This window comes from Halalkalibacter wakoensis JCM 9140, assembly GCF_000513095.1.
Lineage (GTDB): Bacteria > Bacillota > Bacilli > Bacillales > Bacillaceae_D > Halalkalibacter > Halalkalibacter wakoensis.
This window is the reverse complement of the sequence record NZ_BAUT01000001.1, coordinates 230,687-280,617: the sequence shown is the minus strand read 5'-3', so window position 1 is coordinate 280,617 and position 49,931 is coordinate 230,687. Positions and strand designations below refer to the sequence as shown.

The window sequence follows — 49,931 nt, the reverse complement described above, 5'->3', positions numbered from 1 at the left end:
ACTAGTGTTCACAAATACATTCTTAAATCTTATATCCTATTAACATTTTACTATATTAAAAATGTCGAATGTCGTCGCCTAGTGACGGAAAATAAAATATTATTAGTTGTTTTGTTAGATAAATAGATTTTTTTATCAAGAGCTATTTAATTATACTTTGGTTAACTTCATCAGGAATGTGTTCCCTAATAGTGCTTTTCTTTCAATCGTTGTTTCCTTTCCTCCTAAAAATTCCGTTTCTATTTAGTAACCTTAAGATTCATCTCTTGAAAGACTTGTACTTTTCCTCAATTAATCTTACAATACGGTAAGAAAGCTAAAGACGAAACCGTTGCAGGAATCGGCATTAAACCTAAGTAAACCCTTGTCTCACAAGGGATTGAAGACCCCCTTTCATTTCCACGGTCTTCAAAACCGCTTGGGAGGCGCGTGCCGTCTCCGGTAGGTTCGATTCCTACACAGTCCCGCCAAACCTTACATATATTCGTTTTCCACGATTTTGAGGTAATCCTAGCAAAGGCTTTGTGGGAAAAACGTTACTTCACCCTTCTACTAATATACGGTAGAAGGGTATTTTGTGTCTAAAGAGCATTTATCGGCACAAAAATTTCCAAAGTTCATATGTTTTAAACCATGGTTTCTTATGTTTAGTGATGTTATACTAATCATTTAATCATTAAAGAAAGAGAGAGTAGTACAATGTTACTGAACACAAAACAGATTTCTATAGCAACTGGGTGCTTAATCCTATTTGTTCTTATCTCCATTTTCTCTATTCAAAATCAACTTGTCTTAATTGATCAGATGATTATTTCATTCCTTGTAGAAAGGTCGTCCACTTTTCTTGTTACAGTGATGGAGGCCATTACAAAAATTGGATCTGGGGAAACAATCTTACTGCTGACTTTCATTATCGGTGGTTTTCTGTTGGTTAAAAAGATGTGGGGGGTTGCTATTCTTTTATTCACCCTTTCCTTTGGCGGAATTGCTCTAAACTTTTTTTTGAAAATCCTTTTTCAACGGGAAAGACCTGGTGAAATGAGTGTCATTGAAGTTTTTGGATATTCACTTGAAATCGCGTCTTATAGTTTTCCCAGTGGCCATACGATGAGAAGTGTTATTTTATTTTCCTTTCTTATTTTTCTGTGTTACCGCTTGGTGCGGCACTCGTTAAGTAAGATGATGGTATTGGTTCTATTTATGATTTTAATTGTAGCCGTTGCTTTAAGTAGAATTATTGTAGGTGCCCATTTTCCTTCTGATATTTTTGCTGCTATCACCATTTCAATCACTTGGTTTTATTTTTGTCTATTCTTACTGCGGTATATTTTTAGAAATCAACCACTTACCCTTTAGAACACAAATCTTAAACCTTCTACCTATAGTAGGAGGTTTTTTTATTTTTTATGTGTTACAAAAAATGAACAGGTCTTATTAAGTGAGCATGAACTTAACTTCCAAACATTATTGAAATGTCTCTCTTGTTATAATTACTGCGTTTATATTAGACCCTAAAGCTTGTAGGATGGCACCAATCGTTGTGATGATTTGACCCTCCTCTCTCCCTTTTAGATCATACACTCCACCAATTGCTTCTAAACCCGCGCCCAAACCTTGAAGTGCATTACCTATTGCATACCCCTCTTCTCCCATTAAGTGGTCGGCTAAAGAACTTATTGATGCTCCCATCGATTGAAACACATCCCCGAGGATACCGAGACGAAGACCATCAACCATATTTTCATCACCAACATCCTGTATATAGGCAGCCAAAGCTGAAGTTGCTGCACCAGCCCCGTCAATCCAATTACCAGTAAAATTCAGCGGATCATCCGTCGTAACTGTACCAATTAACAAGGTTCCAACTGCTTGTAATCCTTCGCCGATCGTGATCAGTTTATTGTTAATTTCATCTAATCCAGCTAAAGCTCTCATTTCAGCTGTAGCAGAAATGAGTGTTCCTATCGCATCTAGCCATGCCCCCGTTAGTAATTTTTCTTCATCCTTCACCGCATTCCCCCACTTTCACCACTTCTCGTTAATATAGATTATGCATCCTCATGAATTTCGTATAGTTCAGTGTAGTACAGAGGTTACAAATAAAAATAAAAGGCTACGGATAGCTATTGTCACTCTTCATAAAAGACAATATTTCATTTGTTCATTAACGTTGATAAAGCTCCATGTTTATTTTTTAAAATAAAACAGACCAAATGAGTAAAATTTGGTCTGTTTTGTAGCTTTGCTTATTTTATTGGTCTCTATCTTATTTAATATCATTATCTAGTAGTATTAATTGATGTTTCGTTAACACTCTTCTTTATCATTCTTTGATACAAGCTAAAATGGTTGCTCTATCGTTACGTGTTTGATAGCGATATTCTTCTTTATAAGCTTCAGGACCTTTTCCAGTAATGATAAGGCCATCCCCTTTTTTTAACAAAGATAGAACATGCGCAATGGCTTCCGTTCGATCGTCGACAACCTTAATATTTGGATACGGTTTGCTTAATTCTTTTAACTCAGCCAGCATGTCCTCTTTTTTTGTTCCATTCAAATCATCCAATGTTAAACAAACATAATCGCTAAAGCTTTGACTAATCTCAACCATTGTAGCTCGTTTAGAACAATCTCTTTTCGCTCTAAATCCAAAGATATGATAGAGATCTCGTTCTGTGCATTCTTTTGCTGTTTTTAAAGCGTACTGAAGACCATCAGGTGTATGCGCATAATCGATGAACGCCTTTGCGTTATTAGGCAGTTCAATTGTTTCAAATCTTCCTGGAATTCCTTGAAATGTTTCCAATGCCTCGATCACTTCTCTAGAAGAAAGACCTATTTCTCTTGCACATATATAACTTCCTATTGCGTTATATACATTATGTTCTCCTTTAATTTTCATATGAATAACATGTTCTTCTCCGTTGTCCTGAATTACGATTCTCACATTTGGAACTGTCTCATATGATTTTAAATAAATGGCTTCCGATCCTGTTGCCTGTCCAAATGAAGTAGTAGGTACTAATTCTTCTGCTAACTCTTCTTGCAATCTCTCTCCCCATGAGCCATAGGTTCCAACTATACCTTTGCCTTCATTCTTAAGACATTGAAATAACCTTTTTTTCGTATGATAATAATTTTCAAGGTCTTTGTGATAGTCTAAGTGTTCATGACTTAAATTCGTAAAAAGAGCATAGTCAAACATTGGACCGTGAACACGATATTGGTCTATACCATGAGACGAAACTTCCATAACGACATATTCATCTTCGCTTTCATGAAGCATCTGTTGTAACAAAATAGCATCTGGCGTCGTTAGGCTGGATTCCCTCTTGTCTCCATTTATCACATATTCAACTGTACCTAACCTGGCAACAGCCTTTCCATTATGCTCCAATATATGATGTAACATATATGATGTTGTTGTTTTTCCATTTGTTCCTGTGATTCCAATCATTTTATGCTTATGATGAGGCATATCATAAAAACAATTTGCCAATATAGACAAAACTTTCCTTGCATCTTCTACTTGGATATAGGCACCGGCCATTTATCCGTAATGTGCTTCTCCCCAATCACAGCAACTGCTCCATTTGTTATGGCTGAGTGAATGAAGTTATGTCCATCTGATTCATGTCCAGTAACCGCAACAAACAGATTTCCCTCTTTTATTTTTCTTGAATCAAGTTGAATTCCTGTAATAATAATATCCTCTTCCCCTTTTAAATCTAAGGGTTCCAATAATGCATTTAACGTTTTATTCATAGATTTTACCCTCGGTCAAATAGTTGTATTTTTAATGTGAGCTCTTTATTAGTGTGTACAACTATCCGCCAATTCAAAACTCTAAATTCTCGTTCATAAAAAAGACTAGGCCCACCATTCATGAAAAGAACGGGGGCCTAGTTAGCTTCTGAATCAAAATAAATTCAAGTTTTCTATAAGATAAAGAATCAATGAAATTGTTTTAGTTAGAGTACTGTATACAAAACTGAATTGGACTTATAAGAAAGCTATTCTAATCTTCTAAATATCTTGAAGAAAAACTCATTCCTTGTTCCAATACTTTAGCCAGCATGACTCTGTTTGCCTTTTGACACTTTTGGCAAGCTATTTCGACAGTCCTCTAATATGAAGATATCCTCCTCTGTAACCGTCATCATTCGGGAAACCCTCTCTCTAACTGTATTAGCTCTTATTAATTTATTTGCATTCTCACCTGTTACAACTTTAGTTACTTTTGAAGCAATATAGATGACATCTTTGTACGTTTTATACTTCAATTTGAGGGAGCTAATATCAAAAGTGTGAATCAATTCGCGAAGTTGCATTTCAATCTCATAACATAATTGATAAGCGTGTAGCTGGCGTTCAGGGACTTGATACATGTTATACACCTCCTAAAGTATGTATTCATTTAGTTCGACATATATAAGGTTTTTCCTTTTTTATCAATGGTTATTCGCATACTTTGTTATTTTTATCGATTCGTGTTCTTCCCGTATTCATTCCTTTGTGCTTCATCATGCACGAAAAAAGGCAGTTCATATAATGAACTACCTCAAAATTAAATGGTTTTTTCCAGAGAACACTAAAACGTTAAAAGAAATCGCCATTATTGATGAACTAATTTTCGGTAATCAATACAACAGTTTGCGCAACCGTTCCAAGCAAATACTGTCTTTTGTTTCTCAGAACACCTGTAACATAAGACTCGTTCACAATATGGGCACTCTTTTGCATTCTTTCCTTCTAGACTTAGCGATCCACAGTCAACACAACGTAAAACAGCCACATTAACTACCTCCCTCCATATGATTTATATGGAGAAAAATCGTTACTTAGACCTTTGAAGAACAGCTTATTCGCCTACACTTGCCCAAAAACGATTAGCCTTTGTTACTACGTCCCCACTTGGTCTCCCTTCAACCATAAAGGTAGCGAGTAACTCATCACCAACATCTACACTCGAATACCAGCCAATAATATCGCCTTCTGTTCCTTGGGCATCTTTCAGTTCTGCCGTTCCCGTTTTTCCTGCAAGTAAGCGAGAGTGTCCTGGGTTGCTTCGAAAAGCCGTACCATTAGGATCTGCATGTGGAAGATCCATTTCAGGGGCTTGCCAATCCGGATTTAATTCATAGACAACAGCAAGCTCTTCTATTTCTTGGGGGTCAAGTCCCAAGATATCAGCAAGTTGCTTCGCCTCGTCCTTTAAATTTAGGATATTTTCAAATTGACACCTACTCGGTAAAACTGTCCGTTGATAGCTAGCGGCTCTCCATTACGCCCCAAAATTTGATTCCCATGCTGTACATAACTTTGTACAGTTGCTTCTGGATTCTGTACCTGTGAACATCAGCTACAAAAAGAGCACTTGCCAAAAACCATATGTACCGTTGAAGCTGTTACATCATTTCATACTATTAAAAATAAAATAGTCTTAGTATCATGCTAAACCAGCTTCCTTAAATTATTTTTTTAACAATTACTAAACAATCGATTCTGAAACAATAACAGACCAACCTTTTCCTTTATAGGCGTTGTACCCTTCCGTTAAACAGTAGGCATAAATTTGGTTGTTTTCTGTTGTATAACCGCGTCTGTCTTTACCAGTCATAATATGATTAACAGCTTTCAAGTGGGAAAGATCTTTTTTTAGGATTCCCCCTCGATCTTTTGAAGCAATTACATAGCCCTCTTTATTAATGACATACAATTGACTTTTTTCATCAATTTTTACGCGATCGATAATATCATAAATAAATTCCCAGTTGAATCTTGTCGTAAGCACACCAATAACTTCTCCTGCATCGTTATGGACAGGACTTGAATAGCCCATTGTATATCCACCTACAACAGATGAGTGATACATATCTGTTACATAAACATCGTTATGTTTGACGGTTTCTTGGAACCAATCACGCTCATTCATGTTTCTTCCAACTTGACTTTGGTTTTGAGCAGCCACGATGATTTCACCTGAAAGGTCAACAACAAATAGATCAAAATAAACCTCATAAATTTTATAAATGTTTTCCATAAAAGCTTGTGCTACTTTTTTGGATTCAGGTGACGGATGTAACAAGCAATCTTTAATTGCATCAAATGTAGCCCAAGCTTGTACATCACAATTCCTCTCAAAAAGATTGCGGTCGATTTTGTCTATTGTATCAAAAGCAATATCAACTGTTCTCATGGCGATAATCTCATTTGCTTTTGTTTGAATGCTTTTAATAAGCGTTTCACTTTCTCTACTTGCTTTCAGACTTTCTTCAGCAAATTTCTTGATTTCTGTCGCAACCACAGCAAAGCCTTTCCCCGCCTCTCCAGCACGAGCAGCCTCAATACCGGAATTCAGTGCAAGTATATTAGACTTTGTTGAAATGTCTTGTATTTTTTTCATGACTCCTTGCATTTTCTCATTATCTTGTTTTAGTTCAGTCATTAATAATGAAACATTCTGACTTTTTTCTAACGTTTTTTCCACCTTGTTATCCCCTTTAATTTTAAGTAAGTATTATCTCAACTATATTCTATGAAAGTATTATAGCATATGCCTTCAACTGAACATTTATGGAAATATGATTCTAACAAAAAATGTGCCTAAAAAAGGTGAATGATTCCCTTTTTGGACACATCGAATCTATCTATTTAAAAATGGTTGTTATAATTTGGTCTAACGTCATTTCACTTGTGATTTCAAATGTTCCTGGACGTAATGAATTAGCAACACCACGTCGTTCTACTTCATTAAAAAACGACATTGAGTTCTCAATCATATCGGCCTTTACAAGCGCGTTACCTACATCAATACTAGTCATACCAGTTGATACGGTAAGAATCAGTTTTGTATGATACACGATATTTTCTTCTGTTTGTTGTTCTTGTTGCTCACTCTCTACAGGTTCCATGTTTGCTACAGCATCATCATATGCTTCTTGAGCCACACTTTCCAGTATATCTTGCCATTCCTCTTCAGCATACACATGGTAATTTTCAGCAAGCAAGTCTGTGATCATTTCTTCTGTTGCAGGCTTTTCTTTTGCTTGAATAGGAGCAACATCTTTTTCCCCAAAATAATAGACTCCGCCACATACAGCAGCTGCAACTAGTAAGCCTCCAGCAAAACTTTGCATCGAGTTAGCTTTCATTTGCTGCTCTTCTCCTTCCATCACTATCTTCCAGGTAAGGAGTTAACAGAAGCTTCACTTCGTTTTCTGTTAATTCCGTTTCCGTTGCAATGCCTTCTAATGAATAGCCGCGCTTATATAAATCTAGCACTTCTCTCATTAAAATTCGTTGTTTAGGAGAAACAGCTTGTCTTCCTTTTTCTTGCTCTGAAATTTCTGTATCAAGTTCAAATTCACGTATTTTCTGTTGTAATTGATACATTTCTGTCATAATCGAGATCGAGAATTGCTCGAGCTCTTGTTTCGCTGCATTTGACGATTGTTTCGTTTTAATAAAAGATAAAATGAGCAACAATATTGCTACCCCAAATAGTATGCTAACGCCCATTCCATTCTGTCAAATCCTCCCTTATATAAATCTATTTTTACCGCAAACCTAATTATACATGGAAAAGCCGCAGAATTCGATCCAAATCAAGAAAATCCGACAATGGTCCATGATTTGTAACATCTTTGAAACATCCTACCTTTTATAAATTGAAAAAAGCACCCTTGGGATGCTCTTCTAATAGAAATTTTATTCATCTGTTGACAATTGTATTGCTGTTTCAGCGGCATCCAAATCAACTTGCAATTGCTTTTTCGTATCATGAGGATGGTAGTAACCGTTCTCAATCATGTAAGTAGAGATTTGCTCATGAAAAGAAATGACCTCTTCTAATTGATTCGTAAGTGTTTGACGAACATCCAATGTAGCGGTTTCTGTGATGGCCAATGCATAATTTTTAATTTCTGCTTTTGAAGCCACTAATATGTCCGTTGCAATCACTTGATCGGTCAAAGGAGCCATCCCTGTTATTTTCTCAATAAATGAATTCATCGTTATTTCCACCTCATGTTAAATGGTTTTTTAATTGCTCAAGATGCTTATTATGCATCACGACATCTTTTTGCATAATGGATTTCAATGTTTCATCTGTAACTAACCCTTGCATGATAGATGCTTTTGTTAAACATAGACTCTTAAAAGTCAAAAGTTCATGAAGTTCCAATGTTTCATGTATTCCTAAGTTTTCGTTCATTTTCTCACCTCTAATGCTCGATTAGCATATTGAATATCTTTTTGAAGCTGTTGTGGAACATTATAAGCATCGTAAATCCCTCTATCTTGCAAAAATCCATAAATTTGTTCGTGCTCGCCAATCGCATTTCTAAGCTGTTGAGTAAAAAAGTGTCGAACCTCTGGTGTGGTTGATTCTGTTATGGCTGCTGCAAAATCTTTAATCGCTGCTTTTGTTTCAAAAAGTAAATCTGTCGCTATCGTGTGATCTGTTACACTTAACTCTTTGTTTTCCATTTTCCTTCCTCCCTTATTGGTTCATTTGTGTTGCCGCTCGACTAAGTATGTCTTTCATTTGACTGACCGTTGTGGTTCCTTGAGTGATGCTATGTTCAATGATCATCTTTAAATCCGGATTTTCCACTTGTTCAAGCCGTGCCTGTGATTGAATAAGACAAGCCCACTTGAAATTTATCAACTCACGCATATCTGTTATTTCGTGTATTCCATATTGAGTGCTTTCCATTTGATTTCACCTCCCAAGTCTAAAATAGTTTTCTTCAACAACAAGTTCTTATCCATACAGAAAAGCCTCAACACCATAAAGATGTTGAGACTTTTCTTATGACCCTAATATATTTTGGATAAACATGCGAACCACATCTGCTCCGCCAACGATAGAACCTACCGTGCTCCCTACATTCGCTAAAACAACCACTAATAAAATTCTTGTTACGGAATTATTCCAAAACCCTTTAACAGTAAACACATCATCTGAAAGGTTCTCAAAATCACCTACTTTTGGCTTACGGATATAGGCCTCAACAATTCCAGCAAACCAACCAGCTGCTAGTAATGGATACAAAGACGTAAGTGGTGCCGCGATAAAAGCTGTTAGAATTGTCAAAGGATGTCCAAACGCAATTAACGCTCCGATCGCAGAGAAAAAGCCGTTCCACAACACCCAGCTTAACGTTAAATCAACCCCAACAGAAGGATTTGCATAAAAGGCATACCCAATAATACCTAAAATAAGGAGCGGAATCATCCATGCAAAAATGGTTGGTACGACCGATTTAGGCGGCCTTTGAGACAAACTTGCTAAATCATGATCTTTTTTGATTTCTTCTTTAATGCCAGGTACATGGGCTGCTCCTAAAACAGCGACAACTTTCTTTCCAGGAGCTTCTTTAATTTTCTGGGCTAAATATTGGTCCCTCTCATCAATTAAAGGCTTCTTTAACTTAGGAAAAGCAATCGTAAATTCATGTAACATTGAATTTAACATATCTTTAGATTTCATCTTTTCCATGTCTTCTTCCGAAATTTCATCCTTGCTAAAAACACTATAGACGATTTCAAGTAGCAGTTTGGCCCGGCCCCACAAGCCAACACCTTGCCAAATTCTAGCAAATGTAATTTGTATGTTTCGATCAGCAAGAACGAGATTGGCTCCGATCTCTTCAGCTGACTCAATCCCTTGAATCATCTCTTGCCCTGGTTTAATTCCAAACTGCTTTGCCATTCTTTTTTGGAAAGAAGCTATAAGCAAATTCATAAGAAGAAGAGTCGCTTTCTTCTCTTTAATGACTTTAAAGATATTCATATCTTTCCATTTGTTTCCATCTTTAATCGATTGATATCGTTGTTCATCTAACTCGATACAAACAGTATCTGGCATCTCGGCTTGGATGACTTCTTTTACTTGTTCAGCACTTTGTTTTGAAACATGGGCTGTACCGATGAGAATCAGTTCCTTACCGTCTATCGTTATCCTCGTTATGTTTTCTTCCGACATATTTACCCTTCCTTTATGTATCATCTACAACGATCATTTTACCATTTTTTATGCTCGGTAGGTAAAAAAGATTGTTGTTGGCTCCTAATCTCGAACCTATTCTCATCATAGCAACTAATAACAAGAGGCTGTCTAGGAAAAACCTAAACAGCCTCTTGTATTGTTTTAACATTCCTTACTCTACTTCTACTTCTTCTCCCTTTGCTTTGTCACGTTTTAAGATCCGTTTCCACCAGTTTGTAAAATTATCTGTGTAAATATACATGACAGGGACAAGTAAAAGCGTGATAAACGTCGAGAAGGATAAGCCGAAAACAATAACAGTTGCCATAGGTGCTTGAAGTTCAGAGCCTTCCCCGATTCCAATAGCTAAAGGAACCATCGCTAAAACCGTTGTTAACATCGTCATTAAAATAGGACGCAGTCGTGTCGGTCCTGCTTCTAGAATGGCTTCATCTCGTTCAAGACCACGAGCTCGCAATGTATTAATGTAATCGACTAAAACAATTGCATTGTTCACAACGATCCCTGCTAACATTATGACCCCAATAAAGGCAGGTGCACTTAAAGGTCTACCTGTTAATACAAAGCCGATAATAATCCCAATAAATGTAGCCGGAAGACTGAACATTACAATAAAAGGATACAACACCTTTTCAAACTGAAAAGCCATAACCGCGTACACTAAAAAGATTGCCAGTCCTAAGGCAAGGGCAAGATCGAAGAAAGCTTCCATCATCATTTCATAATCTCCACCAGCTTGATAATCATAGCCTTCTGGGAAGATGTAGTGATTCAACTCAGCTTCAACTTCAGCCATAACACTTCCTAAGTCACGGTCCATAATGTCTCCTGTAATGGAAACACCTCGCGTTTGATCTTGTCGATTAATAGCTGTTGGGCCTTCTGCTTGAACGAACTCAGCCACAGCCGATAAGGAAACAATATCGCCTGTTGGTGTAGAGATCGGCAAGTTTTGTATTTGATTGTAATTTTCTCGGTACTCTTTTGGCAATATAACGGTAATGTCAATTTCTTGACCTTCTGTACGCATCTGAGTTGCGACAACACCCGTTACACTGTTTCGTATTGTTTGCATGACGTCGCTATACGAGAGCCCATATTGTGATGCGATGTCGCGATCAACATGGATTTGTACTTCTGGTCTTGCTTCCCCCATAGAATGAGTGACATTTGTTGTTCCAGGTATTTCATTAATGATGTCTTGAATATCATCCGCAATTAATTTTAATGTATCAAAGTCTTCACCACGGACTTCAATTTCAATCGGGTTACCACCCATCCCATCACTTTCAAAAGCCCTCACATTCAAATCAAGGTCAGGTATCGTTTCTGCAAAGTCACCAAAACCTCTAACAATATCATTCGTTGTAACATCTCTTTCAGAAGGCGCTACGAGACGAATATAAAGGTCCCCACTATTAGAACCTCCAGCCCCCATCATGCCTCCTCCACCCACCGAGGCATAGATCACTTCTGTTACTCCCGTGTCTAGTAAATAATCCTCTAACAGTGTTAAAGATTCACGTGTTTCTTCGAGAGATGTCCCTTCAGGCATTTCAAAACTAGCGCTAATCTCACCTTGGTCAAAAGCAGGAATCAACTCCATACCCACTAATCGAACTCCACCTAAACTAGCGACAAGTAAAAAGAGTGTACCAAACACAATGGTCTTTTTGTGTTTGATTGACCATTTTAACAATTTTCGATACAAGTTATCAATTCGATCAAAAAAGCGACCGATGCTAGCACTTACCTTCCCTAAGCCTTTTGGATCTTCCTCAACACTCATTTTCGGTAAAAGAAGGCCAGATAACATTGGCACGATCGTTAAAGCCACAACTAATGAAGCAAGTAACGTGAAACCAACTGTTAACGCTAATGGCATGAACAACTCAGAAGCAATTCCACCTGTAAAAACAATCGGTAAGAAAACAACTAAACTCGTTAACGTTGAAGCGATAACGGCTGAAGAAACTTCTGATGCTCCTTTTTTAGCAGCTTCGACTCTGCTATAGCCTCTTTCACGATACTTATAAATGTTTTCTAGAATAACAATCGAACTATCAACTAACAGACCAATACCTAACGCCAGTCCGCCTAGTGTAATGATATTAATCGTCTGCCCTGCAAAATAAAGAAGGGTAAAGGCAGAAATTAAAGCAATCGGAATCGATAGTCCAATAATCAACGTACTACGAAAGCTCCGTAAAAACACTAACAAGACGAGAATGGCCATCGTTCCACCAAGGACCATGTTTATGACAACACTTTGAATAGAATCTTTAATAAAATCAGCTGAGTCCATTATTTTCGTCAATGAAACGCTTTGCGGTACGTTGTTTTCCAAATTCTCTAGTTGCCTGCTCACTGCATTGGATACATCAACTGTATTGGAATCACCTTGTTTGACAATATCTAAACTCAATGTTGGTTCACCATTTACATAGGCAAGGGAGGACATCTCCTGATACGTATCATGAACGGATGCAATTTCTGACAGCTTTATAGTTCCACCTGTTTGCAACGGAACATTAATGTTTTCAACATCAGCTATCGAACGGAAATCTCCAACAATTCTAAGTGGTACATCTTGTCCACCACGGGTCACCTCGCCAGCTGGAGCACTCATGCTTTCCCCGCCAATAATTTGAGACAGCTGAGTTAACGTAACCCCATAATTTTGTAAAAGGTTAATATCTGGTTCCACGACAATTTCTCGAATTTGGGCACCTGTTAGTTCTACTTGTCCAACACCAGGAATTCGCTCAAGACTTGGAATAATGGTATCTTCAGCAATATTTGTCAATCTCGTTAAGTCCATATCAGCTGAAATCCCGATTTGCATGATTGGCATCTGATTCGGATCAAAACGCATGACACTCGGATCACTTGCTCCATCAGGGAGTCCTTGTCGTACCATATCAATCCGTTCCCGAACATCTAGCATCACGTTATCTAAATCCGTATTAAAATCATACATCAACAGGATAATGGATTGATTTTGAGCTGAGATTGACTGCATCGTGCTTAAACCTTCAGTGGCACTTAACACACCTTCAAGAGGCCGTGTCACTAAGTTTTCTACTTCTTGCGGAGCAGCACCACTGTAAGGGGTACTTACAACTGCAATTGGTAATTCTAGATCTGGCATTAGATCCACTTTCAAACCAGTAAGAGAAACTCCCCCTAAGATCATCATAACGAGAGCAATAATGATGACTCCAACCGGTCGTTTAACAGATTCATTTATCAGTTTCAACTAACGTACCTCCGTTATTCGTTTCCTTTTGTGTCTTCATCACTTGAATCTTCATTTTCTACTACATCGTCGACTTCTTGCTCATTGTTAGTAGGGAATACTTCGTTTCTAACATTAATAAGTGCACCATCATATAATTGATGACTCCCTCGAACGACAACATACTCTCCAACTTCTAAGCCACTTTCAACACCAAACCATTCGGCTGTTTCATTATTTACAGCAATCAAACGCCTCTCAACGCTTTCTCCATCTGTCGTCACATAAACAAATGTTTCATTGTTTTGCTGAATAACCGCATTCACAGGCACAACCGTTTGTTCCGTATTTGCACTAGACGTATCAATTAAAACTTCTGCTAGCATTCCAACCCTAAGGTTTGAATCCGTGTTTGATAATTCAATTTCTACTGGATACGACCTTGATTGCTCAGAAGGAAGTAAACTTATATACGTTATTTTCCCTTCATATGTCTGGTTAAATGAACGAATATGCACGACAACTTCTTGTCCTACTTCAAGATTAGGAAGCATTGATTCATTGACATTTACCTCCACGATCGGATGATCCATTTGAACTAACTGCAACATTGGATTTTGCGGAGAAGCCATTTCTCCAACCATTGCATTCAGGCCTGTTACTTGTCCGGACATTGGAGCTTTAACAACGGCATACTTTTTTTGTTGTTCAGCCATTTGAACGGAAATTTCTGCTTGTTTTACAGAAGCTTCAGCTGCCTTGATCTGATCCGTTGCTTGTGCTTGTTCTAACGCCATTTCAGCCTGTTTCACAGCAGCCTTTGCTTGCTGTTTATCTGCTTCAGTTGGCATATTTCCTGCTACTACACTCTCGAGAACTGCATGCAATTCTTCTGGAACATCTGATAGATCCATTTCGACTGCACTTTCAGCCTCAGCAATCATCTTGTTGGCATTTTGCGCTTGTTCAAGTTGCATTTCTGCTTGTTTAATGCTTTGCCCTCTCATATTTTTCGCACTTGTTAGACTCGCTTCTGCTGCATCTAAACCGGCACGTGCTTGTGATATATTTAATTCTGCATCCGTAGCATCTATTTCAAATAACGAATCACCACGTTCGACTGTGTCTCCGTTGTCAACATGAATGGCCTTAATCTCTCCTTGTAACATTGGTAGAATGGCCATATGAGCCCCCGCCATAATATGTCCTGTTAGTTTTAGTTCATTTGCAAGCATTTCCTCCGTTATTTGACTTAGTTCCACTGGATGAACAGACTCTTTGAGACTCATCAGCTGAAACACTGTTGTCCATCGTTTCGGAACTACATCCTACGCTCACAAGCGATGCAGCTACCATCAATCCAATAAACACACTTCTTTTACGCATCATTACTTGTCCTCCATTTTCCCTTTTCATTGTCACTACTAGATTTAGAATTTCAACTACTATTTTACCATTGTTACATGAACTGAATATGAACTAAACGTGAAATATTGTCTTTCTTATTATTCCATTAAGGTCCATTTGTTTCCATTGATATCTATTAAACAATGGATATATAGGTATATAACATATGAAAAAGTTACCCGTTTATTCATTTCAATCTCTGTCCATGATAAATAAGGTAGCCTTTCTTAAGATAAGGATTCCTTTTCGAAACATAGATGAATAGTGGGAGGGATTTATGGTTTCTTTTCGAGGAGACGCGCATAAGTTTTATTTGAAAATAAAAAACAAAGTGGGAAAAGGGTTAGAGCCAGAACAAGTAAAAGAATTACAAGAATTAAAGGAAATCCGTCATTTTTATAAGTCAATTGATACGGACACCCTTGGCAATATTCATTTTTGGATATTAAAAGAGAAAAATGGGTCTGGTTTAATTCCCATTCTAGTAACAGCTGTTCCTTGGGTTTTGTTTATTTTTGGTAATCAAGTACAGGAGTTTTTTGAGAATGATCAAGGATATTTATGGCTCGTTTTTGTTTTTATTTATCTAATAGCTGTAACGATTAGTGTAAGCATACACTTTAGAGAGCAATCTTGGGCAACCGTACACTCAAGAATTATTGAAGATCTTCTAAAAAAAAGACAAGAAGAAAAGGAAAACGATGAATGATGTTGTGTAGAAGTGTTCAAACATAAAAAGTCGAAAGTGAAGAACCCTTCTCTTTCGACAACAACATTATGAACTTAGCGTATTTAAAGCCTGCTCTAAGTCTTGCCAAATATCCTCCCACGCCTCTAATCCGACCGATAGCCGTAATAATTCATTCGTAATTCCCATTTTCACTCTTTGCTCGGGAGGAATTACTGCATGAGTCATTGAAGCAGGATGTTGAATTAATGTTTCGGCATCTCCTAGACTAACAGCAATCGGGATGAGTTGAAGTTGATTGACAACATGTACCGCATCTTCATATGATCCGTTTAGTTCAAACGAAAGTACTCCACCACCTCTTCTCATTTGCTTTTTCACTAAAGAGGATTGAGCATGTTCCTTGTCTCCGGGATAATAGACTGCTTTTACATTAGGATGTTTTTTTAATTGTGCAGCAATTTTTTCGGCATTTTCACAGTGACGATCCATACGTACAGCTAATGTCTTCACTCCACGAATTAACAACCACGCATCAAAAGGAGAAAGTACTCCACCAAAATCTTTTCGAACCGTCTTTTTTATGTTGTCAATCATATCCGCATTTCCAGCCATGACTCCTGCTATGACATCACCGTGACCTCCAATGTATTTGGTTGCACTATGAACCACTAGATCACAACCTAGCTTTAAAGGCTTTTGCAAATACGGAGTCGAAAATGTATTATCAACAATCACCTTTATTCCTTTTTCTTTCGCTATGGATGTAACAAGCGGTATATCAATGACTTGCATGGTTGGATTAATGGGGGTTTCAATATACACACATGTTGTGTTCGTTTGAATGTTGCGTTTAATTTCTTCCTCGCTTCCTAAATCAGCAAAAGTAGATTGAATGTTGTGCTTATCTTTTAACCATTGTAATAAGCCAAATGTACAACCATATACTCCTTTTGAGCAAAGAATATGATCGTTTGTTTTGGTTACCTCCATCAAAGCGGCTGAAACAGCTGCCATCCAGAGCTGAATGCCAGTCCAGCCTCAGCTTCTTCCAGTTGCGCGATCCGATCCTCTAAAATAGCTACAGTCGGATTCTCCAATCTCGAATAAACATATCCACCTTGCTCTTGGGAAAACCGTTTCGCTCCTTGTTCCATTGAAGGAAACGTAAACGTTGAAGTTTGATAAATAGGTGGCGTTAAACACTCTCCATGCTTATTGGAATTATAGCTAGAGTGGACGACTTTCGTTTCAAATTGAAGATCTTTTTCGTTTTTCATTTTGTCTCCCCTTTTATTCGAACGATATTAAAACGCTTACATTGTATCTTATTTTTTATGAGCTTTTTTGGTGCATCACAATCATTTTTGTGCAATCGTTTGCCCATATTTCTTCTCTTTTGTTAGAATAAAGTGTAAAGAAGGGGGAATCATCGTTGTTTAGAGGAATGGCCTATTGTGAAGCGAGTCTTCATATTTATTGTAAAGAGGATGACGAAACAGAGAGAAAAAAACAAATTCATCCTATTCAATCTTACTGTAGCAATACAGTAAAAGTAACCGGGGTTACCGTCGTACAATCAGTATATGAGGAAGAGTCAACTCATTACGTGTTAACTTTATCGGTCACAGCTGAAGTACTTGTTCAATACGACCGCTTGATCACTCATTTAAACGATTACCGTGTTAATGCATGTAGAGAGTTTAGAAGGCAGTTTCCAGCGGCTGGAGCCGTAATGGCGCACTCTCTTGATACATACAGTCCATTTCGTTTAGACGGATTTATTCATCGGGCTTAGTTTTTCCTATTATGTTTTGTTAATAATTGAGATGGTTTGTGAATATAATCTTCTTACATAATGAGCGAGGAGGAGATTTGTATCGTACATTGGAAAGTAACTGCCACATTTGAAAATGGTGATTATGTACTGCAATTCGGTTCTTCCGAGTCAAAAGAACAAGCCTTAAGAGAAATGAAAAAAGAAGAACAATTAATTAGACAGCAATATCGAGATCGTGTGAGGGAGTTGGACTTTTGGAATATATGTGAAGTGAATGAGAGCAAACACGCTTAAAAAGTTTAAGCTAACGCTTGATTATTTTTTGTTCTTTGCCCTTTTACCATGTTATTAAGAATTTCAATTTCTTCCGAAGTTAATTTTCTATGTAATTTTTGTTCGAACTCTATCACAAGGTCAGTAACATTTAGCATAATAATATCTCTCCTTATTAAATATAGAATACCTACACCTTTATTATAGTTTAAACTTGTTTTATTGCAAGCGTTTTCATTAAAATAATAGAAATGATTTTCTCCTAAAAATTCACAAAAAAATTTTTCCTTTCTATTAATAATTCTTCTCTCTTACCCATACACTATTGTTAGAGATATTGAAAAAAGACACGTTTGTCACTAAACATGTCTTTTTTTCTATTTATTCAGGAAAACAATCCTGATAATAGAAGGAAATCACGCCATGGTAACGAATAGGTTCTATTATCTTTGAAGGAGCTGATTAGTATGAAAAAATTTAAAGTTTCCGTTGAGTTTCATAGCGGACAGCGAGTTAATTTCACTACTAAGTCAGATGTAAGAAAGGATATGTACCGGTTAAAGGTAAATGGCGAAGACTGTATTGTGACCGATGACAACTATGTTTTGAACATTTCTAAAATTAAAGAATTAAAGGTGAAGAAGATAAGCAGAAACTCAGCTTAACCTTATAAAAAGACGCTTGGTTACAATAAACCAAGCGTCTTCTTATTAGAAATCAAGTGTAAGGTCTATATGTTCATGTAAATCATCATCTTGGATATGAACAATGATCATATATTCACCTTGTAACTCTTCTAAATTTTCAAGTTGATAGAAACCATTTCCCACTTCCTTCATATCAACCCACTGACGAACTTCATCTCCATCTTGCCACATTTCTAACGTTACATTGCCATCTGTGTATTCTATTCCTTCAACCAAAATGTGCAAACGTAATTGTTCAGAAGTCAATTCTGTTTCAACATCAACATCGTGGTGATGATGATGGTGGTGCTCGTGATGGTCATTTTCATGAACTTCCTCATGCTTATGTTCCTCTACGCTTGATTCCATTTCTCCTACTTGAATTTGAACAGTTGGCATTCTGTGTAACCCTCTTGCTGTTACATGTGTTTGTACATGATACATTCCTGCTTCATTAAATGTATATTCAAGCGTATACAGATGACCCTCTTGATGGTCAGCCTCTATTAGCTCACTTGTTTCCTTTTGTCCCTCTAGCCAAATTTCATATACAACCTCATTCGCATCCTCAACAAGTTCATCTCCCTGAGTGACAGCACTGCTAAATGTTACGACTTCACCAACCTCAGCAAATTCAGGTACAGCTAACTCTACTTCTATTACCGTTAACTCATCAACGACTGCCCCACTTTTATTTTCTTCTTGGCCACAAGCACTAATGATCATCAAGAGAAAGAACATTGTTACAAGTCTACAAGCTTTTATCACGCTATACACACCTCATCTTTCTATTAACTGTTTAAACTATAACATGATTACCAAAAAAATAAATCATTAGTCTTTTCTGTAAAAGTAAAGTTATCATTTTTGACACAATTCATGTTTAAGTTAATAGAAAATGGTAGCTTTATAACTAGCTTATTACTTCCGCCCTTGTAATACTCCTTAACACAAGAGATCTTTCGCCCTGACCTTTTAGGACAACCTGTTTAACATTATTTAATAACTTTTCCTTTTGTTAAATGACAGGCAACTCCCTTGCCTAATGCACCTGGTTTACTCATTTTCTCTAAATATTGCAAACCTTTTTGACACTGTTGTTTACAAACATCGCAGGTTGATGATGTGACCACTTTCATTGTAAATTGATGCTTTTCATGTATGGTGATTTTTGGTGCTGCTTTTTTGTTTTTGCTAGTCTTCGCCATGTTCATGCGCCCCAGTCTTTTTTGTTCCATCATATGCGACACTCATGTAAACGGCGCCATGTTAGAGCATTGTTTTTTAACAAAAAGGCATATTTCATAGCCTTAAACTCTATGAGAGCCAACAAAAAAGAAGCTAAGAAGAGCTCATCCCTTCTTAACTTCTTTGTATTCACATCGTGATCTGATTCTGATTTAGTTGAATGTTTTCCTCTTTTTCATAGATGTTTAAAGCAGTAAACACATACGGTGCGCCTAGTAAGCCCCATATGCCAATTAGGCCATAACGTATAAAATCAAAGAGGATCATCTCAGGAAATACAAACTTCAATCCTATTTGTAATATAAACAACCCTATAATACCAATTGCATAAGCGGCTGCTTTTCTCGATAGTTTCTTGGAAATCTTCATCCGAACCGTTTTATACTCTAATAAGTATCCAACTCCTGCTCCAAGTAAAAAGCCCGCATACTTTACTCCCTCTTCTTCTGGAAAAATAGAAACAATCATAACAGGTATAATAAGTGCTAATATCCACTTCACCTTAATTGGAAGGGATGATATCCTCTCTTGCAATTGGATGGAGATGACCAATATGAAAACAGCGATTATCACTCCAACGATCACATCTGTAGGCCAATGTAATCCTGAATAAAGTCTTGAGAAAGAAATACATAAAATAAGGACAACTGAAAAAATCCAGAATATTGGTCTCGCAACAAGATAAGCTAAATACCCCCAGAGAGTTGTCGAACCTTGTGCGTGACCACTTGGAAAGGAATCGTAGGGATAATGACTGCCCACTTCAGCTGATTGTATAAATATTGAATGTACACCTTCTACTCCAATCGGCCTCTGTATGGCATAGGTAATCTTTAGAAATGCATTCACTGTAATAGATACGAGAAAAATATAAAACAATCGAAAGCCTGCTTGTTTCGCAATACACCAATAAACGAGTGGGATGACTAAGAAATAAAATTCCTCATTCCCCATAAACGTAAAAATAGCAGCCAATCCATTCAAAAAAGGCTGTTGCAGCGCGGTTACAGCTGCTAAAAAGTCTGTCTGATTCATAAACTCCTCCAACATTTGTGTTTATTTATATAACCATTCGACATAATTTGAAAAATTCCTGTTTTATACTGTGCATTCGAAAACAAGAGATGTCTAGCCTTTAGACATCTCTTGTTTTTCCTTTAATACGTTTTTAAAATGACTGAGTCCACTGACAACAACTTACTGCCATTTATTAATAAATAAATAGCTATACCTAATAAAACAAAGTCAAATTCAAAACCACCTAGAAAGCCAGCACCTAATTTCACAAATAAAATTGCACCTACCATAATCATCGCGAGTAAAAGAGATACGAAACGTGTTCCTAGTCCAACAAGCAAGGCAACACCACCCATTAACTCTATTATTGCTACTAGATAGGCTGTCATTCCTGGTAATCCTAAACTTTCAAAATAAAGACTTGTAGATTCTAAACCATTTTGAAACTTAGCTAGTCCATGAAAAAAGAACGTAATTCCTAGAACAATCCGAAGAATCAATGAACCAATTTCATATTTAAGAAACAAAGACACATCCCCCTTTCGCAAAAAAAATAAGCACCTTATCAAGAAAGGTACTTATCGTTACACTTTATGTACAAGCATCTCAAATTATCACTTTACTTTGTCCAGCCTGGTTCAAACGTATAAATGGTTTCTCCTCTATGTTGTGCATTCCCACGGAAATCAATAGCATCTTCTTGCTTTAATAATATTGTACGAAACATATGAAAATCTTCTTTTGCGACACGATATGATTCAAGTTCTTTATTACGAAGCTGATTTAAAATAAGCAAGGCTTGCTCATGATCCACACTCGCCACCCCTTTTTCTTTCTTGATCTGTTCCCAATGGTAAGTATATCTTAATGGTTGTTCCTTTGCTAGGCAAGCTAGAAATTTCCATTTTTCCATTATGGGAATCAATGATCTTTAAAGAAGTCATTAAACCTAGCCCAGTACCCTTTTCTTTTGTTGTATAAAAAGGTGTACCAATTTTCGATAAAAACTGTTCAGGAATACCATTACCTTGGTCAACAACTTTAATGAGAATCGTTTTAGAACCATGCTTCTTAGCAGAAATGGTCACACTGCCTCCATCTGACATCGCTTCAATCGAGTTTTTAATTAAATTAATAAACACTTGTTTTAATTGACTGCCAATACATTTCACTTCGGGCAAGTCTTCTATATCCGTTATAACCTCTACATTATTCATTAATGCTTGAGAGCTTAAGAGCATCACGACATCTTCAATAATTTTATCTATCTTTTCATACTGAAAATATTGAGCTTGTGGTTTTGCTAAAACGAGCAGCTCACTCGTGATCATTTCAATTCTTGTAATTTCATCAGCCATAATGGTTAAATAATGACTGCTAACCTCTTGAAGAGGAGAGGATTTAATTAATTGAAGAAAGCCTTTTATAGATGTTAATGGATTTCTTATTTCATGAGCAATGGAAGCTGCAAGCTGACCGACTGCGGTTAACTTTTCCGACTCAAATAGAAGTTTTTCCGTTCTTTTTTGATTCGTAATATCCTTCGCAATTCCATATACGCCTACGATTTCTTTTCCAATGACAATGGGAATATTCGTCACTTTTAAGTCAATAACATGTCCATCTTTATGACGGGCTCTCGTCTCATAATTTTTTGTCACACCTTTGGTTGCCTCTAAAAAATTAGCATTCGTTTTTGGAAGATCTTCTTCCAGGATTAAGGGGATATAGGAAACCATACAAAGTTCTTCTTCTTTGTAGCCAACTAATTTTTCCATGGCAGGATTAACTTCTAAATAATTCCCTTCTAAATCAAATGAAAAAACTGCATCCGGGTTATTCTCAAAAAGCGATTTATAATGCTGTTCACGGTTGAATGATCTTTGTTTCTGACTTGTAATATCGTGAAAGTGGACGGAGATTCCGGTCTCTGAAGGGTAAACCTTTATGCTAAACCAAAGATTCAGTGGTGGATAGTACATTTCAAAAAAGGCTGCTTTTTGCGACGCAAGTGCCTTATAGTACTGTTTAAACAATGATAATTCTTTCGTTTCAGGAAATTCTATCCAGACGTTTTGTCCAATCATTTTCTCTCTATCTTTTTGAAGAATTCTTGCTGCTTCTTTGTTGAAATATGTAAAATTCCATTGTCGATCTAATGCATAAAAGGGATCTGTTATTCTTTCTAAGATTTCGAATTCATTTTTAGTCATCTTCATCATTAATCCCACCATTACTAAATTAGCGACTTGGAGCGCATCATTTTAGTCTAGAATACCATGAAACTCTTCTAGAATCATTAAAACAGACCGAAATGTGTTCGGTCTGTTCAAGAAACTACCTTTTAAATTCTTTCAAGTGCTTCTGCAGCTGTTAAGTACTCTAATTGCAAATCAGATGCAACGGCTGCATACGTTACCGCACCTGCTGCCGTATTTAACCCTAACTCCAATGCATGATTTTCCGTTAATGCACGCTTAACTCCCTTACTGGCAATTTGTAGCGCATACGGAATCGTCACATTTGTTAAAGCAATCGTGGACGTTCTTGGAACAGCCCCAGGCATATTCGCGACAGCATAATGCACAACGTCATGTTTCGTATAGGTTGGCTCATCATGTGTAGTAATTCGATCAACTGTTTCAATGATTCCACCTTGGTCAATCGCAACATCCACGACAACGGAACCCGGCTTCATGGATTGAATCATTTCTTCTGTCACTAGCTTTGGTGCTTTTGCTCCAGGTATTAAAACAGCACCAATCACAAGGTCTGAGTCAGCTACAGCTTCAGCAATGTTAAGTGGGTTGGACATTAACGTTTGAATGTCTGTTCCATACAAATCATCCAATTGACGTAAGCGATCTGGACTTAAATCCATAATCGTTACATCTGCACCAAGTCCCATTGCAACTTTTGCTGCGTTTGTTCCAACAACTCCCCCACCAATTACGGTAACTTTCCCACGTTTCACTCCAGGTACACCAGATAATAGAATACCTTTTCCACCTTTAGGTTTTTCTAAAAACTGTGCACCAATTTGAGAAGCCATCCGACCAGCTACTTCACTCATTGGTGTAAGAAGAGGCAAAGTTCTACCAACTTGAACCGTTTCATAAGCAATAGCTGTCACTTCTTTTTCCACTAGTGCTTTAGCTAACTCTGGTTCCGCAGCTAAATGTAAATACGTAAATAGAATTAATCCTTTACGGAAATAACCGTATTCAGATGGCAACGGCTCTTTTACCTTCATGATCATATCGACTTTTTCCCAAATAGCTACTGGGTCTTCCTCAATCTCAGCGCCAGCTTGCACATAAGCTTCATCTTCAAATCCACTTCCAACACCAGCATTTTTTTCAATTAAAACTTGATGTCCCGCTTGAACGAGCGTCAACACACTTGCAGGTGTCGCAGCAACTCGGTTTTCATTGTTTTTAATTTCTTTAGGTACTCCAATTAACATGGCATTTCCTCCTTGACGTTTCTTTTCATTCAGTATAGCCATTTTTGGATTCATTGACATTGTCTACTTCGCAAAACGTTCTTTCATCCATTTGTAGATTTCCACAAATGAACAGTCTATTTTTTTACAATCATATGTATAGAACGATTTTTAACAAGAACATAGATAGTATGGCAATCATAAGCATGAAGCTATACAATCTTAATTTCGAAACATCATCACTAGCGTCTTGATTGTTCTCGACCTTCTCTAATATGATTCGAACCGGTTTCGCTGTCATACCTAACATCGCAGAAAGAACAAGCCAAATGATGAGAACTAGAAAAAACCAAACGGTCATCCACTGTGACGTCATAAGAAAGCCAGTAATAATGGAGACCACTACCCCACCATGGGCGAGCCAAATAATTCGTTTGTAGATTTTCAACAAAAGCGCAAATCTACCTGGTTCATCCAATAAACTGCCTTTAATTAAATAAGGAAATGGAATGAGCACAAAAAACAAGACGGAAACGAGTAAATGAAATGCGTAACTAACTAAATACAACATATTTTTTATCACCTCGGTTATTTATCTTACCAAACGTCCTACTTATTTGGAAACACTCATTCTATTCACAGTCTAGTCTTTTTTATGGTAGGATAAGGATGAGTAAAAAGTTGAGGTGAAAAACAATGCCTACTTGGTTTATGTGGTTCATAGTATTATGGACAATCTTCTTAATTACAGTCATGTTTATAGGTGGATATTTCATGTTTCGAAAATTCCTTAAACGATTGCCAAAAGAAGATGGTAAATCTATTTTAGATTGGCAAGATTATTATATCGAAAAGACTATACATCTTTGGAGTGATGATCAAAAGCAATTACTAAATGATTTAGTAGAGCCTGTACCTGAATTATTTAGGGATGTAGCAAAAGGGAAAATTGCAGGAAAAATCGGGGAACTTGTACTTAACGACAAGCTTGATTCTTTGCCACAAGAATACATTATTAAAGGCTATATTTTAGCTACCCCAAAACGTGATCATAAATTTCTTATGAAGAAACTACGAGAAAAAGAAATTGATATGACTCCATATAAAGATTTACTAGAAACATCATAAAGAGGCTGACTTCTAGAGTCAGCCTTTTTTATGTTTCTAAAGAGACCATTTCTTTTGACTTTGTAGCCTGCTCCAAGTCTTTCTGTATTTTTTTGAAGTTCAAAAACATAGAGATACGCCACGGAATAATCATTCCATAAGCTAGGAGAAAAAACATCCCTGCCAATTCTTCTACATGAATGGCATCTCCCATTACCAGTTTAAACACAATTCGAGCAAGTAATAAGCCTATTAAAATAAAGGCAAAGGCTTTTGAACGTTTCATGTATATTTGCTCTTCTCTTATTTCAAACTTTGTTGTTTTCATTAGTAAAATAGAGAAAAGGAATCCAACAAGCACGGCTTCTATCACTTGCAAAAGCGCTGGTCGTGCTGGTTCATACAAAAACATAAGGAACCCTGTAGACATAAAGATAGGTGGCAAAACGATCTTCTTAACTGAAACAGGGCGTTTCGTCGCCTTTAAACGAATAAAGATTGCAAACGATGCCATTATAAGAGCCCCAACAGTCGTTAAGTAAAGATATAGATCCTCCAAGCCGCTCACCCCTTTCCAACCGGTGAAGTTATACTATTTAAAGATACAGGAAAGCTTGTTTTGTTTCAATTCATTTCAATCAGTTTCCTGCTAGAATAAAAATTATTTTCTTATTTTTACTAACATTGCAGGAATGGTTGTAAATTTACTTGTTAATTTGTATAATTATTACAAGAATTAGAGAAGAAGGGGTCTCTATGAGTGATCGATTACTTAAAATTATAGAAACGAAACGAAATGAATTGATAGAGCTTGCACTTCTAAAGGGACTATCATCCCCGGCCGTCTTAGTCGTAAGCCAAGAACTAGATACATTGTTGAATCATTATGAAAATGCATCGGAAAAAGAGAACCACAGCAAATAGCGTGGTTCTCTTTTTCTTTGTCATCTCAGCTTATTTTACGCATTTACCTCCAATGATGAAGAACCTTTTTGAAGTAAATACATTTTATGGTATAACCCTTTTTGTTTCAGGAGCTCAGCGTGATTGCCACGTTCAATTATTTCTCCTTTATGAAGAACGAGTATTTGATCAGCCTCTTTGATCGTTGATAACCTATGCGCAATGGCAATCGTCGTTCGACCCTTTTGCATTTTTTTTAATGCATCTTGTATAGCTTCTTCGGTTTCAGTATCAACATTTGCTGTTGCTTCATCTAAAATAAGGATTTTAGGATTCGTTGCAATGGTTCTCGCAAACGAAAGCAATTGTCGCTGTCCACTAGATAATGTTGAACCTCTTTCCGTTACCGCAGCACTATAAGAGTTTGGCAATTTCTCAATAAACTCATTTGCATGGACAAACTCAGCTGCCTTTTTAATCTCTTCTTCCGTTAACCCTTCTCGATACAAACGAATATTACTTGAGATCGTACCGGTATAAAGGAATGGATCTTGTAGGACAAGTCCGATATTTTCTCTAAGTTCTTTGTTTTCAAATTCATGAATCGATTTACCATCAATGAATATATCACCTTTGCGCAGCTCATAAAACCTCATCAATACATTGATAATTGAGCTTTTCCCACTGCCTGTATGTCCAACTAATGCAACGGTCTCTCCCTTTTTTACGGTGAATGAAATATTCTTTAACACTTCTGTTTTTTCATCATAGGAAAACGAAACATTTTTAAATTCAATGACACCATCGTTAATTGCAGGAGAATCTGACCCGTGTTTTGCTGGAGCATACATTTTGTGATCCATTAACTTGAACACTCGACCAGCTGATACAATTGCTTGTTGAAATAATGATAATCGCATCATCATTTGATTGACGGGTTCAAAGAAACGATCCAAATAATTCACAAAAGCGTACAAAACTCCAATTTCAACGGGACTAACAAACGAGGTAACCCCAAAATAACTAAGAACTAAGATCAAAGCTAAAATGGAAATTAAATCTACTAATGGTCTAAGCAAAAGTCCATCTAACTTCATGCTTTTTATGCCTGCTTGAAAATGGTCTTCATTGACTTCGCTAAACTCTTTTCGTAGCCGGCGTTCTTGACGAAACATTTGGACAATGGCCATTCCTTGAATGGTTTCATTCATTTTTGCATTTAGTTGGCTCAACTTTTCACTCATATCTGCATAAAATTTCGAACTTAGTTTTCGATACCATTGCATTAAACCAAAGATAATCGGCAATAACACTAAACAAAACAATCCAAGTGTTGGATTTAAATAAAACATAGCAATAAAGATCCCAACTAAAAACAAACCATTTTGAACAAAATTGGCTAATACCGTTAAGTAAAATTCTTTAATTGATTCTGTATCGTTTGTAATTCTTGAAATCAGGGCTCCAGCAGGTGTTTGATCAAAAAAAGCTAATCCTTGTTTTTCTACGTTTGAAAAAACGTCCACACGAAGCTCTTGAATTATTTTCAAAGAGATTTTTTGGAACATAAACGCTTGAAAGTAATTAATAAAAACCGCTGATACATGTAAAACCACATACAAAATAGCGAGCCACAACAAAGGTTCAAACGGAAACTGTCTTGGCGTCAAATAATCATCAATGAATATTTTTATAAGAATTGGGTCCAATTAACTCTGCTGCTGTTGCGAAAATGAGCAATGTAAAAGCAACGACGAGCGCTTTTGTATGTTTCTTTGCATAACGCAACAATCGCCACAATATGGCTCTTTGCTCTTCACCTGACAAGACTTGGTCTTTATGTTGCATCATGCTGCCCCCCTTGTTCCACTAACTCCTCTAATTGCTGGTGTTCATACATTTTTTTGTACCAGCCGTTTTCCTCCATTAACTGTGAATGTACACCCCTTTGGATGATGCGCCCTTCCTCTAATACAAGGATAAGATCAGCATGTTTAATAGCACTCAGTCGATGTGCTGTAATAATCGTTGTTTTTCCTGCTCGGTTTCTCCTTAAAGATTCAAGAATTTGCTCTTCCGTCTTTGCATCAACAGCAGATAACGAATCATCCAGTATAAGCACATTCGGATTTGGTAAAACGGCTCGTGCAATCGCTATTCTTTGTTTTTGACCCCCACGATAACGTGACCCCTCGCTCCCCTACAACGGTTTCATACCCTTCCTGAAAACCGATAATATCCTCATGAATATTGGCAAGTTTACAGCTGTTCATTATTTCTCCAAGTGAAGCATTTGGTTTTGCAAAAGCGACATTATCTGCAATCGTAGCTGAAAATAAAAAATGATCTTGCGGAACATTTCCAAAGGTTGCTTTTAAGTCATCTAATCGATAGGCATCCAAACGAAAATCGCCAATCTTAATTTCTCCATGCTCTAACTCATACTCGCGTTGCAAAAGCCGAATTAGTGTCGATTTGCCACTCCCCGTCTTCCCAACAATCCCTAACGTCTGTCCTTCTTTTAAGGTGAAGCTGATCTCCTTTAGTGCATGTTCACGACTTCCAGGATACGAAAAAGAAGAAATCGAAACGTTCAAATCACCCGTTACTTTTTGCTCATTTGTTGTTTCGTCTGTTATATCTTGTTTCTCTTCTAGCAATAACGAAATGCGGTCGTAAGAGGCCCGTCCACGCTCCACAATGTTAAATAACCAACCAAATGCAAGCATAGGCCAAATCAACAAACCAAGATATAGCGTAAAGGTCGTTAACTGCCCAATTGTTATTTGTTCAGCTATCACAAATTGAGCCCCAAATACTACAGCGAGAAAATAGGAAATGCCGACAATGAGTGAAATGGTAGGATCAAATAAAGCGTCCACCTTGGCTACAGCGACATTTTTGTCTACAACGTCCAAAGACTTCTCTCTAAAACGTTTTATTTCATCCTCTTCCTGTCCAAACGTTTTTGCTACTCTTACTCCTGTGACACTTTCTTGGACATTATCATTCAACTCTGAAAATGCTGACTGCGCTAAATGAAATCTCTTATGTAAAAGAGTTCCATAATAACTAGTTAAATAGGCCATGAACGGCATAGGAATCAGGCAAATTAATGTCAATTGCCAACTGATAGTCGCCGCCATTGTAATAATGACAAATCCTCCCATTGTCAATGAATCCACTAACGTTAAAACACCTTGTCCAGCAGTCATTTGAACCGCTCGAATATCATTTGTAGCATGCGCCATTAAATCACCAGTACGGTGACGTTGGTAAAACCGTTGAGACATATTCGTGAAATGTGTATACAATTGATTTCGCAACAGGCGAGCTAACCGAATCGAAGCCCCAAAGATTAAAATCCTCCAAACATAGCGAAGACCATAAGCAAGTATTCCGACGAGTAACAAAACACCAATCCACATAGCTAAAAGAGAACTCGATAATGTTTCTTCTACGATATGATCCACAATCACTCCGACTATTAATGGAGGTGTAAGGGTTAACAAGGAAACTAAAGCCAACACTAAAATTCCTAATCCGTATGCTCGTTTTTCTATTTTAAAAAACCACCATAAATCTTTAAATACTTTCACGAACGACCGACACCTCTCTCAAACGTAGAAAAACACCCCAATTATGAGGTGCTTGTCCATCCAATTATTTGCCCTGTTGTTTCTGCATCGCTTTCATCATTTGATTAATTTTCTTTTGCGATGGATTTTGTCCCATTTGCATCATCATGACACGGAGCATTTGCTCATTAAATGGCGGGTTCTTTTTTAAATAAGACATCATCGTCTTACGAGCTATAAAGAAGCCAATTGCAATACCTGCTGCAACAGCTAGGGTGTACCCTAAAATATGAATCCACATAAGTCCAACGTCCTCCTTCGTGCTATCTAAACCTGTCGGGAAAATCCCGAATCAACCTTATCTATTATATCTTAATGACAAGAGATTTAAAAGCACTTCAGAAAAATAACCCACGTTCTTAATTAAACTTGTTTGGTTCGAAGCATATCAGCTTGTTTCAAAGGTTTTAACCAACCATAACGATGGTCTTCAATCGTAAACGCAAAAAAAGTGGGTTCGCATTTTCTAAGAATCTCAAAAAAGATTGTTTCCACATCAGATGTCCCATCTGCTGTTAAATAAAGAGCATCAGCACCAATCACGAGCTCTGCTTTACAATCACGTTCAATCATTTGGATGACATGCGTATTTTTCTTCTTGCTATATCCGTCAAGCTTCATTAAATTTTGCTTTAACTTTTGTTGCAACAAAAGAGAAGGTATTGGTTTTGTAATGTACTCAATTTGTCTACGTAATATCTCCTTTTGTGCCCCTCTCGCTTTTTCATGTTCGAGAAATAAGTAAAATAACTTTGCTTCTTGTCCGTAATATTGACGAGCAACATCGTCTTCAAATATGTACAACTCATAATGTCTCATCATGGACACCCTCTCGTACTTTATTATCCCAAGTATACGAAAGATGAAGTAAAATGATTGTCTTAAAGCGGAGAAGATAAGCACTAGTTTTGTCGAACAAAAAAAACTGACCATGAATGAGTAGGTTCTAGCCTAGTACTAAGCTAAAATCCACCAACAGAGTCAGTTTTTACATCTATTATTTTTGTAACAATGCTTTTACTTTTGCTACAACATTTTCAACCGTAAATCCATATTCAGCTAAAATCTTATCTGCAGGAGCTGAAGCACCGAATTGATCGATCGCTAATACATCACCATGGTCGCCAACATACTTATGCCAGCCAAGTGGAGAAGCCATTTCAATACCGAGGCGGATTTTCACGTCTGGAGAAATCACTTCGTCTTTATAAGATTGAGGCTGTTTCTCAAAACGATCCCAGCTAGGCATACTTACAACGTCAGCATGGATTCCATCTTTTTCAAGAGCCGTTTGAGCTTCTACTGCTAAAGGAACTTCCGAACCAGACGCTAGTAAAAGAACATCTGTTGCACCACTTGATTTTGAAATGATATAAGCACCTTTTTTCACACCTTCATAAGCTAGTTCAGCTGTATGATCTTGTGTTTTTAGGTTTTGACGAGTTAAGACTAAAGCTGTTGGTGTGTCTGTGCTCTCGAGAGCTACCTTCCATGCTGCAACCGTCTCATTGCTGTCACCCGGGCGGATAACAGATAAGCCAGGCATAGCACGAAGCGCAGCTAATTGCTCAACAGGCTCATGAGTTGGTCCATCTTCACCTACAGCAATACTATCATGTGTAAAGACATAAATTACCGGCAGCTTCATAAGAGCAGCTAATCGAATAGCAGGACGTAAATAGTCAGAGAACACAAAGAACGTCGCATTAAAAACTTTTAACCCACCATGTAACGCAATACCATTTGCAGCTGCTCCCATTGCAAATTCGCGTACACCAAACCAAATGTTGCGACCTGCGTAGTTATCGCGTGAATAATCACCAAGATCTTTCATGTACGTTTTATTCGAACCAGCAAGGTCAGCTGAACCACCAAATAATTCAGGTACTTTTTTCGCAAAAGCGTTTAATGCTTCACCTGAAGATGAACGAGTTGCAACGCTAGAACCTGCTTCATATACTGGAGCTTCAGAATCCCATCCTTCAGGCAATTCACCACTTGTCGCACGCTCAAACTCTGCTGCTAGTTCAGGGTAAGCTTCTTTATATTTAGCAAAAAGAGCATTCCATGCCTCTTCTTTTTTAGCCCCTTCTTCTTTCACATTAGCAAATAAATCCTTTACATCAGAAGGAATGTGAAATTCCTCTTCATGTGCCCACTCATAAGCAGACTTCGTTAAGGCAACTTCTTCTTTTCCTAACGGAGCACCGTGAGAAGCAGATTTACCAGATTTATTTGGAGAACCATACCCAATAACTGTTTTCACTTCAATTAATGTTGGACGCTCGTCTTCCTTTGCCGCAGCAATAGCACGATTAATTTCATCAAGATCGTTGCCATCCTCAACTCGAATCACTTGCCATCCGTAAGCTTTATAACGATCTTCAACACTTTCAGAGAATGAAATATGAAGGTCACCATCTAACGAAATATCGTTTGAATCATAAAGTACAATGAGTCGACCTAACTTTAAGTGCGCAGCTAAAGAGGCAGCTTCTTGAGATACACCTTCCATTAAATCTCCATCACCACAAATAGAGTATGTAAAATGATCGACAATATTAAAATCATCTTTGTTATACGTGCTTGCCAAATGGCGTTCAGCCATTGCCATACCTACAGCCATTGCCACACCTTGTCCAAGAGGCCCTGTTGTTGCTTCTACTCCAGGAGTATGTCCAAACTCCGGATGACCAGGTGTTTTACTTCCCCATTGACGGAATTGTTGTAGGTCTTCAAGTGACAAGTCATATCCTGTTAAATGTAATAAGCTATAAAGTAGCATAGAGCCATGTCCAGCAGACAAAACAAAACGATCTCGATTAGCCCACTCTGGGTTGACCGGATTATGGTTCATGAATTTTGTCCAAAGACTATAAGCCATTGGTGCTGCACCCATAGGCATACCTGGATGTCCTGAATTCGCTTTTTCAATGCTATCGATTGATAGTGTACGGATTGTATTAACCGCTTGTTGATCTACTAGTTTCGTCATTCTTTAGATTCCTACCCTTCACAATATGTAATTTCTTTTCTCTCTCTACTTATTCATCTTATACTTTATCCGACAATTTCTCAAGCATTCAGACAAATGTTAAATAAACAAAAAAAGCCTCTAACTTTGAGGTAAGAGACTTTTAATGAAGTGGATTATCTTTATTTCTTTTGCTTTCCTTCAATGCATCTGGAGTCACGTCGTTTCCGTTCTCATCAACAACTGTAACGGAATGAAGATGATTTTTAAAGGATGCACGGAATGTTTGCAAATATTCTTTCCTAAGCATGTTTTGTTCATTTTCTTCTTTTTTCGTTAAACCACTTGTTTTGGCACGTTTTGCCAATTCGTTAATTCTTTGTAATTTCTCCTTGGAAAGCATCGAAACACCTCTTTCTTACCGTACACTTTACATGATCAGAAATGGCTTTTCAACTATTTTGAACTAGCTGAATCACTTGCTTCTTTTAGTTGTTCCTTTTCGTATTGCTTGTATCTCCTATGAACTGTTGCTTTTGACAAACTATATCCTAAACCACGTAGTGTGACAGCGATATCCTGAAAAGTTAGTTTCATTTCTCTTAATCGAACAATTTCTTCAATTGGTGCCTCTTTCATCGAGCGCCCTCCACTACCAAAGCCTTTTAGATTCTGGTGGGGTTTGTACCCATTTTTTACAGCTGCTTTCATTCCACGTTTAATCTTACTATTATGTAATTTCCTTTGAAACTCTTCTACAATCGAGACAATTTCCAACACCATTTCATCGGCTTCTGAAAGGGTTAATTCGCCATTATCATGTGTTGTTAAAACCTTTACACCATGCTTACGGAATTGATGTAGAAGAGCAATTTTAGCATGTCCTCTTCCTAATCTCGTATCATCTTGGACTAACAATACTTCGATTTGCTTTGATTGTATATCATCTAGTATTTCGAGGATCGCTTCTCTATCAATATCATATCCGCTCGCTTGTTCTTCCATCATCTTGATCACTTGTAAATCATACTGAAAAGCAAGTTGGATAAGTTCTTCTGCTTGCCTTTTGAGCGAGGAATGCTGCTCTTTGTTATTTGTACTTACTCTACAATATATAATAGCTTTTTTAGTCAAAATTCTTACTACCTTTCACTGCTTCGATATTGAGATTGTCATGTTGTTCGAATACTACTAAGTCCGATGCTTCGTAAGACGGTGCCGAAAATATAATAGTAGAGTACATAAAAATTAGTACCGCTACGGCTGCTATTAAAATAAAAACTTCTTGTCCTGAAAAACGTTTAATCATAACTTTCACCTCAATAAGAATATCTGTTCGTGTTTTTAATATAATACGAACGTTCGTTTGTGTCAATATTTTTCAGAACAATTGTTTGCATCACATATGTTCGCATGTTACAATTTACTCAATTAGGAAATTATGCGGGGTGGACATATGTCAAAGCTATCAAAGCGCCAGTTGGAAATACTAGATTTTATTAAAGTGGAAGTACAAAAAAAGGGATATCCGCCTTCTGTGAGAGAAATTGGTGAAGCTGTTGGGCTTGCTTCCAGTTCAACTGTCCACGGCCATCTTTCCCGTTTGGAAAAAAAGGGGTTTATAAGAAGAGATCCTACGAAACCTAGAGCGATAGAAGTGCTAGACTTAGATAATGAAGCAACACATATTCCAGATAAAAAGACAACATATGTACCAGTTTTAGGTAAAGTAACAGCAGGTCTTCCGATTACAGCAGTTGAAAACATTGAAGACTATTTGCCATTGCCAGAACATCTAGTCACTGGTGAAAATACATATGTTCTTGTTATTCAAGGGGATAGTATGATTGAAGCGGGTATTTTTGATGGAGATATGGTCATTGTAAGGCAACAACAAACAGCCAATAACGGAGACATCATTGTTGCTATGACAGAAGAAGATGAAGCAACCGTTAAGCGCTTTTTCCGTGAAAAAGACTATATTCGCCTTCAACCAGAAAACTCTACAATGGAACCAATCTTATTAAAAGAATGTACAGTACTCGGAAAAGTCGTTGGAGTATTTCGTACTATTCATTGATATGGAAACAAACAAGCTTGTCTTTTTACGAGACAAGCTTGTTTTGTTATCCATATTTTATTTTATGCGTTCTCCAATTTTTTATCTTCTTTTTCTTTTGATCGTTCTTTTAAATATGTACGCAATACAAAAGTCATGACTAACGCGCTTATGATCACCATTCCGTATCCGCCCGTTCCTTCATTAACAAGAATACGAAACACACTACGTAAAAAGAACATGAACGATAACACATACATAATGAGAAGTACTGTTTTTTTCCTCATAAAACCACCCCTTTTTTCATTATTAGTGATAAAAGGTAAGAACACAATATATTCTTGCAACATTTATTAGTTCTTTCCATCATAATCTGTTAAGTTTAGGTCATTCTATAAACAACATGGTTTTTAGAAAATCACCCCACGAATATCATCCAAAACCATGTTAGCCCCTGTCTTGCAGGGGCTTATTTAGTCAAGTTTATGCTTCTTTAACACTTCTTTTTGCTGCAACCCTTTTTTGCTAAGGTAATTATTTTTCCATCCTGCCCATAAGAAATAAGCCCCAGAGATAACAGCTACAACATCATTTACAAATTGTTCCGAGATCGTTTGATAACCAAGCACATTTAAGACCGTATTGATAACAGCTACAATTAAAATAACAAACCGACTAACAGAAGCCTTATCCACTGGTCCCCCTCCTCTTCAATTAGCTCATGACTTAAGGCTAGTCTATGTTTTTATAAAGAGGAAAATGACTTTGCTTCATCTTTTCTTTGTCATTTTTCAACATTGTGCATAGGCTAATGTATAGGTTTTACTTCTGTTTTAAGTCGAGTTATTTTAGAGGAGGTTTACATGAGTTATTATGGATATTTTGATGCTGGCTATGGATATGGGAACCCAGTTGTCCCGGTAAAAGAAAATAACTATTCGAACTTCATTCTCATTCTTGTCTTATTTATTTTGCTTCTCATCATCGGAGCGTATTTTGTTTTATAAACGTTTACTGTTTAATCAAAATAGGAACCAACATTCTTCATGTTGGTTCCTTTCTTCTTATTCACTCTGATGCTTGTTGTGCTTTTTATCCCATTTTGGAACAAAGTCATTTTCTTCTAGCATTTTGTAGTGCTTGTCCATGTGTTGAATAATCTTCTCACCTTTTTCTTTCGTAAACACTCCGTATTCAACGTACTTGTTAATAATCTCTTTCTTCTTTGCAAACGCATCTTTTTGTAGAGTCGCCATTTCTTCCTTTTGAACGTCCGTAAGCTTCACTTCTGAAACTTGTTCAGCCCCTGAAACAGCTGGCATAACCCCAACTGTTAATGAAGTAGCGATGCAAAGTCCAACGATTAATTTCTTCATCTGTCTCACTCCTTTTATTAATGTAACCTTATCGTGTGTTACATTAATAAAATTATCCTTTTTATGGAGTTATTACATGTTTTTTTAAGATTGTTATTCAAAAGAGGAGCGGTAAGATTCATCAAGCCTCTCTGACTTCTCACGCTGCCTTTTCATGGGGAGCCTGTAACAAATCGGACTCTCTTCTGACTTTTTCTACCTTTTTTTATAGACCAGCTTGTCAGAAGTTATCCTCTTTTCTGCCTTTTCACCGAAATAAAAAACCCTCAACACCAAAAGTGTCAAGGGTCCCTTCTTCTTAATAGTTCTGCATATACTGGTCACGTTCCCACGGATGTACTTGCGTACGGAACATATCCCACTCAATTTCTTTTGCTTCAACGAAGTTCTCAACTGCGTGCTCACCAAGAGCTTTAATTAGAACATCGTCTTTAACTAATGCATCGATTGCTTCTTTTAACGTAGCTGGAAGGTCGTTAATTCCTTCTTCAACACGCTCTTCCTTGCTCATGACATAGATGTTACGATCTGTTGCTGGTGGTGGAGACATCTTTTTCTTAACTCCATCTAGTCCAGCAGCTAGCATAACAGCCATTGCTAAGTATGGATTCGCAGCTGGGTCTGGGCTACGTACTTCAACACGTGTACTTACGCCACGAGAAGAAGGAATACGAATTAATGGACTACGGTTACGCATGGACCAAGCAACATAAACTGGTGCTTCGTATCCTGGAACTAAGCGCTTGTATGAGTTCACAATTGGATTCGTAATGGCTGTAAAGGCTTCTGCATGATCAAGGATTCCAGCTAAGAATTGCATAGCTGTTTCACTTAATTGGGATTCCGTTGATTCGTCAAAGAAAGCATTTCCTTCTTTTGTAAATAAAGACATATTACAATGCATCCCTGAACCGTTCACACCAAACAACGGTTTTGGCATAAATGTAGCGTGTAGACCGTGTTTACGTGCAATTGTTTTAACAACAAGCTTAAATGTTTGAATGTTGTCACAAGCCGTTACAGCGTCTGCATATTTAAAATCAATTTCGTGTTGACCAGGAGCTACTTCGTGATGTGATGCTTCGATATCAAAGCCCATATCTTCAAGCTCAAGTACGATATCACGACGGCAGTTTTCACCTAAATCCGTTGGAGCTAAGTCAAAATAACCACCTTTATCGTTTAATTCTAATGTAGGCTCACCATTCTCATCATTCTTAAATAAGAAGAATTCTGGCTCTGGTCCAATGTTAAATGCTGTGAAGCCCATTTTCTCAGCATCTTTTAAGACTCTTTTCAGAATGCCACGAGGATCCCCTGCAAAAGGAGTTGGTTCTTCACCTGGCTTGCCTGGTAGATACACATCACAAATTAAGCGTGCAACGCGACCTTTTTCAGGTGTCCATGGGAAGATTACCCATGTGTCAAGATCTGGATATAAATACATGTCAGACTCTTCAATTCGAACAAATCCTTCGATTGAAGATCCATCAAACATCATTTTATTATCCAAAGCTTTTGGAAGTTGGTTAACTGGAATTTCAACGTTTTTGATTGTACCTAGTAAATCAGAAAATTGAAGACGAATGTAACGTACATTTTCTTCTTCAGCAATTCGTAATACATCTTCTCTAGTGAATTTTGCCATTTTATGTACTCCCCTTTCGAACCTTACAATTTATAAAAACATGCCAGATTTGACATTGTTTCTCCTTCTTCAAAGCTCGCTCCGTTACGTTTAAGAAGCTATGTACAAGTAATCTATTCCAATATTAATGTTACTAGATGCTCTGTATACTGTCAACTCAATACGAAGGAGCAGAAAGGCTATCCTCTGCCTTTACACGAGGGCACTGAAAAAGGTGGTTTTTCCTTTTTCAGTGGCTTCCTAGCAATGTGCGGAGCCACTTCCATCTTTTTGAAAAGCCTGCTATGAGTGGTTTTCTCATAGAGGCGCGCAGTGCGCGAAGCCATTGCTACTTAATCGAGGCACTGAAAAAGTTGGTTTTTGCTTTTTCAGTGCCCTCCTTTTACACAGTTCTGTCACCCATTCAAATCTAGGTTGAGTCGATGGCTTGCAGAACGGCAATTTTCACATGTTCATATGTTAATCCTCCTTGGACGTAAGCAACGTAAGGAGGTCTAATCGGACCATCAGCTGTTAATTCAATACTTGCACCTTGAATAAAGGTCCCCGCTGCCATGATAACTGGATCATTGTATCCTGGCATTGGACTTGGTTGAGGGGAAACATGTGCATTTACAGGAGATGCAGCTTGAATAGATTGACAAAAAGCAATCATTTTCTCAGCTGAAGGAAACTGAACAGATTGGATCAAATCGGTTCTTCTTTCATCCCACTTTGGTGACGTACTCATCCCAATCTTCTCCAAGATGGCAGCTGTAAAAATAGCTCCTTTTAAAGCTTGCGAAACGACATGAGGAGCTAAGAAAAATCCTTGGTACATTTCAAGTAAGCTATAAAGGCTTGCTCCCCCTTCTGCACCTATCCCTGGTGCAGCTAACCGGTAGGAAGAGAGCTCTACAAGGTCTTTTCTTCCCACTAAATAACCACCTGTTTTGACGATTCCGCCACCTGGATTTTTAATTAACGAACCTGCTATTAAATCTGCTCCAACCTCACAAGGTTCTTCGGTCTCAACAAATTCACCGTAACAATTATCTACAAATACAATGACATCTTCTTTGATGGATTTTACAAACTGAATCATTTCTTTTATCTGTCCAACTGTGTATGACGGGCGTTGGCCATATCCTTTTGAACGCTGGATACCAATCATTTTTGTTTGATCGGTTATGCTTGAACGAATGCGCTCTTCATCAATCCAGCCTGATTCTAGTAATGGAACAGCTTCGTATCCGATTTGAAATTCTTTTAATGAGCCATTTCCATTGCCGCGTATTCCGACTATTTCTTCTAACGTGTCATACGGTTTACCTGTTATGTATAATAGCACATCGCCAGGTCTTAGCACACCAAATAATGCTGTAGCAATTGCATGTGTACCAGAAATGATTTGAGGGCGGACTAATGCCGCCTCTCCTCCAAATACTTGCGCATAAATTGATTCTAACGTATCACGACCAACATCATCATACCCATAACCTGTAGATGGCGTAAAATGAAAATCTGCTACTTGATGATCGCTAAATGCCTTCATGACCTTTGCTTGATTGTGAAGGGACACCGCTTCTATTTCTTGATGGTGTTCACTAATTTGTTTTTCAACTTCTGCTGTTATTGATTTAAGTGTGGTTTCATGCTTTAACTTCAACATTCCGTTTTTACTCCTCAACTGCAATCTTTGGTTCAATTATGGAACGAATAGCTAGTTCATGGCCTAAAGCAGTATCAGGAAGAACATACCCAAGGATCTCATAATGCTCCGTTTCTTCATTCCATTCCTGTTTTTTTATAACCGTTGATTCACGGCATCTGGACAACAGACTTCCCTCTTCTGCTTTTAATAATACATGGTATTCAGTCATCTGTTCCATTAGTTTATCTTCGATGGCTTCTTTTAGGCTCTTTAAATCTTCCTCGTCATAAGCACTAATTTCAATTGAATCCTCGTCATGACTTGGTATGAATTGCTCCGTTTTGATTTCACTTTTATTATAGACGACCAATCTTGGAATGTTCTCGGCATCTAATTCTTGAATCAGTTCTTTCACTGTACGTTCATGCTGCTCATAATCCGGATTGGAACTGTCCACTACATGTAACAATACATTCGCCCCTTGCAGCTCTTCTAAAGTAGATCGAAACGCTGCTACAAGCGTGGTCGGAAGATCTTGTATAAACCCAACCGTGTCAGACAAAAGAATATTCATTCCACTTGGGAGGTTAAATTGTCTAGTTGTTGGGTCCAGAGTAGCAAATAATTGATTTTCCTCAAGAGTTTCCACTTCTGCTAACCGATTTAATATCGTTGATTTTCCAGCGTTTGTATATCCAACAATCGCCACCTGAAATGCATCATTTTGTTTACGACGCTCTCTGTAGCGTTGACGATGACTTACGACCGCTTCTAATTGATGTTTAATTTCATCCATTCTCCTACGGATGTGTCTACGATCACTCTCAAGCTGGGTTTCCCCCGGACCTTTTGAACCAATCCCCCCTCCTTGCCTTGAAAGAGCTAAACCTTGTCCAGCAAGCCTTGGTAATAAATAGGATAACTGAGCTAATTCTACTTGAAGCTTACCTTCTCTTGAACGGGCACGCGCAGCAAAAATATCTAGGATTAATTGTGTTCGATCAATAACGGTTTTTTTCGTTCTTGTATGAACGTTTCGAATTTGGCTTGGAGAAAGTTCATCGTTAAAAATAATGGTGTCGACGTCTTTCTCATCTAAAAGCGCCTGTAACTCATCCACCTTTCCTTTGCCAATGTACGTTGAAGGCTCGGGTTTTTGACGCTTTTGTGTAATGGAACCAACAACCTGTCCTTTTGCGGTTTCGACTAAACTTTTTAATTCTTCCATAGAATGATCAAAAGCAAGATCATCCTGCTCAAACTGACAGCCGACAAGGACGACTGTTTCTGTTTCGTTATGATTGATCTCAAGCAACACTATCCACTTCCTTTAAATTCGTCTTACTGTTATGTTATCCACTCACTATGTTCATACGCATCATATCACGAACTACAAAAAAATAGAAAGAAGCCATTCATGGAATGGCCTCTTTTTAGACGTATTAATTCAATTTCACATGGGAAGATTGAAATTTAAAGTCTTCTCGTTTCATCGTTAGTAAAGAATCGCGGTTGAACACATTTTCTCTTAACAGACGAACAGCCTGCATGCGAATAGCCTCTTCGATAATATTTCTTATATATCTACCATTACTAAAAGTTTGTTCTTGTTCGGTCCTAATTTTCCTTATATGTTCGCGAATATGAATTTCCCCTTCTGTTGTTAGTTCATATTCTCGCTCCGTTAGCATCCTTTTCACCATTTCCATTAGTTGATCCGTTGTATAATTGGGAAAATCAATGGCAATCGGAAAACGGGAAGGAAGGCCTGGGTTCAGGGATAAGAAATATTCCATTTCTTTCGAATATCCTGCCAGTATTAAAACAAAATCATGTTGATGATCTTCCATCGCTTTGACTAACGTATCAATGGCTTCCTTGCCAAAATCCTTCTCTCCACCTCTTGCTAGTGAATAAGCCTCATCTACAAACAGTACCCCGCCACTAGCTTTTTTTAAGACATCTCGTGTTTTTTGGGCTGTATGCCCAATATATTCTCCAACTAAGTCTGCCCTTTCGACTTCCATAAAATGCCCTTTTGCTAATACCCCCATTTGGTGAAGAAAATCTGCAATAATCCGGGCAACAGTCGTTTTCCCAGTACCTGGGTTTCCTTTAAAAATCATATGGAGAACTTGCTTACTGGCTTTCAATCCTACTTCTTCTCGACGTTGATTAATAAAAATCCAAGCATAAATTTCATTCACAAGACGTTTTATTTCCTCTAAGCCTACATACTCTTCTAGTTTCTTCTCAAACCTAATTAAAATGTCGTGTTCTTCTTTCTCTTGCTCTGTTTGAAAAAGGGATTCATTTTTGCCCATTTTTTCAATCGGTTTATGGTTTAATACAACATTAATACGCCCTCTTTTTTTGGAGTTAACCGGGTTACTCATGATGCACACCCCTTTGCTGTCCGTTTAAACACCAACGTTTGTATACTATACGCAAAATAGGCGAACATGTGACAATCGCCTACCTAGCTTTTCCTATTAAATTGTTCCTTTCATCTCTTACATCATACGCACTGAGATAACGAAGGATTACAATTTTTCTGATGAAGAAAGGATTGAACCGGAAAGGCTTTAGAATGAAGCATGTATTGAATAGCTTAAAATTTCCAAAGATTCTTGCAGGAAAAGATGTACAATTCATCAAATAGTATCCATATGGGAAGGGAGGAACCATAATGGAATATTTGTTACCTTCATTCATTGGAAACTATCTTGATGATTTAGCCGCAAAAGGAAGAAAGGCATCTACGATTAAACGTTATATGTATGATCTGAATGATTTTTCTTATTGGCTCCATAAAGAACGATCGACTACGGAAGAAATTAATTGGAAATCGATCACAAAAGAAGAACTTGACCTATTCTTTCACGAACTATTGGAAGTAAGAGGTTATCATGTACGAACAATTAGACGAATTCATAGTGTCTTACGCCAAGTGTATCAATACCAAAAATCCGTAGGTCAAAGTGAACTAAGTCCCATTATTGACATTTCTCCTCCGGAACTTTTATCTGGTCCATTAGATGAAACAGACTGGGTACAGCACAAAGAACAAATACAATTGCTCGCGTCAATATCATCTACTAAAGGCTTATCAGAACAACAACTAGAAGTTTTTTCATTTTATAAAGCCCGGAACGAATTTATCGTTCGATTGTTTTTGAATTATGGTTTAACTCTACAAGAAGTCCATCAACTTTCAATGAGAGATATCAAATTTGAACGAAACGAAATATATATTAAAGAGGATGATCGACTCATTTTGTTAGAAGAAGAACACAAACTTCTAGCTTATTCTTACTTCAAGACAATTCCAGAGCCAGTAAGACCCCGTTTTTACAGTGAAGATCCATTTATCGTTTCATTTGATTTTAAAAGAAAAACGTACCACTGGTCTTATGAAGATGACCAACCAAAACGGATGTCGATGATTGCCATTCAGAAAATGGTTCGAATGGAAGTAAAACGAGCACAATTGCGAAAAGGCATTAGCGCTCAAACGCTTAGAAATACATTTATACTTGCTACACTGTTACATGGTAGAACTCCAGAACAATTAATTCAATGGATTGGATATACATCACCATTATCTATGAATCGTTATATTTATACTGTTCAATCGGTTACAACTGAACAGAAACAACGTTTACTAGCGGGAACAGGTTAATCCCGCTTTTGTTTTTGCAATTAAATCAATTTTTTTTGATTTAGCAATTGACACATGAAAATTTTGGATATATGATAAACGCATCAAAATAACTTGATATAAAGTGAGTTGATTGTTTTTTCTCCTTTATATCAAAAATTATTGATATAAAGGAGAAAAGCATATGTGGGCTGAGTTCATACAAAGTTTTTTGTTCATTGCTCTAGAGCTACTATTTTTGTTTGTCGTCATTTCTTTTGTCATAAACCTCCTTCAAGGCTATATTCCATTAGAAAAAATAGAGAATCAACTTAATGGGTCTAATAAGCTTCTAGCTTCAATGGCTGCCATATTATTCGCTTTTATCACACCATTTTGCTCTTGTTCAACGATTCCTATCGTTGTGACGATGCTTCAAAAAAAATTACCTTTTCAAATTGTTATGACGTTTCTTTTTGCTTCCCCCCTTCTTGATCCTACTATTCTAACGATTATGGGTTTTGTTCTAGGATGGAAGGTAACAATCATGTATTCGCTCATTACTATTTTGTTTTGTCTAACAATCGGTTTCGTCCTTCAATTTCTCGGATTTAAAAAATATGTAAAACATATTGGGGTGACGGGATATGAACAAAAGAAATCAAAAGTTGGCTTTAAAGCTGCTTGGAAAGAAGCTTTTGATTTAGTTAGAAGTGTATTTCCTTATGTTGTAATTGGGGCAGCCCTTGGAGCGGTGATTCATCATGCTGTTCCAACCGAATGGGTGGCAACTCTTTTTGGGGAAGATCACTGGTGGCTGATTCCTATAGCAGCCATAATTGGGATTCCTCTTTACATTCGACTTTCTAGTATGATTCCTATTTCACAAATACTCATTTTAAAAGGAATGGCGCTTGGACCCGTAATGGCTATGTTAATTAGTTCTGCTGGTGCAAGTATGCCTGAAGTGGTTTTGCTTCAATCTATTTTCAAAAAAGAATTAGTGGGCGCCTTTGTTCTATCGGTTGTTTCCATGTCCACCGTTTCTGGCTTTATTTTTTACTTACTTTAAGAAGGAGGTGAAATCATGTTGTCATTTTTCAAAAAGAAATCAAGCTGCTGCACCCTTAAAATTGAAGAAGTAAAAGAATCTTGCTGCTTACCGAAAAAAGAAGAATCAACACCGCCACAAACTAGCAATCAATCATAAAAAAAGCGCCTTTGCCAAGGCGCATTTTCCTTTTTATTCTAATTCCTCTGATTTTAGCTGTACATTCCGTTGTGGAGCAAACGTAGAAATGGCATGCTTGTACACGAGTTGCTGTTTTCCCTCTGTTTCTAAAATAACCGTAAAGTTGTCAAACCCTTTAATTAAGCCACGGATTTGAAATCCATTCGTTAAGAAAACAGTAACAGAAATGTTATCTTTACGTAATTGATTTAAAAATTGATCTTGAATATTAATTGGTTGCTTCATCGGGGTGTCCTCCTCTAATTGACTATCTCTTTATTTCGATATAAATGTCAATTTCCCTTCAATAAAATTACAAATTTCTTCGAAAGTTTGATCGTTTAATCCTTTTGTCGTGTCAAACCACGTAGCATCTGTTTTATTACGAAACCACGTTAACTGTCTTTTGGCGTAACGCCTTGAATTTTGCTTTAACATCATAATGGCTTCTTCCAAAGAACAGTGCCCTTCAAAATAGTGATACAACTCTTTATAACCAATGGCTTGAACCGACTGACAATTTCTCACACCCGATTCATATAATGATTTAGCTTCATGCAATAAACCTTGCTCCATCATAAGATCAACCCGCTTATTGATCCGTTCGTAAAGCATGTCCCGTTCCATCGTTAACCCGATAAACGCTAATGAATATGGGGATTCAGACTGTTCATCATTTTGTTGCTCCGAGAAAGGGATCCCTGTAACATGCGTCACTTCAAGCGCCCGTATAACCCGTCTAACATTATTAGGATGTATATGTTCGGCTGATTTTGGGTCGACTTCTTTTAACTTATTATGTAATGATTCATTTCCAACTTTTTCAGCTAACTGTTCCAATTCTGTTCTGTATTCAACATCAGTGGGAATTTCATCGAACTGATATTTCTTTGTAATAGCATTCACATACAAACCAGTTCCACCTACTAACATTGGTACTTTACCCTCTTGGTTCATTTGAGAAATAAGGGGGATACACCTTTCTTGGAAATCAGCGACGGAAAACGAATCTTTTGGATGCAAGATGTCAATTAAATGATGAGGGACTCCTTCCTGTTCAGCCACCGTTACCTTAGCTGTTCCGATATCCATCCCTTTATACACTTGCATCGAGTCTCCACTAATGACTTCTCCTTGATACTTCTTTGCTAGATTGATGCTTAATGCCGTTTTACCTACCGCTGTTGGACCAACAATAACAATTAGCTGTTCTTTCTTCATCTTTTCCCTATTCCTTTCAGTTCAAACGTACATGTGCGGATTATTTTAAATTGAAATGAATCCATAGTGAAAGGCGGCATGTTGCCTTTTCATGACCTGAAACCCCAACCGCTTAAATCTTTCACTGCTATAATGATCTTTTAAAACGACACGTGATTTTGCTACTCGAATCGCTTCATTCATAATTTGTTCAGTTAAGTCATCGTGACAGGCAAACTGTTTTAAAGCTTTAATTCCAGTGGAGTCCGCTATATGTTGTTCAAACATGGGATCAAAATAGACAACATCATACGAATGATCAGCTAAACCTTTTAAGTAATCTTTGTGGTGAGCATGGATCACTTCAATTCTTCTCATCGCATCCAGCATAACAGCCCCACCATCCTGCCAGTTCAAAAGTCCGTGCCGAACAATACTCGCAAGTACTTGATTAGCCTCTAATCCTGTGACATGCCCACTCTTTCCTACAGCCATTTGTGCAACCAAACTATCAGAGGCTAATCCTAACGTGCAATCAAGAAAAGACATTCCCTCCGAAAGATTAGCCGTTGCTACTAACGGATCATAATTTGTTTTCTGAAATTGCTTTACTCGAAACATAGCAGAGTTAGGATGATAAAAAAAGGGTTCTCCCCCATTTTTTGAGTAGAGGGTTACTTTACCTTTTCCAACTACAAGCACATCTTCCTTATAAAATTCAATTAAATCTTGAACAGACATTTCATTTCTTTTAATAAACTGACTGTCTAATTCCGAACTAAAAATGTGCGCTTTACCCTCTAGTTCGTCTGCACGTTTTCTTGCAGTTGTTATAATCATTTGTCGTATCCCCTATGTAGATCTAATACTTCATATTCGCTCAACGCTTCGATTTCCAAGAAAAAGGTAAAGTGCGACCTTTTCTCCTTACTTGTGCAAACATCTTTGCGTTGGCTTCACTCGCCGTGCGCCTTTTAGGAGAAGACCGCTCCTAAATGGCTTAAAAGCTAACGGCGGCTTCGCTCAACGCTTCGAGTTCAAAGAAAAAGGTAAAGTGCGACCTTTTTCTTTGAACTCTACATCACTCGTTTAAACATTTTTTCTAGTGCGTAGGTTGAGAAGTGGACGAGGATGGGGCGGCCGTGTGGGCAGGTGAAGGGATCACTGCTTTTTCTGAGTGATTCGAGCAGTGCAAACATTTCGTCTTGTCTGAGATGACGATTTGCTTTTATTGCTGCTTTACAAGACATTAAAATCGCAGCTTCCTCCCTTAGTTTGCCTAAATTGACCTTTCGATGCTCTAATAAATAATCAATGATTTCACGAATCGTTTCTTCCTCATAGCCCTTTGGTAACCATACTGGATGTGAACGTATAACAAATGCTTGTTTTCCGAATTGTTCCGGAAACACTCCTACGGCATGAAGCTCGTCGATATGTTCGTTGATCAATGCAAATTCTTGTACAGTACATTCTAGTGTAAGTGGAACAAGAAGTTCTTGAACTTGTGGACTCACTTCAGCCACTTTATCTCTAAAAAATTCATACTTTACTCGCTCTTGGGCTGCATGTTGATCAATTAAATACATTCCTGTCTCATTTTGTGCAATTATATACGTCCCATGCATTTGACCAACAGGATAAAGGACTGGTACTCGGTCATGATTCTTTTCTTGTTCGTCTTCTAGATTTTCAACTTCTTCATCACTTTCCTCGATTTGATCTTCCTCAACTGTTACCGTATTTTCATTCATACTCCAAGTATGACTTTGTTTGGGAATAAGTTCATTGAATGAATTAGGTTTCATTTCTTCATCATTGATGCTTATTTTAGAAGACACAGTCTCTTCGGACCATCCTTCCTTTTCTTTTACTTGCAGTCCGACACTCACATCCTGTTTCAATGGCGCAGGCGTTTCAAAATCAAAGGAAACTTGTTCGCTTTGAACACTTGCAAAATTCGTTCGTTTTCTCGTATCCGCTTCAGGAATTAACGATTCCGTTTCAAAAGCTTGTTTAATAGAACTTGTAATCAGTTGACCTAGTTCATCTTCTTTGCTTAAACGCACTTCTAATTTAGATGGATGAACATTAACATCAATTAATTTCGGATCCATTTTTATTGATAGAACAACTAGTGGGTAACGTCCAATCGGCAACAATGTATGATACCCATCTTGAATAGCTCTAGCAAGAGCATAATTCCGAATATACCTACCATTTACGAAAATAGACATATACTGTCTAGAGGCTCTCGTTAACTCAGGTAAAGCTACAAATCCATTAATTTCATAATCTAAAGACTGACCTTCAATCGGCTTTACTTTTTTGGCGACATTTCTTCCGTAAATAGAAGCAATCACTTGTCGCACATCCCCATTGCCTGAGGTTTTTAATACTTCTTTGCCGTGATGTGAATATTCAAATGCAACATCTGGATGAGCTAAAGCAAGACGATTCATGATGTCACTAACATTCCCAGCTTCTGTATGAACGGTTTTTAAATATTTCAATCGTGCTGGTGTATTGTAAAAGAGATTCGTAACCGTAATCTCTGTCCCTTTCCGGGCCTTCGCAGCCTTCTTATGTTTGATTACACCGCCTTCTAACGTAATTTCTGTCCCTGGACCATCTCCCGTACTTGTCGTTAACGTAACATGAGCGACAGAAGCTATACTCGGCAGTGCCTCTCCCCGGAAACCTAACGTTCCAATTTGAAACAAATCACGATCTGTTCGAATTTTACTCGTTGCATGACGATAAAAGGCCGTCTCAACATCCTCTTCATCAATTCCATCACCGTTATCAACAATTCGAATTGACGATAGACCACCTTCATCGATTTCTACAACAATGCGTGTGCTATTGGCATCTAGCGCATTTTCCACTAATTCTTTTACAATTGAGGCAGGACGTTCGACAACTTCACCTGCAGCAATTTTATTAGATAACGCATCATCAAGCTTTATGATTTTTGTCATCGAACCATCCTTTCTTATTTTAGTAAGCGTTGAAGTTCATTCACGAACTGAATGGCTTCTATCGGTGTCATATGGAGAACGTCTTTTTTGACAAGTTTCTTTAATACTTTTTCTTCTTGTCCTGAAAATACAGAAGACTCCTCTTTGACTGTTTCTTCTACTTCCCCAAACAATGATAATTGCAGATCTGGTTCAGGTTTGGATGATGAGAAAGTCGCTTTCGTAGCTACTGTTCCTTCTTCAAATTGCTTAAGCAATGCTTCGGCACGCTCCGTAACTTGAGAAGGCAACTCTGCTAATTCTGCTACATAAATTCCATAACTTCGATCAGCTTGTCCATCCACTACTTTATGCAAAAAGACAACCGTTCCGTTTTCTTCAACAGCTGATACGTGAACATTTTGTAAGTCAGCTAATTCTTGATCTAATTGAGTCAACTCATGATAGTGAGTCGAGAAAAGGGTTTTAGCTCTAATTGTATCATGAATGTATTCGATAATAGCTTGAGCTAAGGCCATTCCATCATAAGTCGATGTCCCTCGTCCTATTTCATCCAGTAAGATCAGACTATTTTCTGTTGCCTTTGTTAGGGCATACCGCGTTTCAAGCATCTCTACCATAAATGTACTCTGACCACTTGCAAGGTCATCTGCTGCACCAATTCGAGTAAAAACTTGATCAAAGATTGGCATTTTACAAGATGTTGCTGGAACATAACATCCAATTTGAGCCATAACAGCAAGCAAAGCTAACTGACGCATATAAGTACTTTTCCCTGCCATATTAGGCCCGGTAATTAGTAGCATTTCTCGTCCTTTCGTCATCTGAACATCATTGGCAACATATTGGCCTTTTTCAATCACTGTTTCCACAACAGGATGACGACCATCGACGATCGCGATCTCTCTTTGTTTTGAAAACGTTGGTTTTACATAATGACGCTGTTCACTGACTGTAGCAAATCCTGCTAACACATCGATTTCACTAATAGAATGAGCGAATGTTTGGATAGACTGTAAATAATGTTTCGCCTCTTCTCGAACTTGAACGAACAAATCATATTCTAGCTGTTCCATTTTTTCTTCTGCTTCTAAAATGAGTGCTTCTTTTTCTTTTAATTCAGGAGTAACGTAACGCTCTGCATTCGTTAGCGTTTGTTTTCGCTCATACCGTCCTTCAGGTAATAAATGAATGTTGGCTCTTGTTACTTCAATATAATAGCCAAATACTTTGTTGAAACCGATTTTTAATGTACGAATTCCTGTTTCCTGTCGCTCTTTTTGCTCCAGTTCAGCAATCCACTGTTTTCCGTTTTTACTTGCATCCCGGTACGTATCTAATTCTTCATGGTAACCAGGACGAATCATTCCTCCATCCGTAACAGAAATAGGAGGATCGTCTACTAAGCTACGATTTAAAAGTTGTATTAACTCACCAACCTGCTCTTCTTCAGAAAACCAGCGCTCAATAGAAGTTGGGGCCATTTTGGCTACCAGTTCTTTTATGAATGGGATTTTTTCTAACGAACGTTTCAACTGGACAAGTTCACGAGCATTCACACTTCCATAAGCAATTCTCCCAGCCAGTCTTTCAAGGTCATATACTTGCCTTAACTCATCACGAAGTTCTTCCCTCTCAAAATAAGCTTCAAGGAAAGACGTTACTAGTTCCAGTCTCTCTTCTATCGCATTTTCATCGATTAAAGGTCGTTCCAACCAGTTCTTAACCAGTCTCCCACCCATTG

56 protein-coding genes, 1 tRNA gene and 3 pseudogenes (1 of these 60 cut by a window edge) are annotated in these 49,931 nt (G+C 37.6%); 13 read left to right on the top strand and 47 right to left on the bottom strand.

Annotated features, from left to right (window positions below; genetic code table 11):
* Positions 1 to 375 precede the first annotated feature (375 nt).
* Both JCM9140_RS23450 and JCM9140_RS22220 read left to right on the top strand, forming a co-directional pair.
* Positions 376 to 470, top strand: a tRNA-OTHER gene (locus JCM9140_RS23450).
* A gap of 229 nt (positions 471 to 699) precedes the next feature.
* A complete protein-coding gene (locus tag JCM9140_RS22220; RefSeq protein ID WP_052001980.1) occupies positions 700 to 1,356 on the top strand; it encodes a phosphatase PAP2 family protein in 657 nt (218 codons plus the stop codon).
* 108 nt (positions 1,357 to 1,464) lie between these two features.
* Here the strand turns inward: JCM9140_RS22220 and JCM9140_RS01415 are convergent, their stop codons facing one another.
* The 16 genes from JCM9140_RS01415 to JCM9140_RS23445 all read right to left on the bottom strand — a co-directional run bounded on the left by JCM9140_RS01415 (position 1,465) and on the right by JCM9140_RS23445 (position 14,642).
* Complete coding sequence (locus JCM9140_RS01415; protein WP_034741261.1) at positions 1,465 to 2,010, bottom strand: DUF6944 family repetitive protein; 546 nt, start codon at positions 2,008 to 2,010, stop codon at positions 1,465 to 1,467.
* Positions 2,011 to 2,323: 313 nt separating this feature from the next.
* The gene (locus JCM9140_RS01410; RefSeq protein ID WP_052001979.1) at positions 2,324 to 3,550 is read right to left on the bottom strand and encodes a Mur ligase family protein; all 1,227 of its coding nucleotides are present in this window, start codon (positions 3,548 to 3,550) and stop codon (positions 2,324 to 2,326) included.
* Positions 3,526 to 3,765 (bottom strand): Mur ligase domain-containing protein, encoded by a 240-nt coding sequence (locus JCM9140_RS22215; RefSeq protein ID WP_052001978.1) that lies wholly within the window; start codon positions 3,763 to 3,765, stop codon positions 3,526 to 3,528. The genes JCM9140_RS01410 and JCM9140_RS22215 overlap by 25 nt, the downstream gene beginning before the upstream one ends.
* A 302-nt stretch (positions 3,766 to 4,067) precedes the next feature.
* Complete coding sequence (locus JCM9140_RS01405; RefSeq protein WP_034741258.1) at positions 4,068 to 4,388, bottom strand: hypothetical protein; 321 nt, start codon at positions 4,386 to 4,388, stop codon at positions 4,068 to 4,070.
* Positions 4,389 to 4,861: 473 nt separating this feature from the next.
* Complete coding sequence (locus JCM9140_RS01400; protein ID WP_034741255.1) at positions 4,862 to 5,185, bottom strand: hypothetical protein; 324 nt, start codon at positions 5,183 to 5,185, stop codon at positions 4,862 to 4,864.
* 306 nt (positions 5,186 to 5,491) lie between these two features.
* The gene (locus tag JCM9140_RS01395; RefSeq protein WP_034741252.1) at positions 5,492 to 6,490 is read right to left on the bottom strand and encodes a methyl-accepting chemotaxis protein; all 999 of its coding nucleotides are present in this window, start codon (positions 6,488 to 6,490) and stop codon (positions 5,492 to 5,494) included.
* Between the two features lie 160 nt (positions 6,491 to 6,650).
* Complete coding sequence (locus JCM9140_RS01390; protein ID WP_034741248.1) at positions 6,651 to 7,154, bottom strand: hypothetical protein; 504 nt, start codon at positions 7,152 to 7,154, stop codon at positions 6,651 to 6,653.
* The gene (locus JCM9140_RS01385; RefSeq protein WP_034741245.1) at positions 7,144 to 7,521 is read right to left on the bottom strand and encodes a hypothetical protein; all 378 of its coding nucleotides are present in this window, start codon (positions 7,519 to 7,521) and stop codon (positions 7,144 to 7,146) included. The genes JCM9140_RS01390 and JCM9140_RS01385 overlap by 11 nt, the downstream gene beginning before the upstream one ends.
* 189 nt (positions 7,522 to 7,710) lie before the next feature.
* Positions 7,711 to 8,013, bottom strand: coding sequence for a spore coat protein (locus JCM9140_RS01380; RefSeq protein WP_034741243.1), 303 nt, complete (start codon positions 8,011 to 8,013; stop codon positions 7,711 to 7,713).
* A 13-nt stretch (positions 8,014 to 8,026) separates the two neighbouring features.
* The gene (locus JCM9140_RS01375) at positions 8,027 to 8,215 is read right to left on the bottom strand and encodes a lipoyl synthase (RefSeq protein WP_034741240.1); all 189 of its coding nucleotides are present in this window, start codon (positions 8,213 to 8,215) and stop codon (positions 8,027 to 8,029) included.
* Positions 8,212 to 8,490: a spore coat protein gene (locus JCM9140_RS01370; protein ID WP_034741237.1), complete on the bottom strand. Its 279-nt coding sequence runs from the start codon at positions 8,488 to 8,490 to the stop codon at positions 8,212 to 8,214. The genes JCM9140_RS01375 and JCM9140_RS01370 overlap by 4 nt, the downstream gene beginning before the upstream one ends.
* Before the next feature lie 13 nt (positions 8,491 to 8,503).
* Positions 8,504 to 8,719, bottom strand: a complete 216-nt coding sequence (locus JCM9140_RS01365; protein WP_034741235.1) for a hypothetical protein — start codon at positions 8,717 to 8,719, stop codon at positions 8,504 to 8,506.
* Between the two features lie 96 nt (positions 8,720 to 8,815).
* A complete protein-coding gene (locus JCM9140_RS01360; protein ID WP_034741233.1) occupies positions 8,816 to 9,991 on the bottom strand; it encodes a TraB/GumN family protein in 1,176 nt (391 codons plus the stop codon).
* A gap of 175 nt (positions 9,992 to 10,166) precedes the next feature.
* Complete coding sequence (locus JCM9140_RS01355) at positions 10,167 to 13,274, bottom strand: efflux RND transporter permease subunit (protein ID WP_034741230.1); 3,108 nt, start codon at positions 13,272 to 13,274, stop codon at positions 10,167 to 10,169.
* A gap of 14 nt (positions 13,275 to 13,288) precedes the next feature.
* Positions 13,289 to 14,515 carry an efflux RND transporter periplasmic adaptor subunit gene (locus JCM9140_RS01350; protein ID WP_162232184.1) on the bottom strand — a complete coding sequence of 409 codons (1,227 nt, stop codon included), beginning with the start codon at positions 14,513 to 14,515 and terminating at the stop codon, positions 13,289 to 13,291.
* Complete coding sequence (locus tag JCM9140_RS23445; protein ID WP_162232183.1) at positions 14,475 to 14,642, bottom strand: hypothetical protein; 168 nt, start codon at positions 14,640 to 14,642, stop codon at positions 14,475 to 14,477. Before JCM9140_RS23445 ends, JCM9140_RS01350 begins: the two co-directional genes overlap by 41 nt.
* 295 nt (positions 14,643 to 14,937) lie before the next feature.
* Here JCM9140_RS23445 and JCM9140_RS01345 point away from each other — a divergent pair, with 295 nt between their 5' ends.
* Positions 14,938 to 15,369 carry a hypothetical protein gene (locus tag JCM9140_RS01345; RefSeq protein ID WP_034741224.1) on the top strand — a complete coding sequence of 144 codons (432 nt, stop codon included), beginning with the start codon at positions 14,938 to 14,940 and terminating at the stop codon, positions 15,367 to 15,369.
* A 66-nt stretch (positions 15,370 to 15,435) separates the two neighbouring features.
* Here the strand turns inward: JCM9140_RS01345 and megL are convergent.
* A pseudogene (gene megL / locus JCM9140_RS01340) lies at positions 15,436 to 16,628 on the bottom strand (methionine gamma-lyase).
* A 155-nt stretch (positions 16,629 to 16,783) separates the two neighbouring features.
* Here megL and JCM9140_RS01335 point away from each other — a divergent pair.
* Both JCM9140_RS01335 and JCM9140_RS01330 read left to right on the top strand, forming a co-directional pair.
* Positions 16,784 to 17,146 (top strand): hypothetical protein, encoded by a 363-nt coding sequence (locus JCM9140_RS01335; RefSeq protein WP_034741221.1) that lies wholly within the window; start codon positions 16,784 to 16,786, stop codon positions 17,144 to 17,146.
* A gap of 60 nt (positions 17,147 to 17,206) precedes the next feature.
* The gene (locus tag JCM9140_RS01330) at positions 17,207 to 17,422 is read left to right on the top strand and encodes a hypothetical protein (protein WP_034741218.1); all 216 of its coding nucleotides are present in this window, start codon (positions 17,207 to 17,209) and stop codon (positions 17,420 to 17,422) included.
* A 5-nt stretch (positions 17,423 to 17,427) separates the two neighbouring features.
* Here the strand turns inward: JCM9140_RS01330 and JCM9140_RS24800 are convergent, their stop codons facing one another.
* Positions 17,428 to 17,559, bottom strand: coding sequence for a hypothetical protein (locus JCM9140_RS24800; RefSeq protein WP_268870545.1), 132 nt, complete (start codon positions 17,557 to 17,559; stop codon positions 17,428 to 17,430).
* Between the two features lie 309 nt (positions 17,560 to 17,868).
* Here JCM9140_RS24800 and JCM9140_RS01325 point away from each other — a divergent pair, with 309 nt between their 5' ends.
* Positions 17,869 to 18,066 carry a hypothetical protein gene (locus tag JCM9140_RS01325; RefSeq protein WP_034741215.1) on the top strand — a complete coding sequence of 66 codons (198 nt, stop codon included), beginning with the start codon at positions 17,869 to 17,871 and terminating at the stop codon, positions 18,064 to 18,066.
* A gap of 45 nt (positions 18,067 to 18,111) precedes the next feature.
* On the opposite strand, the gene JCM9140_RS01320 is transcribed toward JCM9140_RS01325, so the two are convergent.
* The 8 genes from JCM9140_RS01320 to JCM9140_RS01285 all read right to left on the bottom strand — a co-directional run bounded on the left by JCM9140_RS01320 (position 18,112) and on the right by JCM9140_RS01285 (position 24,368).
* The gene (locus JCM9140_RS01320) at positions 18,112 to 18,855 is read right to left on the bottom strand and encodes a FixH family protein (RefSeq protein WP_052001977.1); all 744 of its coding nucleotides are present in this window, start codon (positions 18,853 to 18,855) and stop codon (positions 18,112 to 18,114) included.
* 227 nt (positions 18,856 to 19,082) lie between these two features.
* Complete coding sequence (locus JCM9140_RS01315) at positions 19,083 to 19,328, bottom strand: hypothetical protein (RefSeq protein ID WP_439644254.1); 246 nt, start codon at positions 19,326 to 19,328, stop codon at positions 19,083 to 19,085.
* Between the two features lie 136 nt (positions 19,329 to 19,464).
* Positions 19,465 to 20,370, bottom strand: coding sequence for a phosphatase PAP2 family protein (locus tag JCM9140_RS01310; RefSeq protein ID WP_034741212.1), 906 nt, complete (start codon positions 20,368 to 20,370; stop codon positions 19,465 to 19,467).
* Between the two features lie 122 nt (positions 20,371 to 20,492).
* Positions 20,493 to 20,879 (bottom strand): DoxX family protein, encoded by a 387-nt coding sequence (locus JCM9140_RS01305; protein ID WP_034741209.1) that lies wholly within the window; start codon positions 20,877 to 20,879, stop codon positions 20,493 to 20,495.
* A gap of 92 nt (positions 20,880 to 20,971) precedes the next feature.
* Complete coding sequence (gene ykzS / locus JCM9140_RS01300; protein WP_034741206.1) at positions 20,972 to 21,166, bottom strand: protein YkzS; 195 nt, start codon at positions 21,164 to 21,166, stop codon at positions 20,972 to 20,974.
* A complete protein-coding gene (locus tag JCM9140_RS01295; protein WP_034741203.1) occupies positions 21,156 to 22,571 on the bottom strand; it encodes a PAS domain S-box protein in 1,416 nt (471 codons plus the stop codon). The genes ykzS and JCM9140_RS01295 overlap by 11 nt, the downstream gene beginning before the upstream one ends.
* 125 nt (positions 22,572 to 22,696) lie before the next feature.
* On the bottom strand, positions 22,697 to 23,818 hold the full coding sequence (ald, locus tag JCM9140_RS01290; protein ID WP_034741200.1) for an alanine dehydrogenase: 1,122 nt from the start codon (positions 23,816 to 23,818) through the stop codon (positions 22,697 to 22,699).
* A gap of 130 nt (positions 23,819 to 23,948) precedes the next feature.
* Positions 23,949 to 24,368 (bottom strand): hypothetical protein, encoded by a 420-nt coding sequence (locus JCM9140_RS01285; RefSeq protein ID WP_034741197.1) that lies wholly within the window; start codon positions 24,366 to 24,368, stop codon positions 23,949 to 23,951.
* Between the two features lie 125 nt (positions 24,369 to 24,493).
* On the opposite strand from JCM9140_RS01285, the gene JCM9140_RS01280 reads away from it, so the two are divergent.
* Entirely contained in the window at positions 24,494 to 24,925 is a 432-nt protein-coding gene (locus JCM9140_RS01280) for a DUF2621 domain-containing protein (protein ID WP_034741194.1), read from the top strand.
* Positions 24,926 to 24,953: 28 nt separating this feature from the next.
* Here the strand turns inward: JCM9140_RS01280 and JCM9140_RS01275 are convergent, their stop codons facing one another.
* On the bottom strand, positions 24,954 to 25,463 hold the full coding sequence (locus JCM9140_RS01275; protein WP_034741191.1) for a CcdC family protein: 510 nt from the start codon (positions 25,461 to 25,463) through the stop codon (positions 24,954 to 24,956).
* Between the two features lie 197 nt (positions 25,464 to 25,660).
* Here JCM9140_RS01275 and JCM9140_RS22905 point away from each other — a divergent pair, with 197 nt between their 5' ends.
* A complete protein-coding gene (locus JCM9140_RS22905; protein WP_081727521.1) occupies positions 25,661 to 25,828 on the top strand; it encodes an aspartyl-phosphate phosphatase Spo0E family protein in 168 nt (55 codons plus the stop codon).
* Positions 25,829 to 25,863: 35 nt separating this feature from the next.
* Here the strand turns inward: JCM9140_RS22905 and JCM9140_RS01270 are convergent.
* From JCM9140_RS01270 to JCM9140_RS01235, 8 genes and pseudogenes are all read right to left on the bottom strand, one after another.
* Positions 25,864 to 27,655, bottom strand: a pseudogene (locus JCM9140_RS01270) (ABC transporter ATP-binding protein).
* Positions 27,645 to 29,406: pseudogene (locus JCM9140_RS01265) on the bottom strand (ABC transporter transmembrane domain-containing protein). Before JCM9140_RS01265 ends, JCM9140_RS01270 begins: the two co-directional pseudogenes overlap by 11 nt.
* A 64-nt stretch (positions 29,407 to 29,470) precedes the next feature.
* Positions 29,471 to 29,686 (bottom strand): YneF family protein, encoded by a 216-nt coding sequence (locus tag JCM9140_RS01260; protein ID WP_034627753.1) that lies wholly within the window; start codon positions 29,684 to 29,686, stop codon positions 29,471 to 29,473.
* Between the two features lie 122 nt (positions 29,687 to 29,808).
* Positions 29,809 to 30,267 (bottom strand): sporulation inhibitor of replication protein SirA, encoded by a 459-nt coding sequence (gene sirA / locus JCM9140_RS01255; RefSeq protein ID WP_162232182.1) that lies wholly within the window; start codon positions 30,265 to 30,267, stop codon positions 29,809 to 29,811.
* A gap of 175 nt (positions 30,268 to 30,442) precedes the next feature.
* Positions 30,443 to 32,440, bottom strand: coding sequence for a transketolase (tkt, locus tag JCM9140_RS01250; protein ID WP_034741188.1), 1,998 nt, complete (start codon positions 32,438 to 32,440; stop codon positions 30,443 to 30,445).
* 142 nt (positions 32,441 to 32,582) lie between these two features.
* The gene (locus tag JCM9140_RS01245; protein ID WP_034741185.1) at positions 32,583 to 32,822 is read right to left on the bottom strand and encodes a DUF896 domain-containing protein; all 240 of its coding nucleotides are present in this window, start codon (positions 32,820 to 32,822) and stop codon (positions 32,583 to 32,585) included.
* A gap of 53 nt (positions 32,823 to 32,875) precedes the next feature.
* The gene (locus tag JCM9140_RS01240; protein ID WP_034741183.1) at positions 32,876 to 33,553 is read right to left on the bottom strand and encodes a YneB family resolvase-like protein; all 678 of its coding nucleotides are present in this window, start codon (positions 33,551 to 33,553) and stop codon (positions 32,876 to 32,878) included.
* Positions 33,546 to 33,728, bottom strand: a complete 183-nt coding sequence (locus JCM9140_RS01235; RefSeq protein ID WP_034741180.1) for a hypothetical protein — start codon at positions 33,726 to 33,728, stop codon at positions 33,546 to 33,548. The genes JCM9140_RS01240 and JCM9140_RS01235 overlap by 8 nt, the downstream gene beginning before the upstream one ends.
* Positions 33,729 to 33,875: 147 nt before the next feature.
* Between JCM9140_RS01235 and lexA the strand changes: the two genes are divergently transcribed.
* Complete coding sequence (gene lexA / locus JCM9140_RS01230) at positions 33,876 to 34,499, top strand: transcriptional repressor LexA (RefSeq protein WP_034741176.1); 624 nt, start codon at positions 33,876 to 33,878, stop codon at positions 34,497 to 34,499.
* A 62-nt stretch (positions 34,500 to 34,561) separates the two neighbouring features.
* Here lexA and JCM9140_RS01225 read toward each other — a convergent pair whose 3' ends face one another.
* Positions 34,562 to 34,765: a hypothetical protein gene (locus JCM9140_RS01225; protein ID WP_034741173.1), complete on the bottom strand. Its 204-nt coding sequence runs from the start codon at positions 34,763 to 34,765 to the stop codon at positions 34,562 to 34,564.
* Positions 34,766 to 34,951: 186 nt separating this feature from the next.
* Positions 34,952 to 35,173: a phage holin gene (locus tag JCM9140_RS01220; protein ID WP_034741170.1), complete on the bottom strand. Its 222-nt coding sequence runs from the start codon at positions 35,171 to 35,173 to the stop codon at positions 34,952 to 34,954.
* Between the two features lie 168 nt (positions 35,174 to 35,341).
* Here JCM9140_RS01220 and JCM9140_RS22900 point away from each other — a divergent pair, with 168 nt between their 5' ends.
* Positions 35,342 to 35,485 carry a YjcZ family sporulation protein gene (locus JCM9140_RS22900; RefSeq protein ID WP_081727520.1) on the top strand — a complete coding sequence of 48 codons (144 nt, stop codon included), beginning with the start codon at positions 35,342 to 35,344 and terminating at the stop codon, positions 35,483 to 35,485.
* A 57-nt stretch (positions 35,486 to 35,542) separates the two neighbouring features.
* Here JCM9140_RS22900 and JCM9140_RS01215 read toward each other — a convergent pair whose 3' ends face one another.
* The 5 genes from JCM9140_RS01215 to spoVK all read right to left on the bottom strand — a co-directional run bounded on the left by JCM9140_RS01215 (position 35,543) and on the right by spoVK (position 41,531).
* Positions 35,543 to 35,854 (bottom strand): YckD family protein, encoded by a 312-nt coding sequence (locus JCM9140_RS01215; RefSeq protein ID WP_034741167.1) that lies wholly within the window; start codon positions 35,852 to 35,854, stop codon positions 35,543 to 35,545.
* Between the two features lie 298 nt (positions 35,855 to 36,152).
* Complete coding sequence (gene glnA, locus JCM9140_RS01210) at positions 36,153 to 37,502, bottom strand: type I glutamate--ammonia ligase (protein WP_034741164.1); 1,350 nt, start codon at positions 37,500 to 37,502, stop codon at positions 36,153 to 36,155.
* 409 nt (positions 37,503 to 37,911) lie between these two features.
* Entirely contained in the window at positions 37,912 to 39,153 is a 1,242-nt protein-coding gene (locus tag JCM9140_RS01205) for a methionine gamma-lyase family protein (RefSeq protein WP_034741160.1), read from the bottom strand.
* A gap of 7 nt (positions 39,154 to 39,160) precedes the next feature.
* On the bottom strand, positions 39,161 to 40,453 hold the full coding sequence (gene hflX / locus JCM9140_RS01200) for a GTPase HflX (protein WP_156314701.1): 1,293 nt from the start codon (positions 40,451 to 40,453) through the stop codon (positions 39,161 to 39,163).
* 124 nt (positions 40,454 to 40,577) lie between these two features.
* Positions 40,578 to 41,531 (bottom strand): stage V sporulation protein K, encoded by a 954-nt coding sequence (gene spoVK / locus JCM9140_RS01195; protein ID WP_034741158.1) that lies wholly within the window; start codon positions 41,529 to 41,531, stop codon positions 40,578 to 40,580.
* Positions 41,532 to 41,824: 293 nt separating this feature from the next.
* Here spoVK and JCM9140_RS01190 point away from each other — a divergent pair, with 293 nt between their 5' ends.
* The 3 genes from JCM9140_RS01190 to JCM9140_RS24795 all read left to right on the top strand — a co-directional run bounded on the left by JCM9140_RS01190 (position 41,825) and on the right by JCM9140_RS24795 (position 43,985).
* On the top strand, positions 41,825 to 42,817 hold the full coding sequence (locus JCM9140_RS01190) for a tyrosine-type recombinase/integrase (protein ID WP_034741155.1): 993 nt from the start codon (positions 41,825 to 41,827) through the stop codon (positions 42,815 to 42,817).
* 163 nt (positions 42,818 to 42,980) lie between these two features.
* Positions 42,981 to 43,847, top strand: a complete 867-nt coding sequence (locus tag JCM9140_RS01185) for a permease (RefSeq protein ID WP_034741151.1) — start codon at positions 42,981 to 42,983, stop codon at positions 43,845 to 43,847.
* Positions 43,848 to 43,862: 15 nt separating this feature from the next.
* Positions 43,863 to 43,985 (top strand): hypothetical protein, encoded by a 123-nt coding sequence (locus JCM9140_RS24795; RefSeq protein ID WP_268870544.1) that lies wholly within the window; start codon positions 43,863 to 43,865, stop codon positions 43,983 to 43,985.
* A gap of 33 nt (positions 43,986 to 44,018) precedes the next feature.
* On the opposite strand, the gene hfq is transcribed toward JCM9140_RS24795, so the two are convergent.
* The 5 genes from hfq to mutS all read right to left on the bottom strand — a co-directional run.
* Positions 44,019 to 44,252 carry an RNA chaperone Hfq gene (hfq, locus tag JCM9140_RS01180; protein WP_034741148.1) on the bottom strand — a complete coding sequence of 78 codons (234 nt, stop codon included), beginning with the start codon at positions 44,250 to 44,252 and terminating at the stop codon, positions 44,019 to 44,021.
* A 30-nt stretch (positions 44,253 to 44,282) separates the two neighbouring features.
* Positions 44,283 to 45,227: a tRNA (adenosine(37)-N6)-dimethylallyltransferase MiaA gene (miaA, locus tag JCM9140_RS01175; RefSeq protein WP_034741144.1), complete on the bottom strand. Its 945-nt coding sequence runs from the start codon at positions 45,225 to 45,227 to the stop codon at positions 44,283 to 44,285.
* 45 nt (positions 45,228 to 45,272) lie between these two features.
* Complete coding sequence (locus tag JCM9140_RS01170; protein WP_034741141.1) at positions 45,273 to 46,046, bottom strand: class I SAM-dependent methyltransferase; 774 nt, start codon at positions 46,044 to 46,046, stop codon at positions 45,273 to 45,275.
* Between the two features lie 236 nt (positions 46,047 to 46,282).
* Positions 46,283 to 48,187, bottom strand: a complete 1,905-nt coding sequence (gene mutL / locus JCM9140_RS01165) for a DNA mismatch repair endonuclease MutL (protein ID WP_034741137.1) — start codon at positions 48,185 to 48,187, stop codon at positions 46,283 to 46,285.
* Between the two features lie 14 nt (positions 48,188 to 48,201).
* Positions 48,202 to 49,931 carry the 3' portion of a DNA mismatch repair protein MutS gene (gene mutS / locus JCM9140_RS01160; protein ID WP_034741134.1) on the bottom strand. The gene runs 862 nt beyond the window's last position, so the window shows 1,730 of its 2,592 coding nt (coding positions 863-2,592); the start codon falls outside the window, past its right edge — the gene reads right to left on this strand; the stop codon is at positions 48,202 to 48,204.

Coding starts and splice junctions, on each gene's coding strand:
- JCM9140_RS22220 (WP_052001980.1), top strand. CDS start 700: ATGTTACTGAACACAAAACAGATTTCTATAGCAACTGGGTGCTTAATC.
- JCM9140_RS01410 (WP_052001979.1), bottom strand. CDS start 3,550: ATGGCCGGTGCCTATATCCAAGTAGAAGATGCAAGGAAAGTTTTGTCT.
- JCM9140_RS22215 (WP_052001978.1), bottom strand. CDS start 3,765: ATGAATAAAACGTTAAATGCATTATTGGAACCCTTAGATTTAAAAGGG.
- JCM9140_RS01405 (WP_034741258.1), bottom strand. CDS start 4,388: ATGTATCAAGTCCCTGAACGCCAGCTACACGCTTATCAATTATGTTAT.
- JCM9140_RS01390 (WP_034741248.1), bottom strand. CDS start 7,154: ATGAAAGCTAACTCGATGCAAAGTTTTGCTGGAGGCTTACTAGTTGCA.
- JCM9140_RS01385 (WP_034741245.1), bottom strand. CDS start 7,521: ATGGGCGTTAGCATACTATTTGGGGTAGCAATATTGTTGCTCATTTTA.
- JCM9140_RS01380 (WP_034741243.1), bottom strand. CDS start 8,013: ATGAATTCATTTATTGAGAAAATAACAGGGATGGCTCCTTTGACCGAT.
- JCM9140_RS01375 (WP_034741240.1), bottom strand. CDS start 8,215: ATGAACGAAAACTTAGGAATACATGAAACATTGGAACTTCATGAACTT.
- JCM9140_RS01370 (WP_034741237.1), bottom strand. CDS start 8,490: ATGGAAAACAAAGAGTTAAGTGTAACAGATCACACGATAGCGACAGAT.
- JCM9140_RS01365 (WP_034741235.1), bottom strand. CDS start 8,719: ATGGAAAGCACTCAATATGGAATACACGAAATAACAGATATGCGTGAG.
- JCM9140_RS01360 (WP_034741233.1), bottom strand. CDS start 9,991: ATGTCGGAAGAAAACATAACGAGGATAACGATAGACGGTAAGGAACTG.
- JCM9140_RS23445 (WP_162232183.1), bottom strand. CDS start 14,642: ATGATGCGTAAAAGAAGTGTGTTTATTGGATTGATGGTAGCTGCATCG.
- JCM9140_RS01345 (WP_034741224.1), top strand. CDS start 14,938: ATGGTTTCTTTTCGAGGAGACGCGCATAAGTTTTATTTGAAAATAAAA.
- JCM9140_RS01330 (WP_034741218.1), top strand. CDS start 17,207: ATGAGCGAGGAGGAGATTTGTATCGTACATTGGAAAGTAACTGCCACA.
- JCM9140_RS24800 (WP_268870545.1), bottom strand. CDS start 17,559: ATGCTAAATGTTACTGACCTTGTGATAGAGTTCGAACAAAAATTACAT.
- JCM9140_RS01325 (WP_034741215.1), top strand. CDS start 17,869: ATGAAAAAATTTAAAGTTTCCGTTGAGTTTCATAGCGGACAGCGAGTT.
- JCM9140_RS01315 (WP_439644254.1), bottom strand. CDS start 19,328: ATGATGGAACAAAAAAGACTGGGGCGCATGAACATGGCGAAGACTAGC.
- JCM9140_RS01310 (WP_034741212.1), bottom strand. CDS start 20,370: ATGAATCAGACAGACTTTTTAGCAGCTGTAACCGCGCTGCAACAGCCT.
- JCM9140_RS01295 (WP_034741203.1), bottom strand. CDS start 22,571: ATGAAGATGACTAAAAATGAATTCGAAATCTTAGAAAGAATAACAGAT.
- ald (WP_034741200.1), bottom strand. CDS start 23,818: ATGTTAATTGGAGTACCTAAAGAAATTAAAAACAATGAAAACCGAGTT.
- JCM9140_RS01285 (WP_034741197.1), bottom strand. CDS start 24,368: ATGTTGTATTTAGTTAGTTACGCATTTCATTTACTCGTTTCCGTCTTG.
- JCM9140_RS01280 (WP_034741194.1), top strand. CDS start 24,494: ATGCCTACTTGGTTTATGTGGTTCATAGTATTATGGACAATCTTCTTA.
- JCM9140_RS22905 (WP_081727521.1), top strand. CDS start 25,661: ATGAGTGATCGATTACTTAAAATTATAGAAACGAAACGAAATGAATTG.
- JCM9140_RS01260 (WP_034627753.1), bottom strand. CDS start 29,686: ATGTGGATTCATATTTTAGGGTACACCCTAGCTGTTGCAGCAGGTATT.
- sirA (WP_162232182.1), bottom strand. CDS start 30,267: ATGATGAGACATTATGAGTTGTACATATTTGAAGACGATGTTGCTCGT.
- tkt (WP_034741188.1), bottom strand. CDS start 32,440: ATGACGAAACTAGTAGATCAACAAGCGGTTAATACAATCCGTACACTA.
- JCM9140_RS01245 (WP_034741185.1), bottom strand. CDS start 32,822: ATGCTTTCCAAGGAGAAATTACAAAGAATTAACGAATTGGCAAAACGT.
- JCM9140_RS01235 (WP_034741180.1), bottom strand. CDS start 33,728: ATGATTAAACGTTTTTCAGGACAAGAAGTTTTTATTTTAATAGCAGCC.
- lexA (WP_034741176.1), top strand. CDS start 33,876: ATGTCAAAGCTATCAAAGCGCCAGTTGGAAATACTAGATTTTATTAAA.
- JCM9140_RS01225 (WP_034741173.1), bottom strand. CDS start 34,765: ATGAGGAAAAAAACAGTACTTCTCATTATGTATGTGTTATCGTTCATG.
- JCM9140_RS22900 (WP_081727520.1), top strand. CDS start 35,342: ATGAGTTATTATGGATATTTTGATGCTGGCTATGGATATGGGAACCCA.
- JCM9140_RS01215 (WP_034741167.1), bottom strand. CDS start 35,854: ATGAAGAAATTAATCGTTGGACTTTGCATCGCTACTTCATTAACAGTT.
- glnA (WP_034741164.1), bottom strand. CDS start 37,502: ATGGCAAAATTCACTAGAGAAGATGTATTACGAATTGCTGAAGAAGAA.
- JCM9140_RS01205 (WP_034741160.1), bottom strand. CDS start 39,153: ATGTTGAAGTTAAAGCATGAAACCACACTTAAATCAATAACAGCAGAA.
- spoVK (WP_034741158.1), bottom strand. CDS start 41,531: ATGAGTAACCCGGTTAACTCCAAAAAAAGAGGGCGTATTAATGTTGTA.
- JCM9140_RS01190 (WP_034741155.1), top strand. CDS start 41,825: ATGGAATATTTGTTACCTTCATTCATTGGAAACTATCTTGATGATTTA.
- JCM9140_RS01185 (WP_034741151.1), top strand. CDS start 42,981: ATGTGGGCTGAGTTCATACAAAGTTTTTTGTTCATTGCTCTAGAGCTA.
- JCM9140_RS24795 (WP_268870544.1), top strand. CDS start 43,863: ATGTTGTCATTTTTCAAAAAGAAATCAAGCTGCTGCACCCTTAAAATT.
- hfq (WP_034741148.1), bottom strand. CDS start 44,252: ATGAAGCAACCAATTAATATTCAAGATCAATTTTTAAATCAATTACGT.
- miaA (WP_034741144.1), bottom strand. CDS start 45,227: ATGAAGAAAGAACAGCTAATTGTTATTGTTGGTCCAACAGCGGTAGGT.
- JCM9140_RS01170 (WP_034741141.1), bottom strand. CDS start 46,046: ATGATTATAACAACTGCAAGAAAACGTGCAGACGAACTAGAGGGTAAA.
- mutL (WP_034741137.1), bottom strand. CDS start 48,187: ATGACAAAAATCATAAAGCTTGATGATGCGTTATCTAATAAAATTGCT.